The 53,637-nt window shown below is 35.6% G+C and carries 58 protein-coding genes and 1 riboswitch; of the genes, 3 read left to right on the top strand and 55 right to left on the bottom strand.

What is annotated here, in order from left to right:
• Positions 1-32: 32 nt before the first annotated feature.
• The 29 genes from HMPREF0874_RS01640 to cobU form a co-directional block, all read right to left on the bottom strand.
• A complete protein-coding gene (locus HMPREF0874_RS01640) occupies positions 33-968 on the bottom strand; it encodes a bile acid:sodium symporter family protein (RefSeq protein ID WP_008600949.1) in 936 nt (311 codons plus the stop codon).
• Positions 969-979: 11 nt separating this feature from the next.
• Positions 980-1,822, bottom strand: a complete 843-nt coding sequence (panC, locus tag HMPREF0874_RS01635) for a pantoate--beta-alanine ligase (protein ID WP_008600948.1) — start codon at positions 1,820-1,822, stop codon at positions 980-982.
• Positions 1,823-1,892: 70 nt separating this feature from the next.
• The gene (gene panD, locus HMPREF0874_RS01630; protein ID WP_004695834.1) at positions 1,893-2,285 is read right to left on the bottom strand and encodes an aspartate 1-decarboxylase; all 393 of its coding nucleotides are present in this window, start codon (positions 2,283-2,285) and stop codon (positions 1,893-1,895) included.
• Between the two features lie 273 nt (positions 2,286-2,558).
• Positions 2,559-3,446 (bottom strand): 4-hydroxy-tetrahydrodipicolinate synthase, encoded by an 888-nt coding sequence (gene dapA / locus HMPREF0874_RS01625; protein WP_008600945.1) that lies wholly within the window; start codon positions 3,444-3,446, stop codon positions 2,559-2,561.
• 21 nt (positions 3,447-3,467) lie between these two features.
• Positions 3,468-4,499: an aspartate-semialdehyde dehydrogenase gene (locus HMPREF0874_RS01620; RefSeq protein WP_008600943.1), complete on the bottom strand. Its 1,032-nt coding sequence runs from the start codon at positions 4,497-4,499 to the stop codon at positions 3,468-3,470.
• A gap of 23 nt (positions 4,500-4,522) precedes the next feature.
• Complete coding sequence (gene dapB / locus HMPREF0874_RS01615; RefSeq protein ID WP_008600941.1) at positions 4,523-5,320, bottom strand: 4-hydroxy-tetrahydrodipicolinate reductase; 798 nt, start codon at positions 5,318-5,320, stop codon at positions 4,523-4,525.
• A 76-nt stretch (positions 5,321-5,396) separates the two neighbouring features.
• Positions 5,397-5,569: riboswitch (Lysine riboswitch) on the bottom strand.
• Between the two features lie 41 nt (positions 5,570-5,610).
• Positions 5,611-7,275: a DNA repair protein RecN gene (gene recN, locus HMPREF0874_RS01610; RefSeq protein ID WP_008600940.1), complete on the bottom strand. Its 1,665-nt coding sequence runs from the start codon at positions 7,273-7,275 to the stop codon at positions 5,611-5,613.
• Positions 7,276-7,279: 4 nt separating this feature from the next.
• Positions 7,280-7,735: an arginine repressor gene (argR, locus tag HMPREF0874_RS01605; RefSeq protein WP_004695825.1), complete on the bottom strand. Its 456-nt coding sequence runs from the start codon at positions 7,733-7,735 to the stop codon at positions 7,280-7,282.
• Positions 7,736-8,055: 320 nt separating this feature from the next.
• Positions 8,056-8,631, bottom strand: coding sequence for a class I SAM-dependent methyltransferase (locus HMPREF0874_RS01600; protein WP_004695822.1), 576 nt, complete (start codon positions 8,629-8,631; stop codon positions 8,056-8,058).
• Between the two features lie 24 nt (positions 8,632-8,655).
• Complete coding sequence (locus tag HMPREF0874_RS01595) at positions 8,656-9,540, bottom strand: NAD(+)/NADH kinase (protein WP_004697273.1); 885 nt, start codon at positions 9,538-9,540, stop codon at positions 8,656-8,658.
• A gap of 9 nt (positions 9,541-9,549) precedes the next feature.
• Entirely contained in the window at positions 9,550-10,353 is an 804-nt protein-coding gene (locus HMPREF0874_RS01590) for a TlyA family RNA methyltransferase (protein WP_008600935.1), read from the bottom strand.
• The gene (locus HMPREF0874_RS01585; protein WP_004695814.1) at positions 10,350-10,829 is read right to left on the bottom strand and encodes a divergent PAP2 family protein; all 480 of its coding nucleotides are present in this window, start codon (positions 10,827-10,829) and stop codon (positions 10,350-10,352) included. The genes HMPREF0874_RS01590 and HMPREF0874_RS01585 overlap by 4 nt, the downstream gene beginning before the upstream one ends.
• 28 nt (positions 10,830-10,857) lie before the next feature.
• Positions 10,858-11,736, bottom strand: a complete 879-nt coding sequence (locus HMPREF0874_RS01580) for a polyprenyl synthetase family protein (RefSeq protein WP_008600930.1) — start codon at positions 11,734-11,736, stop codon at positions 10,858-10,860.
• Positions 11,737-11,745: 9 nt separating this feature from the next.
• Entirely contained in the window at positions 11,746-11,952 is a 207-nt protein-coding gene (xseB, locus tag HMPREF0874_RS01575; RefSeq protein ID WP_008600929.1) for an exodeoxyribonuclease VII small subunit, read from the bottom strand.
• Entirely contained in the window at positions 11,927-13,150 is a 1,224-nt protein-coding gene (gene xseA, locus HMPREF0874_RS01570) for an exodeoxyribonuclease VII large subunit (protein WP_008600927.1), read from the bottom strand. The genes xseB and xseA overlap by 26 nt, the downstream gene beginning before the upstream one ends.
• A 2-nt stretch (positions 13,151-13,152) precedes the next feature.
• Positions 13,153-14,106 carry a metallohydrolase gene (locus HMPREF0874_RS01565; RefSeq protein ID WP_039964949.1) on the bottom strand — a complete coding sequence of 318 codons (954 nt, stop codon included), beginning with the start codon at positions 14,104-14,106 and terminating at the stop codon, positions 13,153-13,155.
• Positions 14,106-14,510, bottom strand: coding sequence for a transcription antitermination factor NusB (nusB, locus tag HMPREF0874_RS01560; RefSeq protein WP_008600923.1), 405 nt, complete (start codon positions 14,508-14,510; stop codon positions 14,106-14,108). Before nusB ends, HMPREF0874_RS01565 begins: the two co-directional genes overlap by 1 nt.
• On the bottom strand, positions 14,500-14,895 hold the full coding sequence (locus HMPREF0874_RS01555; protein ID WP_008600921.1) for an Asp23/Gls24 family envelope stress response protein: 396 nt from the start codon (positions 14,893-14,895) through the stop codon (positions 14,500-14,502). Before HMPREF0874_RS01555 ends, nusB begins: the two co-directional genes overlap by 11 nt.
• Before the next feature lie 11 nt (positions 14,896-14,906).
• Positions 14,907-15,287 (bottom strand): Asp23/Gls24 family envelope stress response protein, encoded by a 381-nt coding sequence (locus HMPREF0874_RS01550; RefSeq protein ID WP_004695801.1) that lies wholly within the window; start codon positions 15,285-15,287, stop codon positions 14,907-14,909.
• 135 nt (positions 15,288-15,422) lie between these two features.
• Positions 15,423-15,980: an elongation factor P gene (efp, locus tag HMPREF0874_RS01545; RefSeq protein WP_004695799.1), complete on the bottom strand. Its 558-nt coding sequence runs from the start codon at positions 15,978-15,980 to the stop codon at positions 15,423-15,425.
• A gap of 15 nt (positions 15,981-15,995) precedes the next feature.
• A complete protein-coding gene (locus HMPREF0874_RS01540) occupies positions 15,996-17,069 on the bottom strand; it encodes a Xaa-Pro peptidase family protein (protein ID WP_008600917.1) in 1,074 nt (357 codons plus the stop codon).
• Positions 17,070-17,139: 70 nt separating this feature from the next.
• Complete coding sequence (locus HMPREF0874_RS01535) at positions 17,140-17,838, bottom strand: pseudouridine synthase (protein WP_008600915.1); 699 nt, start codon at positions 17,836-17,838, stop codon at positions 17,140-17,142.
• Complete coding sequence (gene cobC, locus HMPREF0874_RS01530; protein ID WP_004697091.1) at positions 17,838-18,476, bottom strand: alpha-ribazole phosphatase; 639 nt, start codon at positions 18,474-18,476, stop codon at positions 17,838-17,840. The genes HMPREF0874_RS01535 and cobC overlap by 1 nt, the downstream gene beginning before the upstream one ends.
• Positions 18,477-18,483: 7 nt before the next feature.
• Positions 18,484-19,614 carry a histidinol-phosphate transaminase gene (locus HMPREF0874_RS01525; protein WP_008600912.1) on the bottom strand — a complete coding sequence of 377 codons (1,131 nt, stop codon included), beginning with the start codon at positions 19,612-19,614 and terminating at the stop codon, positions 18,484-18,486.
• A gap of 24 nt (positions 19,615-19,638) precedes the next feature.
• Positions 19,639-20,523, bottom strand: coding sequence for a GHMP kinase (locus HMPREF0874_RS01520; protein WP_004695788.1), 885 nt, complete (start codon positions 20,521-20,523; stop codon positions 19,639-19,641).
• Positions 20,524-20,596: 73 nt separating this feature from the next.
• The gene (gene cobS, locus HMPREF0874_RS01515) at positions 20,597-21,490 is read right to left on the bottom strand and encodes an adenosylcobinamide-GDP ribazoletransferase (RefSeq protein ID WP_004695787.1); all 894 of its coding nucleotides are present in this window, start codon (positions 21,488-21,490) and stop codon (positions 20,597-20,599) included.
• On the bottom strand, positions 21,490-22,482 hold the full coding sequence (gene cbiB / locus HMPREF0874_RS01510; RefSeq protein WP_004695785.1) for an adenosylcobinamide-phosphate synthase CbiB: 993 nt from the start codon (positions 22,480-22,482) through the stop codon (positions 21,490-21,492). Before cbiB ends, cobS begins: the two co-directional genes overlap by 1 nt.
• 12 nt (positions 22,483-22,494) lie before the next feature.
• The gene (locus HMPREF0874_RS01505; RefSeq protein ID WP_004695784.1) at positions 22,495-24,012 is read right to left on the bottom strand and encodes a cobyric acid synthase; all 1,518 of its coding nucleotides are present in this window, start codon (positions 24,010-24,012) and stop codon (positions 22,495-22,497) included.
• Entirely contained in the window at positions 24,005-24,583 is a 579-nt protein-coding gene (gene cobU, locus HMPREF0874_RS01500) for a bifunctional adenosylcobinamide kinase/adenosylcobinamide-phosphate guanylyltransferase (protein ID WP_004695782.1), read from the bottom strand. Before cobU ends, HMPREF0874_RS01505 begins: the two co-directional genes overlap by 8 nt.
• A gap of 63 nt (positions 24,584-24,646) precedes the next feature.
• On the opposite strand from cobU, the gene HMPREF0874_RS01495 reads away from it, so the two are divergent.
• Positions 24,647-24,982: a hypothetical protein gene (locus HMPREF0874_RS01495; RefSeq protein ID WP_008600907.1), complete on the top strand. Its 336-nt coding sequence runs from the start codon at positions 24,647-24,649 to the stop codon at positions 24,980-24,982.
• Positions 24,983-25,028: 46 nt separating this feature from the next.
• Here the strand turns inward: HMPREF0874_RS01495 and HMPREF0874_RS01490 are convergent, their stop codons facing one another.
• The 11 genes from HMPREF0874_RS01490 to HMPREF0874_RS01440 all read right to left on the bottom strand — a co-directional run bounded on the left by HMPREF0874_RS01490 (position 25,029) and on the right by HMPREF0874_RS01440 (position 35,922).
• A complete protein-coding gene (locus HMPREF0874_RS01490) occupies positions 25,029-25,544 on the bottom strand; it encodes a cob(I)yrinic acid a,c-diamide adenosyltransferase (RefSeq protein WP_004695779.1) in 516 nt (171 codons plus the stop codon).
• A gap of 64 nt (positions 25,545-25,608) precedes the next feature.
• On the bottom strand, positions 25,609-26,016 hold the full coding sequence (ndk, locus tag HMPREF0874_RS01485; RefSeq protein WP_038125354.1) for a nucleoside-diphosphate kinase: 408 nt from the start codon (positions 26,014-26,016) through the stop codon (positions 25,609-25,611).
• A 22-nt stretch (positions 26,017-26,038) separates the two neighbouring features.
• Positions 26,039-26,914, bottom strand: a complete 876-nt coding sequence (gene htpX / locus HMPREF0874_RS01480; RefSeq protein WP_004695776.1) for a zinc metalloprotease HtpX — start codon at positions 26,912-26,914, stop codon at positions 26,039-26,041.
• A gap of 55 nt (positions 26,915-26,969) precedes the next feature.
• Complete coding sequence (thrB, locus tag HMPREF0874_RS01475; protein WP_004695774.1) at positions 26,970-27,884, bottom strand: homoserine kinase; 915 nt, start codon at positions 27,882-27,884, stop codon at positions 26,970-26,972.
• A 2-nt stretch (positions 27,885-27,886) separates the two neighbouring features.
• Positions 27,887-29,176: a homoserine dehydrogenase gene (locus HMPREF0874_RS01470; RefSeq protein WP_004695772.1), complete on the bottom strand. Its 1,290-nt coding sequence runs from the start codon at positions 29,174-29,176 to the stop codon at positions 27,887-27,889.
• Positions 29,177-29,200: 24 nt separating this feature from the next.
• The gene (locus tag HMPREF0874_RS01465; RefSeq protein ID WP_004695770.1) at positions 29,201-29,650 is read right to left on the bottom strand and encodes an ACT domain-containing protein; all 450 of its coding nucleotides are present in this window, start codon (positions 29,648-29,650) and stop codon (positions 29,201-29,203) included.
• A 13-nt stretch (positions 29,651-29,663) separates the two neighbouring features.
• Complete coding sequence (locus HMPREF0874_RS01460) at positions 29,664-30,656, bottom strand: lysylphosphatidylglycerol synthase transmembrane domain-containing protein (protein ID WP_004695768.1); 993 nt, start codon at positions 30,654-30,656, stop codon at positions 29,664-29,666.
• On the bottom strand, positions 30,653-31,507 hold the full coding sequence (locus HMPREF0874_RS01455) for a ChbG/HpnK family deacetylase (protein WP_004695765.1): 855 nt from the start codon (positions 31,505-31,507) through the stop codon (positions 30,653-30,655). Before HMPREF0874_RS01455 ends, HMPREF0874_RS01460 begins: the two co-directional genes overlap by 4 nt.
• Before the next feature lie 159 nt (positions 31,508-31,666).
• Positions 31,667-32,461 (bottom strand): RNA methyltransferase, encoded by a 795-nt coding sequence (locus tag HMPREF0874_RS01450; protein WP_004695763.1) that lies wholly within the window; start codon positions 32,459-32,461, stop codon positions 31,667-31,669.
• A gap of 1 nt (position 32,462) precedes the next feature.
• Entirely contained in the window at positions 32,463-34,208 is a 1,746-nt protein-coding gene (locus HMPREF0874_RS01445; protein ID WP_004695761.1) for an ABC transporter ATP-binding protein, read from the bottom strand.
• The gene (locus HMPREF0874_RS01440; protein WP_008600895.1) at positions 34,195-35,922 is read right to left on the bottom strand and encodes an ABC transporter ATP-binding protein; all 1,728 of its coding nucleotides are present in this window, start codon (positions 35,920-35,922) and stop codon (positions 34,195-34,197) included. Before HMPREF0874_RS01440 ends, HMPREF0874_RS01445 begins: the two co-directional genes overlap by 14 nt.
• A 407-nt stretch (positions 35,923-36,329) precedes the next feature.
• Between HMPREF0874_RS01440 and tpx the strand changes: the two genes are divergently transcribed.
• Both tpx and HMPREF0874_RS01430 read left to right on the top strand, forming a co-directional pair.
• Positions 36,330-36,845: a thiol peroxidase gene (gene tpx / locus HMPREF0874_RS01435; protein ID WP_008600893.1), complete on the top strand. Its 516-nt coding sequence runs from the start codon at positions 36,330-36,332 to the stop codon at positions 36,843-36,845.
• Positions 36,846-36,948: 103 nt separating this feature from the next.
• A complete protein-coding gene (locus HMPREF0874_RS01430) occupies positions 36,949-37,344 on the top strand; it encodes a phosphate-starvation-inducible protein PsiE (protein WP_008600892.1) in 396 nt (131 codons plus the stop codon).
• 80 nt (positions 37,345-37,424) lie between these two features.
• Here the strand turns inward: HMPREF0874_RS01430 and HMPREF0874_RS01425 are convergent, their stop codons facing one another.
• The 15 genes from HMPREF0874_RS01425 to mnmA form a co-directional block, all read right to left on the bottom strand.
• Complete coding sequence (locus HMPREF0874_RS01425; protein WP_008600890.1) at positions 37,425-39,329, bottom strand: glutamine synthetase; 1,905 nt, start codon at positions 39,327-39,329, stop codon at positions 37,425-37,427.
• A 236-nt stretch (positions 39,330-39,565) separates the two neighbouring features.
• Complete coding sequence (locus HMPREF0874_RS01420; RefSeq protein WP_004695753.1) at positions 39,566-40,009, bottom strand: GatB/YqeY domain-containing protein; 444 nt, start codon at positions 40,007-40,009, stop codon at positions 39,566-39,568.
• Between the two features lie 82 nt (positions 40,010-40,091).
• Positions 40,092-40,271: a 30S ribosomal protein S21 gene (gene rpsU, locus HMPREF0874_RS01415; RefSeq protein ID WP_004695751.1), complete on the bottom strand. Its 180-nt coding sequence runs from the start codon at positions 40,269-40,271 to the stop codon at positions 40,092-40,094.
• Positions 40,272-40,428: 157 nt separating this feature from the next.
• A complete protein-coding gene (locus HMPREF0874_RS01410) occupies positions 40,429-40,773 on the bottom strand; it encodes a histidine triad nucleotide-binding protein (protein ID WP_004695748.1) in 345 nt (114 codons plus the stop codon).
• Positions 40,774-40,784: 11 nt separating this feature from the next.
• Entirely contained in the window at positions 40,785-42,080 is a 1,296-nt protein-coding gene (mtaB, locus tag HMPREF0874_RS01405; RefSeq protein WP_004695745.1) for a tRNA (N(6)-L-threonylcarbamoyladenosine(37)-C(2))-methylthiotransferase MtaB, read from the bottom strand.
• A gap of 24 nt (positions 42,081-42,104) precedes the next feature.
• On the bottom strand, positions 42,105-42,836 hold the full coding sequence (locus tag HMPREF0874_RS01400) for a 16S rRNA (uracil(1498)-N(3))-methyltransferase (protein ID WP_039964944.1): 732 nt from the start codon (positions 42,834-42,836) through the stop codon (positions 42,105-42,107).
• The gene (locus HMPREF0874_RS01395; RefSeq protein ID WP_008600879.1) at positions 42,833-43,696 is read right to left on the bottom strand and encodes a 50S ribosomal protein L11 methyltransferase; all 864 of its coding nucleotides are present in this window, start codon (positions 43,694-43,696) and stop codon (positions 42,833-42,835) included. The genes HMPREF0874_RS01400 and HMPREF0874_RS01395 overlap by 4 nt, the downstream gene beginning before the upstream one ends.
• A gap of 55 nt (positions 43,697-43,751) precedes the next feature.
• Positions 43,752-44,906 carry a molecular chaperone DnaJ gene (gene dnaJ, locus HMPREF0874_RS01390; protein ID WP_008600877.1) on the bottom strand — a complete coding sequence of 385 codons (1,155 nt, stop codon included), beginning with the start codon at positions 44,904-44,906 and terminating at the stop codon, positions 43,752-43,754.
• Positions 44,907-44,922: 16 nt separating this feature from the next.
• Positions 44,923-46,764 carry a molecular chaperone DnaK gene (dnaK, locus tag HMPREF0874_RS01385; protein WP_008600875.1) on the bottom strand — a complete coding sequence of 614 codons (1,842 nt, stop codon included), beginning with the start codon at positions 46,762-46,764 and terminating at the stop codon, positions 44,923-44,925.
• Between the two features lie 27 nt (positions 46,765-46,791).
• Positions 46,792-47,337, bottom strand: a complete 546-nt coding sequence (grpE, locus tag HMPREF0874_RS01380; RefSeq protein WP_004696996.1) for a nucleotide exchange factor GrpE — start codon at positions 47,335-47,337, stop codon at positions 46,792-46,794.
• Positions 47,337-48,365 carry a heat-inducible transcriptional repressor HrcA gene (gene hrcA / locus HMPREF0874_RS01375; RefSeq protein ID WP_004697456.1) on the bottom strand — a complete coding sequence of 343 codons (1,029 nt, stop codon included), beginning with the start codon at positions 48,363-48,365 and terminating at the stop codon, positions 47,337-47,339. Before hrcA ends, grpE begins: the two co-directional genes overlap by 1 nt.
• A gap of 407 nt (positions 48,366-48,772) precedes the next feature.
• Entirely contained in the window at positions 48,773-49,375 is a 603-nt protein-coding gene (locus tag HMPREF0874_RS01370) for a nitrite and sulphite reductase 4Fe-4S domain protein (protein WP_004697060.1), read from the bottom strand.
• 81 nt (positions 49,376-49,456) lie between these two features.
• Positions 49,457-50,641 carry a radical SAM family heme chaperone HemW gene (gene hemW, locus HMPREF0874_RS01365; protein WP_008600870.1) on the bottom strand — a complete coding sequence of 395 codons (1,185 nt, stop codon included), beginning with the start codon at positions 50,639-50,641 and terminating at the stop codon, positions 49,457-49,459.
• Between the two features lie 4 nt (positions 50,642-50,645).
• The gene (gene lepA / locus HMPREF0874_RS01360; protein WP_008600869.1) at positions 50,646-52,445 is read right to left on the bottom strand and encodes a translation elongation factor 4; all 1,800 of its coding nucleotides are present in this window, start codon (positions 52,443-52,445) and stop codon (positions 50,646-50,648) included.
• A 38-nt stretch (positions 52,446-52,483) separates the two neighbouring features.
• Positions 52,484-53,545, bottom strand: coding sequence for a tRNA 2-thiouridine(34) synthase MnmA (gene mnmA / locus HMPREF0874_RS01355; RefSeq protein WP_039964943.1), 1,062 nt, complete (start codon positions 53,543-53,545; stop codon positions 52,484-52,486).
• Positions 53,546-53,637: the final 92 nt, after the last annotated feature.

Here is a 53,637-nt window from a genome sequence, read left to right as displayed (position 1 = left end):
CGTTTTTTTTGTTGCATGTATAAAGTTTATTTTTAATGTAAACTATTTTCTCTCCGTAGAGTAGCAAAAATAGCACCTGATATATTATGCCATACACTAAAAATAGCCCCTACTAGCGTTGCTAATGGATTTAATGCAAAATTTGTTGCTGCTAATGTTACGGCTAAACCACTATTTTGCATTCCTACCTCTATTGCTAGCGCTGTAGTTTTATCATATCTTAATTTAAGCAGTGCTCCTACACCTAATCCTAGTAGTAGACCTAGTATATTATGTATACCAACAACAATAAGTGTTTCAAGCCCAGAAATCAATAGTTTATCTTTGTTGATAGCAATAATGGCTGCTATTAACAGTATAATAGCAATCATAGAGAAGATCGGACTAATGCTGGTTAAAGTATTGATATGTGATTTACATACATATTGGATTACTGCGCCCAATAAGATTGGCACAATAATAACTTTTACCATAGTAATCATCATAGGTAGTACTTGAACATCTACCCATGCGCCACCGATATATAAGATTAATAATGGTGTAACTATGGGAGCTATTAATGTTGAAGTAATTGTCATTCCTACAGATAAAGGGACATCACCATTGGCAATATAGGTTATAACATTACTGGCTGTCCCGCCAGGACAACAACCTACTAATATTACACCAATAACAATATCTGGTGATAATGTGAATATATGGCAAATTCCCCAGGCTAATAGAGGCATTATCGTATATTGTGCAAGTACACCAATACAAATATCTTTTGGATGCCTAAGGATACTACATAAGCTTTCAAACTTAATAGTAAGCCCCATTCCAAACATGGCTATACCAAGTAAAAAAGGTGTATAAGCGATTGCCCAAGTAAAGTATTCTGGTACTATATAAGCAATACATGAAAAGCCTAGGATTGTAAAAATTAAGTATTTGGAAAGAACGTTGTTGAGTGTAAGTAAATGATTCATAACTTCTCTCCTTAATTTGGATCGTATGAGAAGTTATCAATAAGTCGTGTAGGACCAATATATATAGCCATAGCCACTAATACTGGGGCAGTAACCTCTTGTACAGGTTGCATAGTCTTAGCATCAACAACTGAAATATAATCTATTTTAGCAAGCGGTTCGGTTTGTATAGTGTCTGTCATAGTATCAATGATACATTTAGTAGAGCAACCATATTGTGTAGTTTGTTTTCCCAATTGAATAGCTTTATACAATATGGTAGCGGCTTTCCGTTCTTCACTAGACAAATATGTATTACGAGAAGATTTTGCTAAACCATCTTCTTCACGAACAATGGGAACACCAATAATATTGACAGGAAAATTTAAATCAAAGACCATTTTACGTATAATGGCTAATTGCTGTGCATCTTTTTCACCAAAATACGCATTTGTTGGTTGAATAATATTAAAGAATTTTGCCACCACAGTGCAAACGCCTTTAAAGTGAATTGGTCTGCGAATACCACACAATGTATCAGATAAATCCGCAATGTTTACAAATGCCTTTTTATCTTGGTACATTTCCTCCGGATTTGGAGCAAAAATAAGATCGACACCATGTGATTCACATAACTTTTTATCGCTATTAATATCACGAGGGTAAGTACTCAAGTCTTCATTTTCTCCAAATTGAATAGGATTTACAAATATAGAGACAATGACCTTATCGTTATTTTTTCTAGCTTGATCTATTAATGCAGCATGTCCTTCATGTAAGAATCCCATGGTTGGTACAAAACCAATTGTGTAACCTTCTTTTCTCCAGCTATTTACTGTATTCCGTACATTTTCGATAGTTGTTATAAATTCCATTATATTCCTCCGTTATATTGTAAATACGAAGATAGTCCTATACAGTCTACTGTAATTCGATCAATGACAATTATTTTTGATCAACTAATAAACCATGTTTCTCATAGTTTTTTATATGACTTATCTTGTTATTATTATCTACAAATACAACGAGAGGATTATGGCTCTCAACTTCGCTTTCATCAAGCTGTGCATAACACATGATAATTATCTTATCATGTACTTGCACATGTCGTGCAGCAGCACCATTTAAACATATAACACCACTACCTGCTTCTCCGGCAATAGTATATGTACTAAAACGTGCTCCATTATTAATATTTACAATTTGAACTTGTTCATATTCTCGTATTCCGGATGCATTCAATAAATCTGTATCAATTGTAATGCTCCCTACATAATCAAGCTCTGCTTGTGTCACAGTAGCTCTGTGAATTTTACCTTTTAACATTGTTAGTATCATGCTAAACTCCTTGTGTTTTAAATGTACCCGCCATATTGGTCGGTTCGAACTTTCACAATTTGTCTGTTTATCATGAATTAACAGTAGACTAGAGTATAGTTAAAAATACTATCTCCAGAGAAATTATACCATAATTATAAATTTTTACATTAAAATACAATTAATATAATACAAATAATGTCACTCTAATCAAAAATAACAGTAAGATTGTAGTATAAAATAAAAACCAGTAGCTACAATGTAGTTACTGGTTTTTTATTTTATACTAATATTTTATTTTAGATATTCTGCTAATGCTTTATCAATATATGCTGCTTCATCAGCCGTTGGTTCACACATTGGTAAATTAAATTTTCCCACAGGTAAGCCAATTTTACGGGCTGCATATTTAACAGGAATCGGATTTGTGGTGATGAACATCGCTTTTATAATTTCTGATAAAGCTTGATAAATACGAATCGCTTCGTAGTTATGGCCAGATTCATAAGCTTGAATCATAGCATTCATATCTTTGCCTGCTACATGAGATACTACAGATACGACTCCACATCCTCCAATAGATAACATCGGTAATGTAAGACCATCGTCCCCACTATATACCATGAAATCATCTCCAGGCATTAAACGCTTAATTTCAGAAGCAATCATTAAATTACCACTTGCCTCTTTGATAGCACAAATATGTGGATATTCGTTATGTAGTTGAACTAAGGTAGTTGGGAAAATACCTGTCCCCACACGACTTGGTACATTATACACCATGATTGGTAATGTAGTAGCTTCTGCAATAGTTTTAAAATGCAAATATTGACCTTGTTGGTTCGGTTTATTGTAATAAGGTACTACAACTAGCAAACCATCGATACCATCGATGTTAGAAACTTCCTTTACAAATTCTGCAGAAGCCATTGTATCGTTACTACCTACATTGGCAATAATCGAACCTTTATGTCCACATTCTTTTGCAATTGCATTAAATAAAGCTAATTTTTCGTCTCTAGACATAGTTGGGTTTTCACCCGTTGTACCACAAACTACAAGACCATCAGAGCCATTATCTAACAGATGATTGGCGATAGCAACACAATTTTCAATATTTACGGATCCATCATTATTAAAGGATGTCACCATAGCTGTTAACACTCGACCAAAGGTTTTCATATATGTCCTCCCCTTGATAGATTAAAATGCTTGTTTTTCCACCAAGTACTCAGCAATTTGCAACGCGTTAAGAGCTGCACCTTTACGAATTTGATCCCCTACAATCCAGAAGTTCATACCTTTGTCATTATATAAGTCTTTACGAATACGACCAATTTCACAGTCGTTTTGATTAGATGTATACAATGGCATAGGGTAAATTTGTTCAGCAGGATTATCTTTAACTTGTAAACCAGGGAATTTTTCACATGCTGCTTTGAAAGCCTCTACAGATACAGGTTCTGCTGTTTCTACCAAGACAGATTCAGAATGGGAGCGATATACAGGAACACGAACTGTAGTTGGAACTACTTGAATAGTTTCGTCATGAAGAATTTTTTGCGTTTCGTAAACCATCTTCATTTCTTCTTTAGTATAATCATTTTCTAAGAACACATCAATTTGTGGCAATAAGTTGAATGCTACAGGATAGTGTTTAGGAGCAGATCCTGTTGGTAACAGATTTGCTGTCATTTCTTCGCCTGCAGTATATTGTTTTACTTGATTTTCAAGTTCTTCAATACCTTCTTTACCTGCCCCAGATACAGCTTGGTATGTACTTACAACTACACGTTTAATTGGAGAGAGATCATGAAGAGGTTTTAACCCTAAACACATGATAATTGTAGAGCAGTTAGGATTTGCAATAATACCTTTATGTTTCAAAATATCTTCTGGGTTAACTTCTGGTACTACGAGTGGAACTTCAGGATCCATACGGAATGCACTAGAGTTATCGATTACAATAGCACCGCGTTTAGCGGCTTCTGGCGCTAATGTCTTAGATATAGAGCCACCTGCAAATAGCGCAATATCAATATTATCAAAAGATTCAGGTTTTGCTTCTTCTACAATATATGTTTTACCATTCACAGTAAGTTCTGTACCTGCAGAACGAGCGGAAGCTAATAGTTTTAAGTTTTCATAAGGAAAGTTACGTTCTTCAATAAGTGTAATAAATTCAGCACCTACTGCACCAGTAGCACCTAGAATTGCAACATTAGGTTTTTTCATTGATACATCTCCTTGCACAAATATTATAAATAATGTTCTAAACCGTATGTTAAGCCAGTTTTAGAACTAATTTTTTTACATGCTAATACTACGCCTGGCATAAAAGATAAACGGCTTAAGCTATCATGACGTATGGTTAATGTTTCATCATAACCACCAAATAATACTTCTTGATGAGCCACATAACCTGGAAGGCGTACACTATGAATTGTTACATCGTCAACCTTAGCACCACGAGCACCTGATAAGCTTTCACGAGTTAAATCCTCATCAGCAGTTACCTTAGCAGCTTGTTTAGCATCGTTAATCAATTTAGCTGTTAAAATAGCTGTGCCAGAAGGCGCATCGTATTTGTGATTATGATGTAATTCTATAATTTCTACATTAGGGAAATATGGAGCGAGCTCTGCAGACACTTTCATCATCATTACCGCCCCAAGAGAAAAGTTTGGAGCCACTAAGCAATTCGCTTGATTGGAACGACCTATTGTATCGAGTTCATCACGTTGTTCTGCGGTCAATCCTGTAGTACCGATGACTACATGAATACCAGCGGATAACATTTTCTTCGCGTTTTCATAAATAACTGCAGGATTAGTGAAATCTACAATCACATCAGGTTTATTTGTATCTAATACCTCATCGATGGAGGCATTCATCTTGATACCTAATTGTTCGATTCCTGCTACAGAGCCTACATCTTCCCCTGCCTTAGTCGGATCAATACCACCAACTAATGTTAAATCAGGATCGTTATATACTGCTTTGACCACTTCACGACCCATTTTGCCGCCAGCGCCATTTACCATTACTCGAATCATATATACCTCCAAAAAAGCCAGTGGATGCATCCACTGGCCTTATAGATTATATAACTATATATACTCTTACGAAAAGCTCAATGATAGCACTCCACCAATACAAGATTGATGACAGTTGTCTATCTATTAAATAGACAACCAGAACGATGAGTCGCAATCATCGAACTTCGGCAAGCATCCCTTTTATCATGGATCAATGCATGCCTACTCCTCATGATTACTCTTAATACTCGCACCTCTATCAACATATTCATTTAATACTATTAGTATAAGTAATTATGCGATTTTAGTCAATTAAAATGGTCAATAAGTTCTTTCGCCGCCGCAAGTGCTGTAGCAGACATTTCCTTACCAGACATCATAGACGCGATTTGTGTTACTCGTTCTTCCTCATTTAAGACTACTAATGTAGAGATTGTACGATCATCTTGCTCGATTTTAGATAGATGATAGTGTTGTTTCGCAATACTTGCAGTTTGAGGCAAATGGGTAATACAAAATACTTGATTTGTTCTAGATAAATTAAGTATTTTTTCTGCCACCTTAAGTGCTATATCACCGCTGATACCAACGTCAATTTCATCAAATACCATCGTTTTAAAAGCGTCACTGCGGAATACTGATTTAAAGGCTAATGCAATGCGAGCTAACTCACCGCCAGATGCTACTTTATGTAGAGGTAATAACTGTTCCCCTTTATTCGCAGAGAATAACATTTCAATAGACTTTGCACCTAATGAGGATAACTCAGTCCCCTCTTCAATATGAAATTGAATATCCCCTTTGGGCATCCCTAGATCCACTAATTCTTGATGTAAGGCCGTAGCAATCTCTTTTGCATTTTTTTGACGTACCTCGTGTAAAACTGTTAACGCTTCTTCTGCTACCTTTTTTGCTTCTTCAAGACGTGTTTCTAATTCATCTTGAGCAAATACAAGGCCTTCTAGTTCTTCTAAACGAGATTGCGCCTTTTCTTCGTATGCTAGAATATCTTCTACGGTTTCACCATATTTTTTCTTTAAGCTATAAATTGTGGTATCTCGGTCTTGGCAATACTTATAACGCTCTTCATCGTAGCTGATAGTATCCCTATAACGATCTAAAGATTGTGCAGCTTCTTCTAGTTGGAAATAAGCAGAGTCCACCATTTCTGAGACTTCTTTTAACTCGCTGTCATATTTTACTAGATCATTAACCTCTACCTTAATCGAATTAATCGTATCAAGTAATGGTTGTCGGCCATTATAAAAGGCATCATAACAAGAACCTAATACCTTATCAATATGTTCAAAACTATCTAGACGCTTAAGTTCTTCCGCAATAGAAATATCCTCACCAATGCTTAACCCAGCATCTTCGATTTCGTCGATTTGATATCTTAACATATCGAGCTCTCGAGCGCGCTCAGACATATTTTCTTGTAAATGATCTACATCTTGTTTTGCTTGCTTATAAATTTTATACGCATCAGTATAAGCTTTATAGGCTTCCTTTCCTTCTTTATTAAAAGTATCTAAATATTCATGGTGTGTATCAGCGTCTAGTAAACGTTGGTTGCTATATTGTCCGTGAATATCTGCTAAGTATTGACCAATCTCCTTTAAAGCTTTTAAAGGTATTGGTTGATCATTAGCCAATATACTAGATTTGCCATTACGGTTAAAAGATCTTGATAGAATTAACTGGCCTTCTTCTATCATGATATTTTTAGACTCTAATAGGTCTTGAATACTTTGGTGATTAGCAATATCAAATATTCCATCAATAACAAAACTATCTTTACCGTGACGAATAAACTCGCTACTTGCGCGTTCTCCTAATAGGATACTAAAGGCATCCATAAGAATGGATTTCCCTGCCCCAGTTTCGCCGGTAAAGATAGTAATGCCATCATTAAATGAAATATTCATTTGCTCAATCAACGCAAAGTTGCGAATGCTCATTTGCGTTAACATATTATTAGTCCTTCATTAAATCTTGAATTTTCGCTAAAATTGCTGGAACTTCAGCTTCGGATTTTGCAATTAACAAAATAGTATCGTCCCCTGCTAATGTACCAATAATTTCAGTCCATTTTGCATGGTCGATAGAAAATGCTACAGATTGAGCAGAACCAGGGATTGTATGTAATACAACTTGGTTTAAACTGTGATCAACCTTAATCAAAGAATCTTGGAATAGTCGGTTAATACGACTACGAGATAAAACTACATTTTCCTCTGGAGATAATGCATAACGATAATGTCCATCGCCTGTAGGAATTTTGATTAACATTAATTCCTTAATATCACGAGAAACTGTAGCTTGTGTAACTTCAATACCTTCTTCTAGTAAAGCCGCAGCTAATTCCTCTTGTGTTTCAATCGCCTTGGACTGCACGATCTCTTTAATTTTGTTATAGCGATAGCGTTTCATTTTGAACTCCCTTTTTTAAACCTTGCACATAAAAGAGAATAGTATCTTTCTGATAATATTATACCATATATTCATAATTAATATATGGTATAAATCGCATATATTATACGTCTTATGCATATTATATTAATATTTAAAATATTGTTAATATTCTATATATTGATAACGTGCAAATTCATAGCTCATAAGGTTCATCTATTTATAGGGAATTAATAATTTAAAAATAGAAAAATATACATGTATAATTAAAATCCCCTATAAAGGGGGTTTTACTAACTGAGTATGAGTTTTATTCATAATGAATAAAGATATATTTCGTTTTATCGTTTTTGCAATATAAATAACTCAGGTGGATTATGTATTTGGTTCATCGGATGCCAATGGCATACATTATATATTTTCTGATCTAAATCTGATAAATACGATTTAAGAGACTGCATTTCTTCAAATCCCTCTGTTGTTCCAGGGTAAGCAACTATTGTAATAACTCCAGACTTGGAAAGTTTGTGTAAACCTTCATTTATGGCATCAATGGTTTGGTGAGGTTTTGTTACAACTTGGTGATCTCCTCCAGGTAAATATCCAAGGTTAAAAATCATTAAATCAATAACTTCATCTTTTAATTGATGAGCTACTGCCAAATCATGAGAGTCATGAATAAACGTTAAACTTACTTCTGGTGCAATATCATTTGATTGTAAAAGCTCTTTGCTAGTTTTAATAGCTTTCATTTGAATATCAATTCCATATAGATGGCATGCTTTTTGTGCCCGTTTAGAAAGGTATAAAAGATCATGGCCATTACCACAAGTAGCATCTACTACCACTTTGGCATTTTCCATACATCGATCCCAGATTAAATGTTGGAATTGAACAGCATTGTTAATGTTAATCACAAAACCACCCCACTTGAGATTTGGTTATAACAATTCATCTCGACGAGATGCTAACTTTTTAAATAGTGTACCAAAGAAACATTGATCCTTGAATCGTACAAATAAACAATATACAGGGTTAGAGCTTATATGTAAGGTTTCTTTATTTGTAAAAGTATAGTCAAATGTACCATCAATACAAATATGTAATTGTGGTTCTCTTTCCGGCATTGTAATTTGAATCGTATCATGTTCCTCTAAAACAAGGCTTACACCTTGAATTAAGTGTGGCGCTACTGGGGTGACAATGATGGACCGATTATCTGGTTTCATGATTGGACCACCAGCCGATAGATTATAGCCGGTAGAACCTGTAGCAGAGGAAATAATTAAACCATCCGATGGATACATTTGCGTGTGTTGATTATTAATAGACATATTAATTCGCGCCATTTTAGCAGGCTCAGCACGAGTGATAACAATTTCGTTAATGATAGGAACTAGTTCTTCCTCTTTACCCTTATGACGTTCTATATAAGCATATAAATGTCCACGCTTTTCAATATTATAATCACCATTAGCAATACGTTTAATATGACTTTGCATTTGATGAATTTCAATTTGATTTAAAAAACCTAGTTCGCCAAGATTAATACCACAAACAGGTACATTATATGGATAAATTTGTCTTGCAAGATGGATGATGGTACCATCACCACCAAAACTAAAGGCAATATCTATTTGTTTGAAGATTTCTGGACGACTTAAAATATGAGTTTCAGGAATCTTAAGTACTCGTGCAGGTGCATCTGATTCGAGATCATCTGGCAAAAATACTTCGATACCTTCATCTTTACAAATATGTGCAGCCATTTTTAGAACTGCCATAATATTGCTTTTCCCCATATTGGGGAAGAATCCGATACGCATAGTAATCTCCTATAATGAATGGGCTTCTGCAACCACTGTATCAATCAAAGTATCATCAATGGTTAAGGCCCCTTCTTCGTACTTTTTAAAATAACCTAAAAACTCTATATTGCCTTCCATACCTTTAATTGGTGAGAAAGTTAAGCCATGTGTATACAATCCACAATCATACGCAACGTGTAGAATACGATGTAAAACTTCTTTATGGATTTCACTATCTCGCACTATACCGCCCTTACCAACATTTTCTTTACCAGCCTCAAATTGTGGTTTTATTAAGGCCACAAGTGAGCCCGTATCTTTTAATAAATTAGTAGCTACTGGTAAAACTTTGTCTAAAGAAATAAATGCTACATCAATAGAAATAAAATCAACAAGTTCACCTATTTGTTCAGCGGTAACAGTACGGATATTTTGTTTCTCCATATTAATCACACGTGAATCTTGGCGTAATTTCCAAGCTAATTGATTATATCCTACATCGATGGCAAAGACCTTAGACGCACCGTTTTGTAATGCGCAATCTGTAAAACCACCTGTACTAGCTCCTATATCAATCATCACAGCCCCATGTAAATCGATAGGGTAAGTTTGAATAGCCTTTTCTAATTTAAGTCCTCCACGGCTTACATAAGGTAGGGTATTGCCTTTTACAATAATATTAGCATCCGCAGGAATCTTGGTGCCTGCTTTATCTATGCGCGTAGTATCTATAAAGATAAGCCCCGCCATAATAGCTGCTTTTGCTTTTTCTCTACTTTCAAAAAGGCCTCGATTAACGAGGAGTATATCTAATCGTTCTTTATTGTTCATATTACACCATGATAAATACAATAAAACTGAATAAAGGCCACAAGAATACCGAGAATTAAACCACCAAATACTTCGATAGGTGTATGTCCCAACAACTCTTTTAATGCTTCTTTACGTGTAATGACAACAGGTATATTCTTTTTGGTAAAATAATCTACAATTTGATTAAGTATTTGAGCTTGTCGTCCTGCCTCTAATCGTACACCAGACGCATCATACATAACAACAATTGAAAATACTAAGGATAATATAAATAGATCCGTTACACCATTTTTAAGGTAAATCGCTGTTGTTGTAGCAATTACAAATGATGTATGTGAACTTGGAAAACCACCAGATCCAACAAGGCGCTCTGGTCGGAATTTACCATGTCTTAAGAGTTGCCATACAAATTTGATAGCTTGAGCCGTAAACCAGCCCCAAAATGCAGCTTGTGCGATATAATTATGTGCTATTTGTGGTAATATATCAATCATTGTTTATACCTTCTACAGGTAATACCCATTAATTCGTACGTTCTAAAAGATAATCAATTAATGCTGATAGTATAGTTGTATCATAAGAAACCAAATTTAACGCATCATGAGCTTGGCTACCTACTAAGTAGGCTTGATGTTTTGCTTGCTCTAAACCTAGTAAAGATACATAGGTAGATTTATGTTGGCGAATATCACTACCGGGTGTTTTCCCTAATTCTTCAATAGTACCGGTTACATCTAAAATATCATCAGTAATTTGGAATAATAATCCCAGGCAATTAGAATATTCCATAAGGGCTGTTCGCGTAGTATTATTAGCACTTCCAAGAATAAGACCTAATTCTACAGAAGCGTTAAATAGTGCACCTGTTTTACCAGTATGTAAAACCTTTAATTCTTCTAAAGGAATATGTTTATCTTCACTGAGCAAATCAAAGGCTTGTCCCCCAACCATACCTTCAGGACCAGCCGCAGTAGCAACACATTTTATAGCATCTAGTTTTTGCTGTGCACTAGCAACTGTATTTGAAGTCATCAATTGAAAGGCATATGTTAATAACCCATCACCGGCTAAAATAGCAAGTCCTTCACCGTATACTTTGTGATTGGTCAAATTACCTCTGCGATAATCATCATTATCCATAGCTGGTAAATCATCATGAACTAATGAATACGTATGGATACACTCCATAGCACATAGAAATTCCTTATAATCAGCCGGCTCTTTATGAAGCATTTCTAACACAGCCTTAGTTAAAATAGGTCGTATTCGTTTGCCACCTTGCATTAAACTATAATTCATAGATTCATACAGTTGTTCAAATTCTTGATTTGGGCTATTAAGTACTTCGCCTAACCATTGTTCAATATTTTGTTTGCTAGATGCTAAATAATCTTTGAACATAGAATCTCCTTATTCGCTGATGCGGACTTCTTCGATAATTTGTTGTACTTCATCTTCAACAGAGTCAAGCATTTCAGCACATTCTTTTACCAAAGTTAAGCCCTTTTTATATTGTGATAAAAGCTCAAAAATGGTCATATCCCCATCATCTAATTGCTTAACAATATCTTCTAAGGCCTTATATTTTTTCTCATAACTTTTTAGTGATGCGGCCATCCTTGTGCGCCTCCTTTACCGTAGCAGTAATATAACCATCAGCTAGTGTAACTCGTATATCGTCATTTGGTTGTAATTGGGCAACTGATGTAATAGGTTTGTTATCATGCTCAACCTTTGCAAAACCTTTAATCATCATTTGTAATGGATTTAGCGACTCTAACTGTTGTGCCAATAATGCTAAGCTATGTCTCTCTGCATTACATCGTTCTTTAGTTGCATTAGTTAGAGTTTGTGAAAGCTCTTGTAAGTGTGATTTTTGCTTATGTAAAAATTGTAGAGCTGGAATGCCAAGTTTTCGATTAAAGAGCAATGTTAAATCTGTACGTTTTTGTTGTAGTGTATAGCGTATATATTCGTGTAAATACTCTTCTTTTTCTGTCAGCTGATCTTGTAATATAGTAATTGGAAGTACTGTCATTTCTGTAGCATGGCTAGGCGTAGCCCCCCGTGCATCAGCTACATAATCACATAAGGTGTAATCTGTTTCATGACCTACCGCCGAAATAATCGGTGTATGAGCATTATAAATTGCCTCTACAACAGCTCTATCATTGAAACACCACAAGTCCTCCATAGATCCACCGCCACGACCAACAATGATGACATCAACATCTGGATCAGCATCTGCCGTAGCAATTCCTTTAGCTATAATTGGGCCTGCGGTACTACCTTGTACAGGAACGGAAAACAATTTAAATTGAACTAGTGGATTGCGTTGTTTACTAACATGTAGAATATCATGTAATACAGCACCAGATTGGGATGTAACAATACCAATGCAACTCGCCATATAGGGTAAACCTACTTTATGGCTATCATCAAAGTACCCCAAAGCAGTTAACTCTCGTTTTAAAGCGTCAAATTCAAGCTGTAACGGACTTTTAGCACCTATCAGCATATCTGATGCAATGAGATTTAAACGGCCCATTTTATTGTAAAAGTTAACAGATGCTTTTACAGTTACTAATAAACCATTTTGAATGGCATTAGCTAGTCCCTTTTGCATGACTGTACTAGACCACATTGTCACATCAATAGCAGATTCCTCATCTTTTAAAGAAAAATACATATGACCACTACTATGACGTTTTGCATTAATAATGGTACCACTTACATATACATTCTTTAATAGATATTCACGATCTAAGGTACGTTTTATGAGATTGTTTAATTGTGTAATGGTTAATACATTCACGATTATCCTCTAGATTCTTGTAAATAAGCAGCACCAAAAGCATTACCTGTGGCATTATCAACAGAGAATAGTGGTTGCGCCACATGTAATTGGAGATGATTTCGTTTACAATAGGTTTCCATCCGCTTACGAAGTAAACTATTACTCATCACACCACCTACAGCAATGAGTGCACGTACAGATTTCTCTTTAGTATGATAAGTAATCATTTTTTCTAGAGCATTTCCAATGGAAGTAAAAACAGCTCTAGCTAACTTAGATTTATCCATTTCACCCATAGCGTTATTTATACGTCGCATAGCAGCACTACAAGGACCGGCAAAGCTAATCCATCCGTCTTTTACAGATGATGGCAATGGTTCATATTCTGTAGTTTGTAATGCTAATGCCTCTAAATATTTACCTGCAGGAAATGGTAAGCCTAATGCGACACCTATACGATCAACATATTGCCCCCCTTGTAAATCTTTAGAACCACCAACGATGTGAGATTCAAAAATACCGTTTCCTTGATAATGGCAATATACTAGTTCTGTCGTGCCACCTGATAGATGTAATGCCAAAAATGGCTCATTAGGAATATTTTTTAAATCCCTCAAAGCAGCTAATATATGATTCTCTTGATGTGCAAAAATATGTAAAGGTACATTCATAAGATGACTCAAGGTTTCTCCTTGGCCTAACCCAACCATAAAGGCTGGCATATACGAATTTTCTTCGCGCCGTGGAAAGCCACTAACACCGATACCGCTAATCGATACCTGAGGTAATTCTGACATTAGCTTAGGTAATGCCTTTGTATGCTGAAAGACCATATTTGATTGTTGTAGTCCTCGCTCACCTAGTTTTACCTTTAAGATTTTACGTGCTTCCCCTACTATGTGAAAGTCGCTATCTACAATGGCACAACTTGTAGTGTAACAACTCGTATCAATGCCTAAGTAATATCGTTTCATCATTTACTCTTATTATATGCGTCTAAGATTGCATTAATTAATTTATAAGATGCATCAGAGCCAAAATCTTTAGCTAATTGAATGGCTTCATTAATAGCGATAGATGGCTCTAAAGGTTCCACTTTATTGGTCATTTCCCAAACAGCAATACGTAAGATAGAACGATCCACCTTATCTAAATTTGCTACTTTACGAGATTTACAGAATGGCTGTAATGTAGCATCAATTGCTTCAACATTTGATAGTACACCCTCTATAATACTATTTGCATATGCCTTATCCATTGCTTTATGAATGTTTCCTTCGGGAAATTGAACATCATTTTGATCAGTATGAAATTCATTGGCATATAACATTTGGAATGCGTATTGACGAGCCTCTCGCCGATTTCGCTTAGTTACCATGTAAAACTGGCTCCTTTTCTTTTACAATACCTTCAATATGTACATCAACCTTAATATGATCAAGATCTAGCATATTTTTTAAGGTTTGTTTGATTTCTAATTGCATTTGTTTCGATAATTCAATGAGATTATATCCATACAATGCTTTAATATAAATGTTAATTTCAATAAAACCTTTACGATGCTTTACATTGATACCAGGTAAGCTACGCTGACCAAAAGCATGGGTAATACCCTCTACCAACTCATCGTAAAAGCGTGGGCTTAAAGAATGAATACCAGGAATGGTTCCTAAAGTTTTTGTTGCTACATCAATGATGACAGAATCTGCAATATCAATGGTATCCGTGTCTAAACCATAATTTAATTGATTATCTGAACTCATAGAGATACCTCCTATGGCTGTTGAGGTGTTACTAAATCATCAAAAATAATGTCTTGTACAACTACATCAATAGTTTGAACCTCAATTTCTGTATAAGAGACTAAAGCAGTTTTAATGCGCTCTTGTAGACGTAAAACAACATCAGGAATACGATATCCATACTGAATGCACACATATAGTGTAACTGATATTGCTCCTTCATCGTTAAAGGATATCTTAACACCTTCATGATCGGATTTACGTCTAAAAAAAGTGTTAACGCCATCATTAAAGGTGGAACTCATATGATGAATTCCCTTTGTGTCAAGCGCTGTCATTGTTACAATTGTAGCATATACATCATCATTAATCTTAATCTTACCCGACTCTAGTTCAGTATTTTTCTTGGTCATACTGGCCTCTTTCAAAAAAAGCACCTGTCCCTATATATAATTACATAGACGACAAGTGCTTACAATGCAAATGTTACGATATATGGGGAATAAGATTCCTTGAAAAGATCTTGCCCCAATACATATCAATGAGTATTAGGCACGTTCGATGTATTGTCCTGTACGAGTATCAATACGAAGTACATCATCTACTTCAATGAAGAGAGGTACTTTTACAGTGTAGCCTGTTTCTAATACGGCTGGTTTATTACCACCAGTTGCAGTATCGCCACGGATACCAGGATCTGTTTCAACTACGCGAAGTTCAACAGCTACAGGTAAATCGATACCGATTACGATACCTTGGAAGAACATGATGGATACTTCCATATTTTCAAGAAGGAAGTTTTTAGCATCACCTAATTGTTCAAGGGTAAGTTCAACTTGATCATAAGTTTCGTTATCCATGAATGTATAAGAGCCATCAGATTCATATAAGTATTGCATACGACGACGATCAACATGTGCTTTAGGCACTTTTTCACCTGCATTAAATGTACGCTCAACTACAGAACCAGTTTGCAAGTTTTTCATTTTAGTACGTACGAATGCAGCACCTTTACCTGGTTTAACGTGTTGAAAATCAACTACTTGCCATACATTACCGTCAATTTCAACGGTTACACCTGGACGAAAATCATTACTGGAAATCATCTAACTCTTCTCCTTCTAAATACCTATTTCAATTAACTCTTTTGGACTATGTGTCAACACCTCATAGCCGTCAGATTTGACGATGACACTATCCTCTATTCTCAATCCGATAGTACCTGTTATATAAATGCCAGGTTCTACCGTAATGATCATATTTTCTGTAAATACCGTATCGGATTTAGTATTGGCTACTGGTTCTTCGTGAATCTCAAGACCTACGCCATGTCCAGTACCATGATTAAATTCCTTGGTATATCCATGTTCTTTAATATAATCACGACAAACTGCATCAAGTTCTTTACCAGTAATACCAGCCCGAACTGCAGCTACGCCACGTTTTTGTGCTTCTAAAACTATACCATACAGCTTCTTTTGTAATTCAGAGGCAGGCCCCATTACAATAGTTCTAGTCATATCAGAATGATAACCCTTATATACCGCACCAAAGTCAAAGGTAACAAAATCACCTGCTTCAATGACCTTATCACTGGCTACACCATGAGGCATACTAGAACGATTACCAGAAGCAACAATGGTTGCAAAGGAAGGTTCCTCTGATCCACGTTTTAACATTTCTGATTCTAATATAATGCGCGCTTCGTTTTCTGTCATCCCTACCTTTAGTTGTGGTAGCAAGGCAGCAAAAGCATCATCACCAATTTTAGCAGCTTTACGCAATAAGTCTAATTCGTCTTCACGCTTAACCGCACGTAGTTTTGCAAAATTGATAGATGTAAACTTAAAGCGTTCATCTAATGTATCACATAAAGTTTCATACGTATCCACAGGCATTTGTTTGCCTTCTATACCGAATAAACCTTCGTGAATATGATGTTCATTGAATATATCTACAAGAGTATCCATAACAGTTGTTTCATATTGAATAACTGTGTACCCTTCACATTGTTTTGTTGCTTGTTCAGTATATCTGAAATCAGTAATCATAAAGGCTTTATCTTGAGTAATGATAGCAAAGCCTGTAGTACCAGTAAAGCCTGCAAAATAATGTAGATTTATAGGGCTTATTAAAATGACGCCTGTTAATTCTTGCTCTTTAATATACTGTTGTAGCAGATTTAATCCATTCATAATCTTGCTCCTAGTCTATAAAGTACAATTAATCTTACCATAAAATACCTATATTGAATAGAATTTTATGCTATTTTTTAAAGCCCTCTATCTGTTCAACGGTCAATTCCATTGCAGAACCAACCTCTTCAATGCCACTTAAATCAATATGACCAATCGTAAGACGTTTCAAATATGTTACAGTACCACCTGCAGCACTAATCATGCGCTTAACTTGATGATACTTGCCTTCTTCAATCGTTACATGTACTGAATGTAACGATACAAATTCAATTTCTGCCGGTTTACATTGCGTACCATCTCCAAGAAGAATTCCCTCTTTAATACGTTGTATACCTTCATCAGATAGCGTTCCTTCAAATTCTACGTAATAAACTTTAGGCACATGTTTATTACCATTGATGATAGAGTGTCCCCACACACCATCATTAGTTAATAATAAAAGTCCTTCTGTATCCTTGTCTAATCTGCCTACTGGAACAACTCCCATTTTTATGAATTCTAGAGGGAGTAAATCCATAACAACAGGGTGATTAGAATCTTCTACCGCTGTAACATAGCCCTTTGGCTTATGAAATTTTACATAATATAGTTGAGTAGTACTAACAACCTTACCATCAACAGCAACTATATCAACATCAATATCAATATGAGTATCTTTTTTCGTTGTTATACTGCCATTGATGGTAACTCTTCTATCCTTTATGAGTTGATGGACTTCTTTTCGACTACCATAAGCTTTATTGGCTAATAATTTATCTAGTCGCATTATGCATGACCTTGTAATACATCTACGTGTGCTGTATCATTGAGCAAGTTTAAAATATTATGATCAAATTCTCCCATGCCATTATAGAATATACGATTAATTGCTGTATTACCTTGACTAAAATTCCAACAATGACTAATGGAAATATCTAATAATTTACACAATAATGTTCGTATAGTCCCACCATGACAAGCAATGAGAAGTGTTTCCTCCTCATTATTAACATTGATGAATTCCTCTAGACCTGCCCATGCACGGTCTTGTAAATTCTTAAAGCTTTCACCATTAGGAACCTTAACTAGATGTGGTCGCAAATACATTTCATCTATCAAACCAGGCCAACGATCTTCGATATCTGAAAATAACATAGCTTCCCAATCGCCAAAATTAAGTTCTCGTAAGCGTTTATCTACTGTAATAGGAGTAGTACGTTCACCGCGAATGACTTCAGCTGTAACTAAAGCACGACTCAAATCACTAGATAATATGCGATCAAATTTAACATCTTTAAGAGCCTGACCACATGCCTTTGCTTGATTTAAACCATTTTCATTAAGTGGAACATCTGTGATGCCTTGGTATTTTCCCATTTTGTTCCAATCAGTTTCACCATGGCGCACAATATACAACGTCTTCATAGTCTTCCTATACTTTCAAAATATCTGTTAATTTTTCTACTAACTTAACATTAGTATCATGATCTTTTATTGCAACGCGAACCCATTGATTATTTAATCCCATATAAGAATCACAGTTGCGAACAATCATATTATATTTTTTAAGCGCTTCATTAATCGACTCTGCTGTTATTCCTTCTTGTTCAATGTGGAACAACATAAAATTAGCTGAAGGCGGATATACAGTAATACCATCTATAGTATCTAATGAGTTATACATAAAAAGTTGCTCTTCATGTAATACTTGTTTTGTTCGTTTCACATACTCTACATCATTCAAAGCCGCCTCTGTATAGGATTGAGCTAATGTGTTAACAGACCAAGTGGGAATAAAACTATTTAGTTGCTCAATGATAAGAGGATTGCTGAAAGCAGCACCAATTCGTAGCCCTGGCACGGCATAGAATTTTGTAAAAGAATGAACCACGATAATATTATCAAACTCGTTAACTAGGGAGCGCATGGAGTATTCATTATCTTGTAAGGTATCGTTACCAACAAAATCGATAAAGGACTCATCTATAACAAGTAAACTATTAGCATCTTTCAGCATGCTTGCAATAGTACGAATATGGTTCTTATCAAGTAACGTACCATCTGGATTATTGGGATTACCTAGAAATACAATAATACGACCATCTTGCCCCTTTAACTCAGCTGCAAAAGTTTCTAATGCTAAATAAGGAACCTCAAAATAAGGTTTTCCATGTTCATCTTCCCGTGGTCGATAATAAATATCGCGTACTGGAATTCTACTTGCTTCTAAAGCTGCTTTATATTCAGAAAAACCTGGTGCGGGAACAAAAGCGCCCGTATAGCCAGGTAACCGACAAATTGCATATAATAGCTCTGCCGCTCCATTGCCAACTACAATTTGATTTTTATTCATCCCATAGATATCAGCAATGGCATTTAATATATCATCATTTGTAGCATCCGGATAATGTGATATATATCGCAATTGAGATTCTAATGCAGATAAGCCACGTTGGCTAGGGCCTAGTGGATTGATATTAGCACTAAAGTCAATAACCTCGTATGGTTCAATTCGTTGTTCATGGGCAAACTGAAAAATATTGCCCCCATGTATTTTAGACATACTATTCTCTTTCTATGAAATACTTTATCGTTTAATATAAGTTAATCCTTCATTCGTAGTTTCAACCGTATCTACATAGGTTAATTGTGGCAACTTACGCAAAATCTCATTCTTACAATCATCAATACGACCATAATCAACAGGGAATAATAGTCCCATAATGGTTCCGCTATGAGCGATGATTGTTCCCACACTATTATAAGAATTACCTACATCGTGAAAGTCATATAAATTAGGTTTATATAAAATACGCTGATTGCCAAAGGCACTCAATGTAGCAGCTTGGCCAATGAGCTTTATATCATGCGTTGTAAGACCCTGTTTAAACAAATCAAAGGATTCTTGTATAATAGATTCTTTTTCTAAAATTTTATTTTGTAAATCTGCTTGTTTATTAAAGCTAACTGTATCAATGCTACCGCCTTCGTCAAAAACGAGGATTTTTAAAGGTGGGCACATACCTAATGGCTTAGAGATAGTCCCTTTAATATAATCAAACTGAGTTACACCTTGATAAAAAGAGGCATCTGTAGGCTCTACAGATAGACAAATTTGCTCAAGTTCTTTTAATGATAAATCATAGTCCATGGCCAAAGCTGTAGCCATAGCTGTTACAGAAATATCTGCCGAACTTGAAGCCATGCCTTTTCCTTGTAGAATATCGGATCTTACATACACAGGCGGGCAAATTTGATTTTTCTTTTTTTCTTGGACCAACTCTTGTACTAATTTACGAGCTTGTGCCGATTTTGGTTGAAGTGCACAAAATTCTTTAGAAAAAGGTTGTATTACATTACTCAATGCGTAGGAGTATCGATTAATTGGACATGTCACTAAAAATGACTGACCATCAATAGAACCTTGTAGAAATTCCCCACATGTACCTGGGGCTCTTACATAATAGGTCACATTAAACTCCTTTCACATCAAATAAAGTATACGTTCTAAAAATATTAAAACTTTGAAAATCAAAAATTTAGAGTTAGAACATAGTTGGATTATTAACTACTGTAGCTGATAGTATAGATAAAATTATGCTATATACCAGTATCAATAATACTTCAGTTACTTCCACAACAAATCCATATGTATCACCAGTAGTGCCACCTAACGCTTTTACAATATAGCGGTTTAATAATCGGTTAATAATATACGTAATAATCATGCTAACAATATTGATTTGGAAAATACCTATAGTAGCATATACTAACACACCTAATCCTACCAAATATCCTACATCAGGTGCTGATAAAATTGCATAAGCACCATATAAAAGTGTATATAATACTAAACCGATTAATAGTAATAGAATAGGCATAAAGAACGTAGATATGGTGTTATAAGTAATAACATGTTTAGGTGCTAAATTAGCAAATGCTGCCCCCATCCCCTGTTCTCTAGCATATGGATAGGATCGAATGCTAAAAACCATAGACCAACGGCTCATTAAAGGCATCATAATGAGTGCCATAGGTATAAATTCAGCCGATGGAATCGAAGCTAATAATTGCCATTTCAAAAGTGTAACAAATACAAAAGCAACAACTCCAAAGGAGCCTATACGACTATCTTTCATGATTTCTAGTTTACGTTCTCTTTCACGGCCGGAAAACAAACCATCGCTTGTATCCATCAAACCATCAGCATGAAGGCCACCAGTTATTAAAAACTCAGCCACAACGATAATTAACATCAATGGCATAATTGGAATAAATGGCGACAATACGCCATATAATATAGCCAATATGAGACCAATAATAAGGCCCACATAAGGAAAGGCTACAACAGATTTACCAAAGTCCTCTACAGACCATTCAGTTTGATTTACAATTTTTAAACGCGTTAAAAATTGTAGTGCTATAAAAAAAGGTGTCATTATACATTCATCCCATAGGTAATGACTGTACTAATGATGACCATTAGTATAGTCGTAACATACATCATATAAATTGTTCGAGTAATATGGTTACGGTTTAGCTTTTCAATAGGATCACCCATATATTCACGGAAGGTCATTTTTTTGAAATACTGATTGTAACCACCTAAACGGATATGTAAAGCTCCTGCCACAGGTGCTTCTGCATACCCTCCATTAGGGCTAGGATGTTTTTTTGCATCACGTAAACCGATTTCTATTGCCTTTTTAGCATCAAAGCGTAAAAAGAATGCAGAAATTACAAATAATACAAAGGTAATTCGGGCAGGAATCCAATTTAATATGTCATCAAAGCGTGCAGCTACGCGACCAAAGTACAAGTACTTTTGATTCTTATAGCCTAACATAGAATCCATAGTATTAGCAGTTCTATAAAGAATAGCCCCCATAGGGCCACCGATAATAAAAAAGAAAAAAGGCGCAATAATACCATCTACCGTATTTTCCGCAATCGTTTCCACTGTAGCCCGAGTGATTTCGCTTTCATCTAAGTCTTCCGTATCTCGTCCCACAATCCATGATAAACGTTTGCGAGCATCTACGATATTACCTTGTTTTATTAACTGACTAATGGTAAAACCTGCGCCAGCCAATGAACGTGGAGAAATGGCAATGTAGAGGATCACTACTTCGAAAGCATAGTATACCCATTCGTCTACTACTCCACCTAGCCATAACAATAAAGATACTATGATATATACCGATATAAGAATTAAACCTACTGCAATACCACCGTACCACAATTTCTTCGTATCATTATCAGTGTCTTTATAAAGAACGGCTTCAAAAAAAGATATTATACGTCCAATAATGGCCACTGGATGATATTTACTATTGGGATCTCCAATAATTAAATCCAATAAAAATGCTAAAACTGGTATGCACACAAAGTTATACTTTGAAAACCAGTGAAAAATTGCTAAATGTTCCATATATCTCCTCTACTATCCCAAGGTAGACATAATATAATCCATATCTAGATGTTCCTCCACAATATCAGCTAAGCGATTATATGCCGCATTTTTATGGTCAAAATAATGGAATACTACATCTAATGGTTGTAATCCCTTGCGTTCACGTAATTGATTGATAATAAAACGTCTAAACTCGTCATTATCAAATACACCGTGAATATATGTACCCATTACTTGATGATTACCATCAATAAAACCATCAATAACATTGACAGCCTCTTCACTGCGACTTGTAATTGTAAAGCAACGAGACACCGAATCTGCTAGTGGCGTAGTATCCCCCATATGAATTTCATAGCCTACTAATTTTTCACCCCTGAAAGTACCATTTAAAAACTGTAAATTAGATACATTGAATTGTACTTGATGGGTAGTTTTTTGAGCCTTCATAGTCGTGGAGGATTCAACAAGGCCAAGTCCTTCAATTTCCTCGATATCACCTTCCATATGATGCGGATCATAAATAGTTTTACCTAACATTTGGTTACCGCCACAAACACCGATAATAGGTGTACCTTGAGCAGCCAATTTTTTGATTTCATCAGCAAAGCCTGTATCACGTAAATATGTTAAGTCAGCCAATGTATTTTTAGAACCAGGTAATATAATTAAATCTGGCGTACCGATAACATCTCCAGGGCCTACAAAACGGACAGATACATCTGGCTCATAATTAAGTGCATCAAAGTCTGTAAAATTAGAGATTTTAGGTGTTTGCATAACTACGACCTGAATATCTTTAGTACCACTATTGCGTTTGTTCTCTAATGCAACAGAATCTTCTTCATCAATATCGAGGTTCTCAATGGCAGGAATAACACCTACCACTTTTTTACCTGTTTTTTCTTCAATAAATGTAAGAGCTGGTTCTAATAGTTTGATATCACCACGGAATTTATTGATAACGATACCTTTAATAAGATCGCGTTCTTCTGGTTCTAATAATTCTAAGGTACCAACAATGGACGCAATAGCACCACCTCGGTCAATATCTGCAATGAGAAAAACTGGAGCTTGAGTCATCTTGGCAATACGCATATTTACAATATCATTTGCTTTTAAGTTAACTTCTGCAGGACTACCGGCACCTTCGATAACCATCATATCAAAATTTGAGTCTAAGAAATCAATAGATTCTTTAACCTTATCTAAAGCGGTTAGTGAATATTTTGTATGATATTCTTTGGCACTATATACGCCAACAGGTTTCCCCATCAATACAACTTGAGACGATTGATTTCCTGTAGGTTTTAATAACACAGGATTCATTTGAACAATTGGATCAATACCAGCGGCTTCGGCTTGAGCGACTTGAGCACGGCCAATTTCATCGCCCCATTTTGTCACATAAGAATTGAGGGCCATATTTTGTGCTTTAAAAGGAACGGTCTTAAAACCTTTTCTATAAAAAATACGGCATAATGCAGTACAAAGAATACTTTTACCTACATTAGAACTCGTTCCTTGAAACATGATTTTCTTAGCCATTTATATGAACCTCCTGTGATTTCAATTCAATGGTAACACCACTAATTGTTAAATAGAGTTTATCTGCAACAGAAGCTACTGCTCGATTCACACGACCAGCAATATCTCTAAAATATCTAGCCAGTTTATTATCCGGCACAATACCTAACCCAATTTCATTGGTCACAAATATAACTGTTTTACCTTCACATGATTGTATCGAGTCTAATAAAGTGTCTAATTCTGAAAGTATTGTCTGTTCTAATCTATTAGCATCTTCTTGACCACGAATGGAGCCATAAGCCATCATGTGATTGGTAGTGAACATGGTTAAACAATCTATAAGAATTACATCTGCTGATTGACTGATATTTTCCCATTCATCAGCTAAATGTAAAGGTACTTCAAAATTATTCCATATTTTTCCTCGTCGCTCTTGATGTTTTTTGATGCGATCCACCATTTCCTCATCAAAAGCTTGGCCCGTAGCTACATAAGCTTTTGGCCCCTTTGTAGCCAATGCTAAACGTTCAGCAAATTCACTTTTTCCACTGCGTGCCCCACCGGAACACAATATAATTTGTGATTTCATAATGCACCTATACAAGAATTTATAATTTCAGTATCATTATAAGTATAACAAAGGAGCGATACTATGGAAATTATGAATATGAAACTAAAAATGATGGCTACGCTATGGGATAATACATATCGTGTTGCCATCGATGACGGACAAGGTAAATATATTGGTAATGCACGAGTAGTAGTGAATGTTCCTCTACCACCAGAAGCTTTACCTGAAAATGCACCGCAAGTTGAAGCACAACTATTAGTATTAGTTGAAGACTTTGATTTCGGCGCTGATAAAATTATAAACTTTGAAACAACATTAGCCAATTTATTAAGAGAAAAATTCCGTTATGAAATTCCTCATATCTTCTTTTACTATCCTAGCCCTCAAGATGTTTTAAACCAAACAATTTCACAATAGGTCTATAACGAGCAAAAAGCTATGTAAAATACATAGCTTTTTTTGTTTATTCAGCTCCAAGTTCTTCCTCTACACGACACAAGATAAAGCAAAGGTCGGATAGACGATTTAAGTATTTTAAATTAGATTCGTGAACACTTTCACCAGCGTCTAATACTCGCCATAAAGCGCGTTCCGCACGTCGAGTAATCGTTCTAGCTACATGTAAATAAGCAGAAGATTGTTTTTCACCGGGAATGACAAAACTAGATAAAGGTTCTAACTTTGCATCAAAGCGATCAATAACTTTTTCTAAATGCTTTACATATTGCTCAGTAATTACCGGAGCAGTATTTAAACTTGCAATATCAGCCATTAATGTCCATAAGTTTCGCTCAATATCGTATAATTCAGCAGCAACACGTGGATTTTCAGCATAAGCGCGAGCCAATCCTAAAAAAGCTTGTAATTCATCGATTGTACCATAAGCTTCTACGCGTAAAGATGATTTCTGTACACGTTCTCCCGTGTATAAACCAGTTGTACCAGCATCACCTGTTTTTGTATAAACACTACTTGCCATATGATTACCTCCTATAGATATACATGGATGTAGAAATAAAAGCTAAATGATCCCAACCTTGAGATTATTTGTATTCAGGGAACCAAAGATGAATTTCACGAGCAGCAGCTTCTGGAGAATCAGAAGCATGTACTACGTTAGCATCCATTGTTAGGGCATAGTCACCACGAATACTACCAGGGGCAGCATCTACAGGATTTGTTGCTCCGTTTAAAGCACGTACGGATACAATTGCGTTCTCACCAGCTAACACAAAAGCAAGAACTGGGCCTGATGTAATAAAATCAACTAATTCACCAAAGAATGGCTTTTCCTTATGTTCTGCATAGTGTTCTTCCGCTAATTCACGAGGTACTTGTAAGAGTTTTAATGATTTAATAACAAGGCCTTTACGTTCATAACGGCTAAGGATTTCACCACTTAATTGACGTTTAACTGCATCTGGTTTAATTAAAACTAATGTTTCTTGCATGATACCCTCCAGTAGATACTAATTATAATATTACCTTTTCTTTATACTTTGGATTCATAGCTTGTTTCTTTAACTTTTGAATACGTTCTTCCGTGCGAGGATGTGTACTAAAAAGATTGCTCAAGCTTTCACCAATTCCCATCATAGGGTTAATAATAAACATATGGGCTGTAGCATTACTTGCATTAGGCAATGCACCATGTTTAGAGTAGTAGTCAATTTTTGCAAGTGCAGAAGCCAGTGCTAATGGGTTGCGACACATATCTCCGCCTCCCTCATCAGCTAAAAACTCACGAGTACGGGAAATACTCATCTGAATAAGACCAGCTGCGATAGGTGCAATAATGATCGTACCAAGAAGCGCCAAAGGGTTAGTGCCTTCTCGATCATCGGAGCGCCCAAATATGGCAGTGAATTGAAGTATATTGGCTATCATAGAAATAGCACCAGCCATCATAGCTGCAATTGTACTAATCAATGTATCTCGATTCTTAACATGTGTTAATTCATGTGCAAGCACACCTTCTAATTCTTCATCAGTTAATAGACGTTGGATACCTTCTGTAACAGCAACTGCTGCATGACTAGGATTTCTACCTGTTGCAAATGCATTCGGTACTTCACTGGGAATGATATAAACCTTTGGCATTGGTAAATTACCATTTTTAGTCAATTTCTCTACCATTGCATATAGTTTTGGATTAGACTGTGCAGTAACAGGTTGAGCATTGTATTGGGCTAAAACGATTTTATCGCTGTACCAATAAGACATAAAATTCATACCCATGGATATGACAAACATCATAATCATACCGCTTCTGCCGCCAATCATATCACCAATAACCACTAAAATGGCCGTTAGCGTAGCTAACAAAAGTGTTGTTTTTATATTGTTCATAGTTTCCTCCAATTATTGTTATGGACTATGCCTAACACTATAATTATACCATAAACTATATAATTAACGCTCCAGTTGTATCAGCTTCTAAGCAATATATTTTATTTTCAATCTCATTTGCTGTGAATACAGCCCCCATAGCCTTTGCTACCTCTTGTACATGAGCTTTATCAACATATGCAATTAGAGTAGAACCCGATCCACTGATAGTTGCACCGTAAGCTCCAGCAACTTTTGCGGCTTCAAAAACTTCATCACAATGAGGAATCAATGTCTTACGATAAGGTACATGCAAGTTGTCATCTAAGGCAACAGATAAATTACTTAATTGATGCGTAATTAAGCTTGTTACAAATAATGAAGCATGACTTACATTTTGTACAGCTTCTTTGAATGGAATATGATTTGGTAGCACAGAACGAGCATACTCAGTAGATACCATGACTTCTGGTACTACAACAGCAAAATGTAGCTCCGGAGGAATAGAAATGACCGTGTTTAGTACCTTATTTTTTAAACCTGTAGCACAACATAAATTTCCGTAAATAGCTGGCGCTACATTATCTGGATGACCTTCCATACGATTTGCTATAACCAGTAACTCTTCTTTTGAAAGTGGATGCTTTACTAATGCGTTCGCCAGTAAAAGTCCCCCTACTATAGCCGTACTACTACTACCTAGTCCACGAGAGGGAGGAATCAAGGTTTCAGAAGTTATATGACCATATCGAATTGGTTCTTGAGCAGTAGCAAAAACTTGATCCATAGCGAAACCAATTAGATTCTTTTTAGGATCTTCAGCGCGTAAAATATCTGCACCAAAACCTTCAAAAGTATATGTATATTCTGTAGCATTTTCATCTGGTGTAAAGCTGAATATATTATAAAGATTTAGTGCTAATCCTAAGCAATCAAAACCTGGGCCACAGTTTGCACTAGTGGCAGGTACTTGTACACGAACAGTATTCATAATTAAGCTTCCATAATACGAATAACACTATTAACAGCCTTAACGGAGCGCAAGCTATTAAAAGAGTCTATAAGATTTAAAATATAAGATCTTGGGCATTTAGATGTAACAATGGCAAGAACTGCAGTTTCTGGATCCATATTTCGTTGAACGATGGATAAAACAGAAATTTTTTGTTCTGCTAATTTTGCAGAGATTTTTGCTAGAACACCTGTTTTATTATCCACTGCTAAACGCAAGTAGTAGCTAGATTGGATTTTACCTGGAGAATAAATATCTTTTTGATCATAATAGAACGGTTTCAAGCGCCCTGTTTCATTATAAGAGACATTCTTTGCCACTTCCATTATGTCAGATACTACAGAACTACCTGTCGGTAAGCTACCTGCACCACGACCATATAGCATGACATCATCGATACCATTGCCCTTAACATAAATTGCATTGTAGGATCCTCGAACAGATGCTAATGGATGTGTCGTAGGAATAAATGCAGGATATACATTTAAAGATAATCCTTGAGCAGTTTCTTTAGCAATACCTAATAATTTAATATTGTAACCAAACTCTTTCCCAAATTTTATATCTTCAGTATCAATACAAGTAATACCTTCTACAGTTACATCTTCAAAGAAAATACGACGGTTAAAGCTAATAGATGCAAGGATTGCCAATTTACGAGCTGCATCAAGGCCTTCTACATCAGCTGTAGGATCTGCCTCTGCATATCCTAAATCTTGTGCTTCTTTTAATACATCTTGGTAGCTTAAACCTTCTTCAGACATTTTAGTCAAAATAAAGTTTGTAGTACCATTCATAATACCAATGATTTCAGTAATACGATTACCGGCTAACGATTCATATAATGTGCGGATTATAGGAATACCACCTAGAACAGATGCTTCAAAACGTAGATCTACCCCATTTTTACTCGCTAAGTCTAATAAGTATGGACCAGCTTCTGCTAATAAGTCTTTATTGGCAGTTACCACATTCTTCTTAGCTTTTAAAGCTCCTTCTACGCAATCCTTAGCAAAGCTTGTACCACCCATCAATTCCACTACCATTTGGATGGAATCGTCTTTTAACACTTCATCAATATCAGTTACATATTTAGCTGTTTCTGGTAATGTAATATGACTATATTTTTCTGGATTTCGTACATAAATTTTTGAAATTTCAACATTGACACCTGTACGATTTTTAATTAATTCAGCATTGTCTTGCAATAAGTTAAAAGTACCTTGTGCAACAGTACCAAAACCTAATAAAGCAATTTTTATAGTGGTCATAATCGTCCTACTCTCTTAATTAGCCTATGCTTGGCCTAAAATTTCTACCTTGATAATACCCTTCATAGAGCGAATATCTAGCAATAAATCTTCTAATGAACCTTGTAAATCCTTGGTTTCAAAAGAAATGCTACTATTCGCAATGCCTTGTAATGGAATATCTTGATTAATCGTTAAAATACTACCGTTACGTTCAGCAATGGCTTTCAAAACGCTTGATAACATACCAGATTCATTTGACATAGAAACATAAATACTAACAATTTTCCCTTGAGCAATTTCAAAAAATGGAAAAACATAATCCTTGTATTTATAATACGCAGATCGACTTAAATCCATTTTTTCAACTGCTTCGTTAATTGTTTTAACCTCACCTAGTTTTAGAATTTCTTTTACTTTTATCGTCTTTTTTATAGCCTCTGGTAAAATATCTTCTTGAACCAGATAAAATTTATCTTTTTTTGGTTTAGACATAGAGCACACTCCCTTATTGTTCTCTTGAAGTTTCTTGGGCAACGAATTGTCGTCCATATAATGTTAATACTGCATACATACCGATGAAGAATGGCATATATTCAGCCACAACACGCCATCCTACAGCGATGATGCCCACTGTTCCATTAGGTACAAAGGCACTAAATAATACTACAAATAGACCTTCTGCAATGCCTGTTCCCCCTGGGGTTGGTGCAAAATACAAAATAAGATTTAATAAAATCATGCGATCTAAAATATCGATAATAGGAATATCTGGTGTGAAAGCATACATTAAAGCGGGTGCAATACAATATAAGCATAATAAACTCAAACCAGATTCAATAAAAACTATTAAAGATTGGACAGGTTGTTTATAAAGTAAACCAAGACCTTGATTTAATGTTTCTAATTTAGAAAGCCAATCTTTAGTGTTATGTGCTTTAAATCGTTGTGCTAGATTATAGACAAATTGACGCATATATTTAGTCTGTAATATATAAGTTCCCACTAAGGCCGCTATAACAGCAAGCACGGCAAAAATCAAAAGCATATCACGAGAGATATATGGAATTTCAATAGCATCTCGTAAGAATACTAATGGCAGCATAATGACCAAAAACATAATGGAAAATACGGTACGTATTAATACAATCGGTGTACCTTTAGATATAGGTACGCCATAACTTCTCAACACCAGTACTTGCGCGACAGCACCCCCGCTAGCTCCAGGTGTCAACATAGCCATAAAATAATTACTAAAAATAACTCGTAGCACTGCTCGTATCGATAACTTGTAACCACCAATTTTTACGAGCCTTTGAAGTCGTAATCCATCAAAATACATACCTGCTACTAAAGCAACTACAGCTAATAATAAGGAAATACTATTAAAAGATGATATGGCTTTCAATGCATCTAAATCAATAGTATAGTAAATGATACCAATTGATACAGCCAACAACAAGAGAAACATAAAGATGCCTCTCTTCATCATTTTACTCATACCAAGTCTCCATAATTAATGAGCTCTATATCATGTTGACTTATATATAATCGCGTATGACTGGAACAGAGTGCTTGCAACTCATCTTCCCAATGATAACCCCAATTATAAAGCTTACTAAGAATACTACTATTACTACCTGGGTGAACCATCAATTCATGGGTACCAGAATGTTTATTTACCGCTTTTAGGATACCCATTAGAGATTTCTGATTTATATGGCCTCCATTTACCATGCCCCAAAAATATTGGGTTGTAGTCATACAATTATTTCGTATGATTGGTCGCGCATTAGCCGCAACCGTTGATAAACCAACTTTACCAAGAAATCGAATTGGGGAATACATATAATTCATAAAACCAGTAGACTCATCGGGTATACGTATAGCATGTATACCAAAGGATTTTGCCTGTTCAATCACAATTGGCAATACCGTTGGTAGAACATGCATATGTTGATGTCCATCAATATGAGTTACCCTTAAGCCGGTATCCATTATTTGAGCTATTTGTCCATGAATCTCTTTACGTAATTCACTATAATTGATTTTGCCAGAGTAAATACGTTTAATAAATTCTACATAGTTCTCTGGAAATACACCTTCTGGTGTGAGAAGTGATGAAACTTCTGATGGATCACATACTGGTTTCACCCCACCTACCAAGGTAATATGAATACCAATGCCCAACTTAGGGTTTTGTTTTGCCATACTTACGGCTTCTGTAAAAGCTTCTCCTCCTGCCATTAAAGAGGTACTGGTAATAATACCCCTACGATGACCATCAATAATACCAGCATTAACTGCACTATGAAGGCCAAAATCGTCTGCATTTACAATTAATTTGGACATAGTTATCTTCCTTTTCATGAAAAAAAGGGAGAACTTTGTTCTCCCACAAAGGATATATGTTATTGTACCAAATACACAACTAAAAAATCAATACAAAAGCCCTCTACTTGTATACTAGTAGAGGACTTTTTATAAGGTCATAAATTTTTATCATATATACTAAGGCATCAATTGTTCTTGTACTTTATACATACATAATGCAGCAGCTACGCTTACATTTAAGGATTCCATATCACCATACATAGGAATCATAATACGATTTGTACATAGATTCATAACCTCTGGTGTTACGCCATTCCCTTCGTTTCCTAATACTAGCATAGTTCGCTTAGCATAACGTACAGTATGATAAGGATTGGAATGTTCTAAAGCAGTTACATAGGTAGTCATATTAGACTCAGTTACCATATCATGTAACAGAGATAAGGTAATATCCTCATATAAAGGTATTTTATGTAAGGCGCTCATAGTACTGCGCACTGTCTTGTCATTAAAAGGGTCCACAGTTCCTTTCATCAAAAATATACCTTTTACACCTGCTGCAACTGCTGTACGAATTATGGTACCTAGATTGCCAGGATCTTGAACTCCATCTAATGTAATATATAAGCCATCATCAATGTGAATGCTTTCCATATCGTATTTTGGTTTTGATACAATAGCAACTACACCTTGTCCATTTACGGTATTATCCACCTTATCAAATATTGGATCTTGTGCAATAAATTTAGGTACAAATTGAACAGTATCTAAGTCTAATAAATCTAATACATGTTTATCTTGCGCTTTAGATTCACGTATAACAATTGTTTTTACTGCCCCCATAGCTGCAATATCTCGAATAGATCGAATACCTTCAACAATGTACTCTCCATATTTTTGGCGATTTTTACGCTGCCCTAATGAGATAATTCGCTTAATGGTCTTATTATCTTTAGATTGGATACATTCCATACTAACTCCCACTGTGTTGATTATTCCAGAGATTATAAAAGGTCCCTTTTAAGTTGATAAGTTCATCAAAAGATCCTATTTCTATTATTTTACCATATTCCATATACACTATTTTATTGGCATCTTTTACTGTTGAAAGGCGATGAGCAATACTTACAATTGTTTTACTACCTCGAATATTTTCAATACTTGCTTGAATTTGCTTCTCCGTATGACTATCAATGTTAGCCGTTGCTTCATCTAACAATAGAATAGGTGTTTTTTTAATCAAGGTACGGCCAAAAGCCAACAATTGCTTTTGCCCATCAGATAGTAAGGAGCCTAAATAACCAACCGGTGTGTCATACCCTTCCGGAAGGTGTTCAATCATAGAATGCAAGTTAACTTGTTTTGCTGCATTGACCATATCCTCATTAGAAATTGATGTATCAAAAAGTGTTAAATTATCTCTAATGGAACCCTTAAATAGATAAGCTTGCTGAAAAACATATCCCATTAAATGACGAAGTACAGAACTATCATATTGGGCAATATTTATACCGTTAATATAGATAGCCCCTCTTGTTGGTTTGTAGATTCCCATCAACAATGACAAAAGTGTTGATTTACCACTACCAGAAGGCCCTACAATACCTATGAATTCTCCAGCTTTAATAGTGAATGTAAAGTCCTCTAGCGCATAAACGTCGTTATTTTCATAGGAAAACCATACATGCTCGAATTCAATCGTCTCTATATATTTAAATTCATCAGGAACTTCATTAGCCATCTGACGCTCTTCTTCCTCTAATAAGGGAACTAATCTTTCAGCACCAGCTAATGCGCTTTGTAGAGAGTTATATTTATCTGCAATTTCCTTTAATGGTTGGAAGAATCGGTCCATATATTGTATAAAGGCAAATACTGTACCAGCATCAGCTACGGAGTCTATTAAATTCGTAGTTGTAAAAATAACAATTAACGCAACAAAGAATAGACCATCTACGAGCGGTCTAAAAATAGAAAATGTGGTAACCTCAAAAAGACCTGCTTCTAAGAAACCTTTATTAACAGTATTATAACGTTCCTCAATTGCTCTTTCGCCACCATAGGATTTTACGATTACAATATAATTTAACAGTTCCTTGATGCTTGCATTAGAAGCAGCTACAGAACGTCTTACCTGACGGAATGCTTTGCGAGAAAACTTTTGAAACACCCAAATAATTCCACCCATTATAGGTAGTAAAATTGTCATGATTATTGCTAAAGGTACATTAATGGCATACATAAATCCTAATATACCAATAATCATTAAACCGCTACTTGCCAAATTCAGAATTACATCTGTATATAATGTACGTAATGACTCTACATCATTAGTAATGCGAGTTACCCAATTCCCAATTGGCAACTTATAGAACTCATCATGTGGTTTATTAAGAATCTTTTGGAATATAATACTACGAATATTATAGATAATTTTTTGACCAAAACTTTTTAAAAAGTAATTCTCTACAAAGATAAACAATACACTACCAATTATAGTAAAGCCATACATTAAAGCATAGTATTCAATAACAGCGATATCATTAGTGGCAAATCCAAGATCGATAACTTGCTTAGTTAAATATGGGCGTAAAAGTAATAGTACTAAATTTCCTGCGAGCGCAACCGTTGCTAAAAATAGAATACCTAAATAAGGCTTAATGTAGCCAGTTATATAGGAGAATAGAGCCCAGTCATTTCTTAGATCACGCTTCTTCATGATGGCCCCCTCCATTCTGCGCTTCATATAAGGTACGGTATAAACCATTGTTACCTAATAATTCTTCATGAGTACCTTCTTCTACGATACGCCCCTCATCAAATACTAGTATTTTATCTGCTTTCTCTACAACCTCTAATCGTTGTGAAATACATAGAATCGTCTGATCTTTTACATTATGTAATGAATTTAATATGGTTGTAACTGTTACTGCATCTAAAGCGGAAAAACAATCATCTAGTAATACATATGGCGCATTTTTATAAAAGCCGCGAGCCATATTGATTCGCTGCTTCTGTCCACCTGATAAATCATGACCTTCTTCAGCAAGCTCATGTAAATCATCGTTTAACAAATCGCCTAAATCTCTATATAAGTCTGCCTTTTGTGCTGCCAACTCTACAGTTTCATGCATGGATAAATCTTTACCAAATTTAATATTATCAGCAATGGTCATACTTAATAGGTAAGATTGTGTCGGCACATAAGCAATTGAGTTTCTAAGCTTTGATAAAGAAACAGTAGCTAAATCTTGACTGCCAAAATAAATAGATTTTTCCGGACACTCTTGTAATCCAATAAGCAATTTAAACAATGTACTTTTGCCAGAACCGGGTTTACCAACTAAACCAATAAAAGAACCTTTTGGTATTGTCGTTGTCAACTGAGATAATGCATGCCCTTTAGAGTTTTCATAAGTAAAATCTAAGTATCGAATATGAATATCCTCAAGCGGCAGTACTTCATCGGTATCATCTATTGTTTCTGTAGGCAAATGTAAGAAATCCATAATACGATCTAAAGAAGCAAGACCTTTTTGTACAATAGAAATAAGGCCACCAAAGCCTATTAAAGGCCCTACAATTAACATTATAAACGAATTGATGGTAACAAATTCGCCTATAGTCATTTTACCTTCTACAGCTAAATGTCCACAAATAAAAATACTAATACTGATACAGATAAAGGGTGCAATTCTTGTTAACGGTGTTAATATTGCATCTAGTAGTGCAACATCCATATTCTTCTTATAATTAAGTTTATTTATTTTTTCAAAAGAATTAGATATAATGCTTTCACGATTAAATGCTCGAATAACATCCATTCCTTGAAATAACTCTTGTCCAAACTCTGTTAAATCGCTATAAGTAGCTTGTGCACTACGTTGTTTAGTACGTAGCTTTCTGCCTAATACAAATATAGTCACAATAATTAAGAATACAGGTGTCATAATTTTAAAAGCTAATACAGTATTAATCTTTTGAATTAATATTATGGAGCCCACAACGGAATAGAAAATAATATCCACTACAATCATTACACCTAGACCAAGGGCAACACGTAACGATGTTACATCGTTAGTCATGAGCGCCATAACCTTACCAGGTCCATTAGCCTCATAGTACGTTGTTTTTACTTGTAATGCTTTACGACACAAAATCTCACGAAAAAGATACTCCATGCGACGAATAGATCCTAATAGGGTTCTACGTGAAATAACTTTCAAAATAGTGATAATAATAAATAATAAAATAAAATAATAAATATAAGTAACTAAACCTTCCTTATTATTGCTCAATGTATCTATAGCATTGCCAATGAATTGAGGAACAAATAAAAAAGCCACATCAATTGCCATCAACATAGTTAAGCCAATGGCATAGATCCAGCCTTCACGCCGGAAAAACTGCATAAATAAATCTATTGGTTTCATAGGTCCTCTCTAATATATTTTATTAAGTCTAATTAAAATCATTACCTATATAATCATTAGTATTATTATATTGTAATTGAATTTGAATCAATACTGTAAAAGCTAAATCAACAAACTTTATTATGTTAACTTTACTCTTTATAGTATACACATTTTTTATAATACATTAATACACCTATATGTATAATAGTTAGATTAAATATTTTTATCACAGCAGCAGTTGTATTTCAACAATATAAGTTAAATGACCTCTTTAAATTTTAATGGTAATCAATCTTAAAGTTTTTTCTAAATTAATACTATATCGAATTTTTTAGTTTACTTATAGTAATGTAAATGTTATACTATGCATATAAAGAAATTTTATCTTACATAATTAGAATTAAAACTCTTAGGAGGAATAAAACATGGAAAAACGTACTGGCGTAGTAACATTTGCAGGTGGCCCTATCACATTAGTTGGCCCAGAAATTAAAGTAGGTCAACAAGCTCCAGACTTCACTGTATTGAGTAATGACTTGCAAGCTAAAACTTTAAAAGACTTCGAAGGTAAAGTAAAAGTTATCTCCGTTGTTCCTTCCCTTGATACAGGTGTTTGTGATGCTCAAACTCGTTGGTTCAACCAAGATGCAACAGCTCTTTCCGAAGATGTAGTCGTATTGACAATTTCTATGGACTTACCATTCGCTCAAAAACGTTGGTGTGGTGCTGCGGGCGTAGATAAAGTTATTACTTTGTCTGACCACAAAGATGCTTCCTTCGGTGAAAACTACGGTTTCTTGATTGAAGAGCTTCGTCTTTTAACTCGTGGCGTTGTAGTAATCAACAAAGATAACAAAGTAACTTATGTTGAATATGTACCAGAAGTAACTCAAGCAGTTAACTTCGATGCTGCATTAGAAGCTATTAAGGCCGATATCTAATTTTAAGATTTTGCTAATAGCTTAATATAGAGGCAAAAAGACCGTACGTTGTACGGTCTTTTTATATGTCCTATTGTAAATTATTATTTTATTTGGAGTATGTATGTGGATTCGTATTTCTCAGCTTATATTAACCATTAAAAATATTGCACTTATTGGTGTAGGCATTGGTTTATGCATTGCTTTAATCAATAGTTTAGTAAACTTTGGTTTTATTGCATGGGCCAATATTCAAGGCTATAGTACTTATTCATTATTGATTGAAGAGATAATTACCTTCTTTCTCTACTTTGAATTTATTGCACTCATAATTAAGTACTTTAAGAATAACTTCCATTTTCCTCTCGATTTCTTCTTATATATTGGCATTACCGCCATTGTTCGTTTACTAATTATCGATCATGAATCAGCTTTGGACATGTTATTATGGTCTATTTCTATTCTAGTCCTAGTTTGTTGCCTAGTACTAGTAGAAAAATTTCTTAATAACAAATCGTAATAGCATAAAAGAGACTCTACACATCAGTAGAGTCTCTTTTATTTTAACACTTTTACGTTTTAACACTATCGACTAGCATCTTAGAAAATATTTTTAGCGTAATTAGCGTACTTAGTTTCTAATTCTTCCATTTTATCATTCATTTCGATTTGTAATTGGGATGCTAAATCATATTCACCATCATTAAGTGCATCGATTAAACGAGTGAATAAGGATTTACGATCGTCACTATCTTTAGCAAGGTAGAAACGTAAGTCATTAACTTCTGCAAAGCGTTTATCATCTACACTATTTCGGCTATCAGTATGAATTGCAACCATGCTACGAACTGTATCCAAATTATTTGGAATTAAGCGATTAGCCAATACTAGTTTCCAACGTTTAAGAATGGAGGCAATAAAGGAGTCCATTAAATCTTTAGCAAATGCATTGCCTTGAGCCAATGTTTCTACTAATTCAGGATTATTTTGATAACCCTTTATATTTTCCCATACAGTAGCTGGAGCAACACCAAACATTTGATTACGTTCTTCTTGTGTAAAATCATCAAATACATCTTTTTCAGTACGGTATGCACGATTTGTAGCAAGATAATCAGATGTTTCACCTACTTCTTTGGAAAGCTCTGCTTCCAATTGAGCTTGTGTTTTACCAGATGTAATAGCATATTTCATACCATCAAATGCAGAAATAAAGATTAATGCTAAAGCAGTATATGTATTAGTGTAAGGATTTGGAGAACGCAATTCATAACGTGTCGCCATAGGATTATCGATATCTCGAATTAAACCGCAAAGGATTGTACGGTTACGGCTAGGTTCAGATGGATCAGTACCTAAAGATGTAACAATACATACTGGCGCTTCAAACCCAGGTTTTAAACGGTTTAAAGAATCTGTTGTAGAGCTGATGAATGGATTAATAGCTTCATAGTGTTTTAAAAGTCCCATAATTGCACCAATGCCTAAAGAGCTAGCAGATTCTTTACGCATATCTTCTGGGCTAAATAAGTTAACAACTTTACCAGATTTTAATTTAGCCATAACACCAAAATGAGTATGTTCACCAGAACCAGCTACACCAATTATTGGTTTTGCATTAAATGTTACATCAAGACCATTTTCACGGAATACTTCACGAACAATGATACGAGCTTGTAATTCATTATCTGCTGTTTGTAATGGATTATTTGAGAATTTCCAGTCGATTTCTAATTGTTCTAATACAACTGCTTCATGACCATCTTCATCAAGTTTAGCTTTAACGCCACCTACTTCTTTATGACCCATTTCAGCAACCATACCATATCTATCAAGACGTTCAACAGCTTGTTCTAATGCAGTGCGAACTGTACCATGAGTACGTTGCCAGTATTGTTCTTGTAATTTTTGGGATACGGATAATTCTTTTTTTGTAACTGTTCTAGATGGAGTTTTTACCCAGAATTCTAGTTCTGTTGCAGATGTGAAAATGATATCTACAACTTCATCAGCTTTCACATGCGGCATACCAGGTAAGCCATGTTCTTTAATCAAAGCCAATAATTCAACACGAACATAGTCGCAGCTGCGTTTTAAAATAGAACGAGAATCTACATAGCGATAGTTATGCATCAAGAATGCAGGAATACGAAGTGTACCAGTTGGTAAGCCTGTAACAGGATCAATATTTTCGTAGTTGTAATCAACAAACCAGTTTACACTTGGATCGCCCCACATATCTACACGAGCATTATTTAATGTAGCAATATTTGTAAGTACTACAGAGGAACCATCTGTTTGAACAGCACGACCTTCAAAGAAAGATTCGTAGTCATCGAAGAATGCTGACATAGGAATCTTTTCATCAGTATCATTACCTGCTAAGTCAATACCTACAAGAGATACGAACTTGATTTCAGGATGTTGTTCTAATAATGCAAGAACGCCTTCTTTCCCATATTGACCCGCTGGAATGTAATATAATAATTCGTTAGTTGTCGACATATTTGTTCCTCCTAAAAGAAAAAGACTCCAACAAATAAATATATAAATCTATATATCTAAAGTGGAGTCTTCGTTGACCAATTATTTTATTGAGTTCATATTATCATATGTTGAAAATATATGTCAATAACTTTCTATAGAATTTCATTATTCTCTTAAAGTTACATCTAACACACCCAATACTATCAACTCTAATCAATAACTGTATATAGAATGGTCGTTGATATCACTATATATTATCCAAGTAATTCTTTAACAATATTATTGACAACCTTACCATCTGCACGCCCTTTTGTTTTTGGCATTACATGTTTCATAACATTGCCCATATTTACGTTATCACCACATGCAGCAATGGCTTCTTGTACAATTGTACGAATTTCATCTTCTTTCAATTGCTCTGGTAAGTATTTTTGCAATACAGCCATTTCTTCTTTTACATGACTAATTAAGTCCTCACGTCCCGCTTTTTCAAATTCTGTTAAGGAATCTTGACGAGTTTTCATTTCTTTAGCTAAAATGCCAAGAATGCCAGCATCATCTAGCTCAATTTTGTCATTGATTTCTGTATTTTTTATGGCACTATTGACCATACGAATTACAGATAACGCTGTTTTACCTTCTTCACGAGCTTTCATAGCTGCTTTCATATCTTCCTTTAATTGATCTTTTAAACTCATATTTCCTCCTTATGTATATAATAAAGAAACCCTAATTCTGGATTTCATAAAGCCATGAAAAGGCAGAATTAGGGTAATCATCTTATGCTCTGAATTTGCGTTTTCTTGCTGCTTCAGATTTTTTCTTTCTTTTTACGCTTGGTTTTTCATAGTGTTCGCGTTTTCTTACTTCAGACAAAACACCCGCTTTTTGGCAGGAGCGTTTGAATCGACGAAGAGCACTTTCAAGCGTTTCGTTTTTACCGACTTTGATTTCAGACATCTATATCCCTCCCTCCAAAAATAATCTCGGGAAGTGCTGATAATTTACATACGCACATATAATATTATATGTATAGGTATAGATGTTGTCAATATTTTCAAGTATATTTTATAGGTTTTTTAATGAGTATTATAAAAAGAATGCATAATACTCAAAATTAGGCTTCTGGCCAGCCCATCTCTTCTCCACCTAAAAGGTGTGCATGCATATGGAATACAGTTTGGCCTGCTTTTTCACCAGTATTAAAAATTAAACGATATCCATCTTTAGAGATACCAAGCTCTTTTGCTACATCACGAACAAATGGCAGTAACCCTTCAACATAATCTGCATTCTTTTCATTAAGATGTGCAATATTAGACACGTGATTTTTAGGTACGATTAATACATGAACTTTTTTTACAGGTTGAATATCATAAAAAGCATAGAATTTATCATTTTCTAACACTTTTTTAGACGGAATTTCACCATTGATAATTTTGCAAAAAATGCAGTCACTCATAATCTAACTCCTTACTCAATAATTAAATAATTATCTTCTAAACCTACAACAGTTCCACCAACGAGATCACCAATTTTACGTGTCCCATCAGACTTAACTTTACCATTTATATATTCATTTGTTAAGCCCATATAGTATCCATTCTCTTCCTTTTCGATGAGAATCTCACCAGGCTTACCAATGCGAGATTTTGCGTATCGTTCATAACCAGATTGGCTAAGGCCATTTAAAAGTGCTACACGAGTCTTCTTAACAGCTTCTGGTACTTGATCCGCCATGGTGGCTGCAGGTGTACCCTCACGAATGGAGTATGGGAAGGCATGAATGTGCGTAAATCCAATTTCACGTACTGTATTCAATGTTTCTTCGAAGTCTTCATCAGTTTCTTGAGGGAAACCAGCAATAATATCAGTTGTAATTGATAAATCTTTAATACGAGAACGTAAACTTGTAATTAAATCTTTATATTCTTGTAATGTATAATGGCGTTTCATCAACTTTAATACATGATCAGAACCAGCTTGTAATGGTAAATGTAAATGAGGACAAACACGTTTATTGGTAGCCATTAATTCTACTAACTCATCAGAAACCTCTACGGATTCAATGGACCCGAAACGAATGCGGTATAAATTAGGAATCTCTAATAAAGCTTTTACCACATCAGCTAATGTTGGACGACCTGGTAATTCGACACCGTAATTACCCAAATGTATACCAGTTAATACGATTTCATGGAATCCATGATCTACTAAACGTTTTGCCTCTTGTACAATATCATCAACTTTACGAGATTTTAATTTTCCTCGAGTATAAGGAATGATACAAAAGGCGCAATAGTTATTACAACCTTCCTGAATTTTCATGAACGCACGAGCTTTGTCAGATTCATTACCATATAACGGCATTTCCTCGAAGTTAGATTCCTTCATGATATCCCGAACAGCATTAATTTGTCGTTCTGTAGATTCTAATTGCTCTACTAATTCAACAATTTTAGAGCGATTATTTGTACCAATAACGAGATTAACACCATCTATAGCGGCAATCGCATCTGGATCAAGCTGAGCATAACAACCAGTTACAATAACATAGGCATCTTCATTTTGACGCTTTGCCTTGCGGATTAATTGACGGGATTTCTTTTCCCCCATATTCGTTACAGAACAGGTATTAATTACATATATATCAGCTTTTTCATCGAAGTCTACCGCTTCGTAATTATTTTGTAAAAATAAACCTTTCATGGCATCTGTATCATATTGGTTTACGCGACACCCTAAGGTTGTAAAAGCAACGGTTTTCATTGCACCTCTCTATTCTTATTTAATTTATAATTCTAATTCATATCGAATCATCGCTAACGATCCAATAGCAGCAGTTTCAGCCCGTAAAATTGTATTTCCCAGCGATACTGATTTTCCACCATATTTTATAATAGCATTGATTTCCTTCTCTTGATAGCCCCCTTCAGGACCTATACAAATTAAAACATCAGTTACAGACTTATCGGAATGTAAAGTTTTAAGTACATCTTTGATAGTCTGACCTGCTTCATTTTCATAGGCTACCAATTTCAACGCCTCAGATTCAATGTCTAATGCTTGTAAAAGCGTCTCTCCTACTACTAGTGTAGGCAAGTGATTTCGTCCACATTGTTGAGCTGCTTCTAGCATTATTTTTTCCCAACGATTTACTTTTGATTGAAGCTTTTTTTCATCATATTTAGCTACGCAGTTAGCTGTGGGCACAAGATAAATTGTATCCACATTTAACTCCGTCGCCTTTTGTAACACCCATTCTAGCTTTTCACCTTTTAATAATGATTGAACTAGAATAGTACGATACGATGCTAGATTTCCTTCTACATATTCAATCAGTTTTGCTTGAGCTTTACCATCTACTTCTGCTGTAATTTGATATGTACCACAACGATTGTCGCTGCCGGTTACAGTTATAGACTTCTCCATATTATGGCGAAATACATGTAGTACATGATGGGTTACATCTTTTGGTAATTCTATTATTTCATCTAATGGTGTAGGAATAAAAATCTTTTTCATCGTTTTTCTAGCGCAAACGTATGCCAAGGCCCTGCAACGCGCTCCTCAATAATATGCCAATGAGCCTCAATATATGGCATGATTTCATCATAACGATCATCAATAATGCCACTAATAATCAAAATGCCCCTATCATCCAGTTTCTTACCAATTTGAGGTAATAGTATTTTAAGGGGATCCACTGTTAGATTAGCTAAAATTAATTGGGCAGTACCATTGAAATCACTATCCAAATTACCACAAATGATTTCAGCAGATACATGATTATTCTCACAGTTAATTCTAGCTTGATTTGCAGCATACTCTTCTATATCTATACCAACTAAATTTTTAATACCTAAATGGGCTGCTACTAATAAAAGAATACCTGTGCCAGTACCAATATCCAAACAAGTAACTGTATCAAGATCCATAGATTTACTATAGGATTTTAATAACTCTGCACAAGTCCGTGTTGTCTCATGAGACCCGGTACCAAAGGAAATATCTGAATCGATTTCAATAATAATTTTATTATCTACATTATTGTATTCCTGCCATGCTGGTTTAATGACTAAGTTAGGTAAAATTTCTGTAGGTTCAATATACTGTTGCCAAGAGTTTAACCAAGTTGACTCATCAATAATATGTGTATCTATCGATATAATTCCTATATTTGCTTCTGTAAGACGTTTTTTCAAATCAGACTTAATCATATCGGCATCTAGTGATGGATCACTGTACATAGTCAATTTTATTAAATTAGGCTGATCTTCAACATCTTCTTCTATAATTCCATTGTCTGCATAATCGTCAAAAAGAGTAGTCACCTCATCGGTGGCTACTCTTTCACAGACAATGGATATTTCTATCCATTGCATATATGCTCCTTTATAGGGAATGTGATGGAACAAACCATTCCTTCACATGAGCTGTTCATTTAGTCAAACAGTCCTTAATTTTTTCAAAGAGACTTTTGCTCACTTGTAAGTTATTTACATCTTCGTTACTTTCGTTTGCAAAGCGTAATAACAACTCACGTTGAGTATCTGTCAATTTCTTAGGCGTTTGGACGGTTACCACAATGTGTTGGTCACCCCTTTGATTAGGGTTACGCAAATATGGAATACCTTTGCCCTTTACGCGGAATGCTGTTCCTGTTTGAGTACCTTCCGGAATCTTTAACTCTACTTTACCATCTAAGGTGTTAACTTGTATAGTCGCACCAAGAGCAGCTTGAGCAAAGCTAATATTTACACGGCTAATAACGTCATTACCATTTCGTTCAAATTCCTTATGCGGACGAACAAAGATATATACATAAAGGTCCCCTTTAGGGCCGCCTAAAATACCAGGTTCCCCTTCATTAGCTACACGTAAGCGAGATCCGCTATCTACACCAGCTGGAATCTTAATGGAAATCTTCCGTTTTGCCAACATTTCGCCAGTACCACGACACTTTGAGCAAGGTTTTTCAATGCTTTTACCCGTACCATGACAGCGAGAACAAGTGCGAACGGACTGCATACGTCCAAATGGAGTATTTTGAATAACCGCTTCTTGACCAGAACCATGACAGTTTGGACAAGTATCGACACGAGAGCCTGGTTCACCACCAGTACCATGACAGTGATCACATTCTTCATGACGATGCACTTCAATTTCCATAGATTTACCAAAGGCTGCATCTTCAAAGGAAATATCGATATCTTCACGCAAGTCATTGCCTTTTTGAGGGCCTTGTTGGCGTCCACCACCAAACATGCCACCAAAAATGTCGCCAAAGATATCACTAAAGCCTCCAGTTTGACCACCGAAACCGCCGAAGCCACCTTGGAAACCACCGGCACCAGCGCCGCCGCCTTGTTTGAAGGCGTCATGGCCGAATTGGTCATATTGAGCTTTTTTAGTTTCATCAGACAAGACTTCGTAAGCTTCGTTAGCTTCTTTAAACTTTGCTTCCGCTTCCTTTGGATTGTCTTTATTTACATCTGGGTGGTATTGGCGGGCCTTTTTACGGAAGGCTTTTTTGATTTCATCTTGAGAGGCATTTTTACTAACCCCTAGGATGTCATAATAATCACGTGCCATTCGTTACCAACCCTTCTTATTTCTTGTCGTCATCCACTACTGTGTAATCAGCATCAACTACATTGTCATCAGATTTAGTTTGTTGTTGACCTTGATCTGTAGCACCAGCTGCTTGTTGAGCTTGTTGAGCTGCTGCATACATTTGTTCTGCTAATTTATGTAATGGTTGTTCCAAAGCTTCACTATCTTTTTTGATGTCTTCGATATTGCTAGCTTCGATAGATTTTTTCAATTTATCTTTCGCTTCTTCTACTTCTTTCATCAAAGCAGCATCGCCTTTACCTTCAAGGTCTTTCAATGCTTTCTCAGCTTGATATACTAAGGAGTCCGCATTATTTTTAATGTCTAATTCTTCTTTTCTAGCTTTATCTTCCGCTGCATGAGCTTCAGCTTCTTTAACCATGCGATCGATTTCTTCTTCTTTCAAGCCGCTAGAAGAAGTAATGGTAATTTTTTGTTCTTTTTGAGTCCCCAAATCTTTAGCTTTTACATGTACGATACCATTAGCATCGATGTCGAATGTTACTTCGATTTGAGGAACCCCACGAGGAGCAGCTGGGATACCATCCAAGTTGAAACGACCCAATGTTTTATTATCTGCTGCGAATTCACGTTCACCTTGTAATACATGGATATCTACAGATGGTTGGTTATCTGCGGCAGTAGAGAATACTTGAGATTTAGATGTAGGGATTGTAGTGTTACGATCGATAATACGTGTGAATACGCCACCCATTGTTTCGATACCAAGGGACAATGGCGTTACGTCAAGTAACAATACGTCTTTAACTTCACCTACTAATACGCCACCTTGAATAGCAGCACCAATAGCTACACATTCATCAGGGTTAACATTTTTAGTTGGTTCTTTACCCAATACTTTTTTGATTGCTTCTTGTACAGCTGGAATACGGCTAGAACCACCAACTAACAATACTTTATCGATATCGGATGCAGATAAACCAGCATCGCTCATAGCCTTACGAGTAGGTTCAATAGTTGCTTGTACTAAGTCAGCAGTTAATTCTTCAAATTTAGCACGAGTTAATGTTACATCCAAGTGTTTAGGGCCTGTAGCATCAGCTGTAATAAATGGTAAGTTGATATTTGTGCTAGCTACACCAGACAACTCAATTTTTGCTTTTTCAGCAGCTTCTTTTAAACGTTGATCAGCTAATTTATCATTGGACAAATCGATACCAGTTTCTTTTTTGAATTCTTCGATAAGGTAGTTCATAATACGTTGGTCGAAGTCATCCCCACCAAGGTGGTTATTACCAGATGTTGCTAATACTTCAAATACGCCATCGCCAAGTTCAAGGATAGATACGTCGAATGTACCACCACCAAGGTCAAATACAAGAACTTTACCGTCTTCATCTTTATCTACACCATATGCAAGAGCAGCTGCTGTAGGTTCGTTGATGATACGAAGTACTTCAAGACCTGCAATAGCGCCAGCGTCTTTTGTAGCTTGACGTTGAGCATCTGTAAAGTATGCAGGAACTGTAATAACAGCTTGTTTTACAGGTTCGCCCAAGTAAGCTTCTGCGTCAGCTTTGATTTTTTGAAGAATCATTGCAGAAATTTCTTGAGGAGTATAAGATTTACCTTCTACAGTTACTTTGTAGTCTGTACCCATGTGACGTTTAATAGAAATGATTGTATTTTCTGGGTTGGATACAGCTTGACGTTTAGCCAATTGACCAACTAAACGTTCTCCATTTTTTGCGAATCCAACAACGGAAGGAGTTGTACGTGCACCTTCTTGATTTGTAATAACCGTAGGTTCGCCGCCTTCCATAACAGCAACACAAGAGTTTGTTGTCCCTAAATCAATACCAATTACCTTTGCCATAATATATACCTCCTAAAACTTTATAATCTATTCAACAACTTTTACCATTGCTGGACGTATACAACGACCATCAACAGTATAGCCAGTTTGCAATACTTCACACACCGTATCGGATTCATATTCATCTGACGGTACACGCATAATCGCTTGATGGAAATTTGGATCAAATGGTTGCCCCACAGCCTCAATAACCGCTAAACCATGTTTAGATAACATAGCCATCAAATTTTGATGAATCATAATGAATCCATCGAGGAATACTTTTGCTTCCCCCTCTGCAGGACTTTGAACAGCCCGTTCAAAGTTATCCAAGACAGGAAGAAGGTCTGTTAATACATCCCCTTTTACATATCCTGCAAGTTGCTCTTTTTCCTGATTAGTACGTCGTTTGAAGTTTTCAAAGTCCGCTTGTAACCGTTTATAGCGATTATCAAAGTCGGCTTTAAGTTCTTCTAACACTTGAGCAGCATCAGCCACAGCTTCTTCAGTTTTTTCAACAGTTGGTTCCTCTACATTCGTAGTATCCTCTGTTTCCTCCACTGTTTCTTGTTTAATGTCTTGTTCTTCAGCCATTATATGCCCTTTCTGTTTTGTTCTTTTACCATAGTTTCCATTATATGTTTCATATGGGACAACATGCCAATGATACGTCCGTATTCCATCCGCGTTGGACCAAGAATAGCAAGAGTTCCAATAGGCTGATCTTGATTCGTAAAATCAGCTTGTACCACACTCACTGAATGTAGCGCTTCAGTTTCATTCTCAATACCAATCTTGACCTTAACAGGTGTTGGAGAATCATCTTTTAATAGCTGTCCTAATTGATTTTGTTCTTCCACTAAGGAAAGCAAGGGTTGTACCTTCTCAACAGACTTAAACTCTGGTTGATTTAACAACTCTGTGGTACCTACCGAATAGAACAACTTACGTTTATTAATAGCTCGTAATAATGTCTCCGAAAGGATTAATAAAATTCCCTGTGGTCCTTCCATATGGACCAATATAGATCCTAAAGCCTCAGCCGTTACATGACCAATACTTACATTCTGTAGTGCATTGCTAAATTGTATGGCTAAACTCTGTAAAAGCTCTGGTGAAACGCTTTCACCAAAGTACATCAATTCATTATCGAGTGCTCCTGTTTCAGTAATAACTACCATAATGGCTTGATGACTATCTAGCGGTAATACATGAATGTATTTGATTAATGCTCTATCATGGGCTGGTGCTAAGAATAAACTCATGCTATGACTTACCTGTGAAAGTAGTTTAGCCATATTGAGAAAGAGTTCACTCGTTGATCCATTGGAACGTTTCCATAACATTTCAATTTTTTCAGCATCCTGTAATGGAACAGGTTGTCGACTCAGCATAGAATCAACATATAAGCGATAGCCCTTAGCTGAAGGAATACGTCCAGCCGATGTATGAGGTTGCTCTAAATAGCCTAATTCCTCTAAATCGGACATTTCGTTCCGCACCGTAGCAGGACTGATGCCAAGATCATAATTTTTAGCAATCGTTCGAGATCCTACAGGTTCTGCGGACTTAACATAGTCTTCAATTATGGCTCGCAAGATGCGCTGTTTTCTTTCATCCATAATGACACCTCTTGTTAGCACTCATAAACTTTGAGTGCTAATCGCATGTATAATATTATCATATTCAAAAAAAATGTCAAGCAGAAAAATCCTTAAAAAGTCAAATAATATCTATTTAGTCAAAAAGACAATTCAATATTTTTAATTAATTGGTCAAAAAATCAAAGTACAAAAATAAGAAAACACTTATACTATCTACATTTATGACATATCCCAAAATTTAAAGATTAGAATATGTTGGTCTAATAAAATTTCTATTATTAAAACCTGAAATAGTATAAGTGTTTATATTTGTAATAATTTTATTATAATTCTATTGTTAATGGACTCTTAGTTAGAATACTTTTTGGGCCCTGACTATTTACAGACTAAAACCATAAATCAATAAGTACTAGAAATATAATAATTTATAGTTCTACACCTTCTAATGGATTACCAAGTCGTTCTAACAATTGTCCCATACGTTCACGAGGTTCCCCATGTTCCGCATACCAATCAATCAAAATGTCTACAGCTTTTTTAGATTGCTCAATAGTTAGTTTTCTTGCTAAAATTTTTCCTGCTTCTGGTCTCATGCCTGTATTACCGCCAACAGCCAACATAAAACCTTGAGATGTACCAATAAAAGCAATATCTTTCACCATCGCATCAGGGCAGTTACGTCCACATCCACTGATGCCAATCTTGCACTTATGAGATGTTTTTCGGCCGTAGTGTTTTCTCTCTACATAATCAGCCAATTCTTTAGTTTCCATTTGTCCATTTTTACAATGGCCTTTACCTACACAGGCAATTAAGGAATTAACACCTCTATGAATAACAGTTGTCACGCCATCAGGCAATTCAGAAATTAGCTGTTCCTTATCATCTTTTTCAATACCTGTAATTTGTATACCTGTTACAACATGGCGAAAGGATCCGCCATATTTTTCAGCAAGTTCTATGCATGCTTTCATTTGATCTAAAGTAAATTCATTATGTAAACCGTGTAATATTACAGATGTCTTCATCGTTCCTCCTCAAATCTAGCATGCTTATTCATCATCATCCTATTTATACTAACATATTAGATTTTGAGAAACTGTGAGAAATTACTCACGAATAAATTGACTAAATACATAGTTTCCATGCTTGGCACCTTCAGCGGTTAAATGATAACTTCCACTTTGATATTCTAATAGATCTTTACTAACTAAATCCTCTAAAGTAGTACCAAATAAATTATGGACAGATACGCCAAATTTATCTTCAAATTTTCGCTCATCAAGGCCCCATTTAGTGCGAAGAGCTAAAAAGCAAAAATCCTCTTGAGCTCGCTCTAAAGTAATCGTCTCCGTATCAATAGTAGGCATAATATATCTGTCAACGGATTGTATATAGGGCATTACATTACGATTATTACTACGGCGTACTCCGTCATAGAAGGAATGAGCACCAGCACCAAAGCCTAAATAATCTACATAGTGCCAATATTTTAAATTATGACGGCTATAGGAATTAGTCTTGGCGAAATTTGAAATCTCATATCGTTCAAAGCCTAAAGCTTTTAATCCGTCCATCATCATGTCATACATGGATTCATCAATGGTTTCACTAGGAATAGAAATAAGGTTCTTTTGTACTAAATGATATAGATACGTTCCTACCTCAACTTGAAGTCCATACGTTGAAATATGATTAATCGGTAAGTCTTTTACAATATCTAAATTATATTGAATATCCTCTAATGTTTGTCGTGGCAAACCATAAATCAAATCAATATTGATATCAGTAAAGCCCGCCTCTTTAGCATCATAAACGGCTTGTTTTGCCTGTTCTCCGTTGTGACTACGATGAAGCATGGTAAGCAACTTATCGTCAAATGTTTGAACACCAAAGCTAATACGATTAAAACCAAGTTTAACTAATTTCGTTAAGTAATGTAAATTTACTTCCCCAGGATTCGATTCAATAGTCATATGACAATCGTCAGTAATTGTAAAAGTATTTTTAATTTTATCAAGAATCATCTGTAGTTGTTGAATCGATAATTCTGTAGGCGTACCTCCACCAAAATAAATTGTATCAATAGCTTTAGATGTAGACTCTGGATGTTCAGAGACCCATAAATCGATTTCTTGAACTAAAGCATATACATAGGTTTCGTAATAATCTTGTAAATTTTGATAAGCAGGAAAATCACAATACATACATTTCTGTTTACAAAAAGGGATATGGACATACAACCCCATATCCCTCAGTGTAGACAGATTCAGAATATCAGAATCTGTTTTCATTTTATTAGTCCTCAACCTTGAGAATCGCCATGAATGCTTCTTGCGGGATCTCTACGGAACCGACGGACTTCATGCGTTTCTTACCGGCTTTTTGTTTTTCAAGTAATTTACGCTTACGAGAAATATCACCACCGTAACATTTTGCCAAAACGTCCTTACGCCAAGCTTTTACAGTTTCACGAGCCACAATTTTTGTACCTACCGCCGCTTGAATTGGAATTTCAAACATTTGACGAGGAATCAATTCTTTCAATTTCTCAGCTAATGCACGTCCACGTGTAGCTGCACGGTCCTTGTGTACAATAATGGACAATGCATCTACAGGATCACCATTTAAGAGAATATCCATCTTAACCATTGGAGATTGTTTATATCCAATCAATTCGTAGTCAAGAGATGCATACCCCTTTGTAGCAGATTTTAATTTATCAAAGTAATCATAAATGATTTCACTCAATGGCAAGTGATAAACGACAGATACGCGTGTTTCATCCAAATATTCCATAGATTGATATTCACCGCGTTTATCTTGAGATAATTCCATGATAGTACCAACAAAATCTTTAGGTACAATTGTAGTCGCCTTTACATAAGGCTCTTCAATGTAATCAATTTCTGTTGGAGGTGGTAATTTAGCTGGATTATCGACTTCGAGCATTTCCCCATTTGTTTTGTACACTTTGTAATTTACCGATGGAGCCGTCGTAATAAGCGTCAAGTTATATTCACGTTCTAAACGTTCTTGAATTACGTCCATATGCAAAAGACCGAGAAACCCACAACGGAAACCAAAGCCCAATGCCAATGATGTTTCTGCTTCATATTCTAAGGCAGCATCATTAAGCTGTAACTTTTCTAATGCATCCCGAAGGTTTTCATAATCTTTAGACTCTGTTGGGTAAAGGCCACAGTACACCATAGATACAGCCTTACGATAACCAGGCAATGGTTCTGATGCAGGATTATTAGCTAATGTTACAGTATCGCCTACATGGCAATCTTTTACATTTTTGATGCTAGCTGCAATACAACCTACTGAGCCACATGGTAATTCTTGCACAGGTACAAGATTTGGAGTAAAAATACCGAGTTCTGTAACATCAAAGTCCTTTTTATCATGCATCATGCGAATTATATCTTTTGCTTTTATGGACCCTTCTTTTACACGGACATAGGCAATAGCACCTTTATACGCATCAAAACGGCTATCAAAAATCAAGGCTCTTGTTGGCTCATCAGATTTATCTGGTGGTGCAGGAACTTTATTTACAATAGCTTCTAAAATATCAGGAATACCGATACCTGATTTGGCAGAGCATAATACAGCATCAGATGCGTCTAAACCAATAATATCTTCAATTTCTTGTTTAACACGATCAGGATCTGCTGACGGCAAATCAATCTTGTTAATAACAGGAATGATTTCAAGATCATGTTCTAAAGCGAGATATACATTTGCCAACGTTTGTGCTTCTACACCTTGAGCAGCATCAACAACAAGTAATGCCCCTTCACAAGCGGCAAGAGAACGAGATACTTCATAGCTGAAATCGACGTGGCCCGGAGTATCGATGAGATTCAAAATATATTCTTCACCATCTTGAGCTTTATACAAAATACGAACAGATTGCGCTTTAATAGTAATGCCGCGTTCACGTTCAAGGTCCATGGAGTCCAAAACTTGAGCCTCCATTTCACGTTTTTGTAATGTACCAGTATATTCAATTAATCTATCAGCAATGGTTGATTTACCATGGTCGATATGAGCTATAATACAGAAGTTTCGAATCTTTTTCGTTGACATACCATGTAAACAAGTTCAAAGAACTTGCATTCTCCTTTCTAACATACGTGATCGATAACAGCACCTCCCAATAATTGAGTGCCATTATAAAAGGCTACAGACTGACCTGGGGTAATAGCCCGTTGTGGTTCTTCAAAAATAACCTCCATTGTATCGTCATCGAGGATACGTGCTGTGCAAGGAGAAGGATTAGCTGCATAGCGAATTTTTCCTTCTGCCTTCAATTCCTTATGAATTGTATCATCTAAGAAGTTATAGAACTTACAAATCATGCGATTTGTAAAGAGATGTTCGTTAGGACCCACGATGACCTCATTACGATCCCCATTAAATCCAATAACATATAAAGGGTGTTTATAAGCAATACCAAGGCCTTTACGTTGACCAATCGTATAATTAAATAAGCCGTTGTGCTTACCTAATACCTCACCATCTTCGGTAACGATATTACCAGACTCTGGCTTACCCTTCATTTCTTCTACCACAAGCTTTTGATAATTCCCATGAGGCAAGAAACAAATATCTACACTATCTGGTTTTTTAGCGACTGGCAAATCATATTCAGCAGCTAATTTACGTGTTTCAGTCTTACATTGACCACCTAATGGGAACATAAGATGACTCAAAATACGTTGGTTCATATTGTACATAACATAACTTTGGTCTTTTGTAGGATCAACACCTTTATGTAACTCATATAGACCTGTTTTTTCATTATAATTTACTTGTGCATAATGACCAGTTACCATATGTGTGGCACCTAATTCAAGAGCACGATTGAGCATCAAGTCAAACTTGATGTTCTTGTTACAAAATACACAAGGATTTGGCGTACGACCATAGGCATATTCTTTTACAAAGTAATCTACTACGTTTTCGTAGAATACATCACGAGCATCGATAACATGATGCTCGATACCAAGAAAATCACACATCTTCTTAGCATCAGTTACGGCAAGAGGCACCTCATCATAGGGCGTACCACTCACCCATAACCATAGGGTAATACCAAATACTTTATAGCCTTGTTTTAATAGCATTGCAGCAGTTAAAGAACTGTCTACGCCGCCACTCATAGCTACAGCGATAACTTTTTCCATACTTTCTCCTTTTAATGATCTCTTGATCATAAAACTAATCAGGGTGAAAGCCTGACGTGTAAAACACTAGTTCGGTGTAAAAGTCCGAGTAG

The organism is Veillonella sp. 6_1_27 (genome assembly GCF_000163735.1).
Taxonomy (GTDB): Bacteria; Bacillota; Negativicutes; order Veillonellales; family Veillonellaceae; genus Veillonella; species Veillonella parvula_A.
This window is presented reverse-complemented; position numbering and strand designations above follow the sequence as displayed.

Bases quoted from the DNA above. Each gene is read 5' to 3' on its own strand.
- tpx (WP_008600893.1), top strand. From the start codon at position 36,330: ATGGAAAAACGTACTGGCGTAGTAACATTTGCAGGTGGCCCTATCACA.
- dnaK (WP_008600875.1), bottom strand. From the start codon at position 46,764: ATGGCAAAGGTAATTGGTATTGATTTAGGGACAACAAACTCTTGTGTT.
- HMPREF0874_RS01550 (WP_004695801.1), bottom strand. From the start codon at position 15,287: ATGACCAAGAAAAATACTGAACTAGAGTCGGGTAAGATTAAGATTAAT.
- HMPREF0874_RS01460 (WP_004695768.1), bottom strand. From the start codon at position 30,656: ATGAGTAAAATGATGAAGAGAGGCATCTTTATGTTTCTCTTGTTGTTG.
- HMPREF0874_RS01410 (WP_004695748.1), bottom strand. From the start codon at position 40,773: ATGAGTGACTGCATTTTTTGCAAAATTATCAATGGTGAAATTCCGTCT.
- HMPREF0874_RS01620 (WP_008600943.1), bottom strand. From the start codon at position 4,499: ATGAAAAAACCTAATGTTGCAATTCTAGGTGCTACTGGTGCAGTAGGT.
- HMPREF0874_RS01425 (WP_008600890.1), bottom strand. From the start codon at position 39,329: ATGTCGACAACTAACGAATTATTATATTACATTCCAGCGGGTCAATAT.
- recN (WP_008600940.1), bottom strand. From the start codon at position 7,275: ATGTTAACGCAAATGAGCATTCGCAACTTTGCGTTGATTGAGCAAATG.
- lepA (WP_008600869.1), bottom strand. From the start codon at position 52,445: ATGTCAACGAAAAAGATTCGAAACTTCTGTATTATAGCTCATATCGAC.
- grpE (WP_004696996.1), bottom strand. From the start codon at position 47,337: ATGGCTGAAGAACAAGACATTAAACAAGAAACAGTGGAGGAAACAGAG.
- HMPREF0874_RS01495 (WP_008600907.1), top strand. From the start codon at position 24,647: ATGGAAATTATGAATATGAAACTAAAAATGATGGCTACGCTATGGGAT.
- hemW (WP_008600870.1), bottom strand. From the start codon at position 50,641: ATGAAAACAGATTCTGATATTCTGAATCTGTCTACACTGAGGGATATG.
- htpX (WP_004695776.1), bottom strand. From the start codon at position 26,914: ATGAACAATATAAAAACAACACTTTTGTTAGCTACGCTAACGGCCATT.
- hrcA (WP_004697456.1), bottom strand. From the start codon at position 48,365: ATGGATGAAAGAAAACAGCGCATCTTGCGAGCCATAATTGAAGACTAT.
- HMPREF0874_RS01595 (WP_004697273.1), bottom strand. From the start codon at position 9,540: ATGCGTATCGGATTCTTCCCCAATATGGGGAAAAGCAATATTATGGCA.
- HMPREF0874_RS01555 (WP_008600921.1), bottom strand. From the start codon at position 14,895: ATGAGTTCAGATAATCAATTAAATTATGGTTTAGACACGGATACCATT.
- argR (WP_004695825.1), bottom strand. From the start codon at position 7,735: ATGAAACGCTATCGCTATAACAAAATTAAAGAGATCGTGCAGTCCAAG.
- HMPREF0874_RS01455 (WP_004695765.1), bottom strand. From the start codon at position 31,507: ATGTCCAAATTAATTGTAAATGCAGACGATTTTGGCCTTCATAGTGCA.
- ndk (WP_038125354.1), bottom strand. From the start codon at position 26,016: ATGCAAGAAACATTAGTTTTAATTAAACCAGATGCAGTTAAACGTCAA.
- HMPREF0874_RS01565 (WP_039964949.1), bottom strand. From the start codon at position 14,106: ATGAAACGATATTACTTAGGCATTGATACGAGTTGTTACACTACAAGT.
- panD (WP_004695834.1), bottom strand. From the start codon at position 2,285: ATGATACTAACAATGTTAAAAGGTAAAATTCACAGAGCTACTGTGACA.
- thrB (WP_004695774.1), bottom strand. From the start codon at position 27,884: ATGAATACTGTTCGTGTACAAGTACCTGCCACTAGTGCAAACTGTGGC.
- HMPREF0874_RS01490 (WP_004695779.1), bottom strand. From the start codon at position 25,544: ATGGCAAGTAGTGTTTATACAAAAACAGGTGATGCTGGTACAACTGGT.
- cobS (WP_004695787.1), bottom strand. From the start codon at position 21,490: ATGACACCTTTTTTTATAGCACTACAATTTTTAACGCGTTTAAAAATT.
- HMPREF0874_RS01540 (WP_008600917.1), bottom strand. From the start codon at position 17,069: ATGAATGGATTAAATCTGCTACAACAGTATATTAAAGAGCAAGAATTA.
- HMPREF0874_RS01590 (WP_008600935.1), bottom strand. From the start codon at position 10,353: ATGAACAATAAAGAACGATTAGATATACTCCTCGTTAATCGAGGCCTT.
- HMPREF0874_RS01470 (WP_004695772.1), bottom strand. From the start codon at position 29,176: ATGACCACTATAAAAATTGCTTTATTAGGTTTTGGTACTGTTGCACAA.
- cobU (WP_004695782.1), bottom strand. From the start codon at position 24,583: ATGAAATCACAAATTATATTGTGTTCCGGTGGGGCACGCAGTGGAAAA.
- HMPREF0874_RS01585 (WP_004695814.1), bottom strand. From the start codon at position 10,829: ATGATTGATATATTACCACAAATAGCACATAATTATATCGCACAAGCT.
- panC (WP_008600948.1), bottom strand. From the start codon at position 1,822: ATGGAATTTATAACAACTATCGAAAATGTACGGAATACAGTAAATAGC.
- cbiB (WP_004695785.1), bottom strand. From the start codon at position 22,482: ATGGAACATTTAGCAATTTTTCACTGGTTTTCAAAGTATAACTTTGTG.
- HMPREF0874_RS01465 (WP_004695770.1), bottom strand. From the start codon at position 29,650: ATGTCTAAACCAAAAAAAGATAAATTTTATCTGGTTCAAGAAGATATT.
- HMPREF0874_RS01535 (WP_008600915.1), bottom strand. From the start codon at position 17,838: ATGCGACTAGATAAATTATTAGCCAATAAAGCTTATGGTAGTCGAAAA.
- HMPREF0874_RS01430 (WP_008600892.1), top strand. From the start codon at position 36,949: ATGTGGATTCGTATTTCTCAGCTTATATTAACCATTAAAAATATTGCA.
- HMPREF0874_RS01395 (WP_008600879.1), bottom strand. From the start codon at position 43,696: ATGCAATGGATAGAAATATCCATTGTCTGTGAAAGAGTAGCCACCGAT.
- HMPREF0874_RS01580 (WP_008600930.1), bottom strand. From the start codon at position 11,736: ATGTTCAAAGATTATTTAGCATCTAGCAAACAAAATATTGAACAATGG.
- HMPREF0874_RS01445 (WP_004695761.1), bottom strand. From the start codon at position 34,208: ATGAAGAAGCGTGATCTAAGAAATGACTGGGCTCTATTCTCCTATATA.
- dapB (WP_008600941.1), bottom strand. From the start codon at position 5,320: ATGATTCGAGTAATGGTAAATGGCGCTGGCGGCAAAATGGGTCGTGAA.
- dapA (WP_008600945.1), bottom strand. From the start codon at position 3,446: ATGAAAACCTTTGGTCGAGTGTTAACAGCTATGGTGACATCCTTTAAT.
- mnmA (WP_039964943.1), bottom strand. From the start codon at position 53,545: ATGGAAAAAGTTATCGCTGTAGCTATGAGTGGCGGCGTAGACAGTTCT.
- HMPREF0874_RS01370 (WP_004697060.1), bottom strand. From the start codon at position 49,375: ATGAAGACATCTGTAATATTACACGGTTTACATAATGAATTTACTTTA.
- xseB (WP_008600929.1), bottom strand. From the start codon at position 11,952: ATGGCCGCATCACTAAAAAGTTATGAGAAAAAATATAAGGCCTTAGAA.
- HMPREF0874_RS01420 (WP_004695753.1), bottom strand. From the start codon at position 40,009: ATGAGTTTAAAAGATCAATTAAAGGAAGATATGAAAGCAGCTATGAAA.
- rpsU (WP_004695751.1), bottom strand. From the start codon at position 40,271: ATGTCTGAAATCAAAGTCGGTAAAAACGAAACGCTTGAAAGTGCTCTT.
- dnaJ (WP_008600877.1), bottom strand. From the start codon at position 44,906: ATGGCACGTGATTATTATGACATCCTAGGGGTTAGTAAAAATGCCTCT.
- cobC (WP_004697091.1), bottom strand. From the start codon at position 18,476: ATGAAGACGTTGTATATTGTGCGCCATGGTGAAACTGATTGGAACAAA.
- HMPREF0874_RS01450 (WP_004695763.1), bottom strand. From the start codon at position 32,461: ATGGAATGTATCCAATCTAAAGATAATAAGACCATTAAGCGAATTATC.
- HMPREF0874_RS01525 (WP_008600912.1), bottom strand. From the start codon at position 19,614: ATGTCTAAAATACATGGGGGCAATATTTTTCAGTTTGCCCATGAACAA.
- efp (WP_004695799.1), bottom strand. From the start codon at position 15,980: ATGATTTCCAGTAATGATTTTCGTCCAGGTGTAACCGTTGAAATTGAC.
- HMPREF0874_RS01505 (WP_004695784.1), bottom strand. From the start codon at position 24,012: ATGGCTAAGAAAATCATGTTTCAAGGAACGAGTTCTAATGTAGGTAAA.
- HMPREF0874_RS01440 (WP_008600895.1), bottom strand. From the start codon at position 35,922: ATGAAACCAATAGATTTATTTATGCAGTTTTTCCGGCGTGAAGGCTGG.
- mtaB (WP_004695745.1), bottom strand. From the start codon at position 42,080: ATGAAAACCGTTGCTTTTACAACCTTAGGGTGTCGCGTAAACCAATAT.
- HMPREF0874_RS01640 (WP_008600949.1), bottom strand. From the start codon at position 968: ATGAATCATTTACTTACACTCAACAACGTTCTTTCCAAATACTTAATT.
- nusB (WP_008600923.1), bottom strand. From the start codon at position 14,510: ATGGTAACTAAGCGAAATCGGCGAGAGGCTCGTCAATACGCATTCCAA.
- HMPREF0874_RS01400 (WP_039964944.1), bottom strand. From the start codon at position 42,836: ATGAAAAAGATTTTTATTCCTACACCATTAGATGAAATAATAGAATTA.